This is a genomic window from Jatrophihabitans sp. (assembly GCA_036399055.1).
GTDB lineage: Bacteria > Actinomycetota > Actinomycetes > Mycobacteriales > Jatrophihabitantaceae > Jatrophihabitans_A.
This window is the reverse complement of sequence record DASWNX010000002.1, coordinates 1-57,671: the sequence shown is the minus strand read 5'-3', so window position 1 is coordinate 57,671 and position 57,671 is coordinate 1. Positions and strand designations below refer to the sequence as shown.

Genomic DNA, 57,671 nt, shown 5'->3' with positions numbered 1-57,671 from the left:
CGGTTCAGGTAGGTGGTGTAACCCACCAGCTCATCGGCTGCGGCCAGTTCAGCCTGCACCTCGGGGGTAAGCCAATCCCGGCCGGCCGGCCCGAGGCCGACCACGACGACCTCGCCCCGCCGCTCCGCGCGTGCGGGGTCGGGCTGGGGGGCTGGGATGGCATTGCCGCCCCTGCTGGGCAGCAGCGCCAGTGAGAAGTACGGAACGCCGGCGGGATCGACGTCGGCCAGCGGCAGGATGCGCTGCTGGCCGGTGCTGGCGCGCTCGACGTACCAGGCCTCGTCCAGCCGGCCGGCCGCAGCGAAGGCTTGCTGGACCTTGTCGAAGGTGCGCCCGAGCTTCATCACCACGGCCGGGTCGGCGCCGCCCAGCCGTTCGGCGAGCACCTCGGCGGGCAACGTGCCGGGCAGCACGGTCAGGATCTCCTCGTGCTCGACCAGCGGTCGCCCCAGTGCGGCGGAGGCGCCGCTGACGGAGGTGACGCCGGGCACCACCTCGCACGGGTAGCGGTGCGCCAGCCGCTTGTGCAGGTGCATGTAGGAGCCATAGAACATCGGATCGCCCTCTGCGATCACGACTACGTCACGGCCGGCGTCCAGGTGAGCGGCCAGTCGTTCGGTCGCGGCGGTGTAGAAGTCCTCCATCGCGCCTGCATAGCCACCGGCGTGCTCGGTGGTCTCGGTGGTGACCGGATAGATCAGCGGCTCTTCGATCTGGCCGGGTCGCAGGTAGGGCTCGGCCACCGACCGGGCGATACTGCGCCCGTGCCGAGCGCTGTGGAAGGCGATGACGTCGGCGGCGCCGATCAATCTGGCGGCTTTGACGGTGACCAGCTCCGGATCGCCGGGTCCCAGGCCTACGCCGGTGAGCCGGCCGGTGGCTGGACTGGTCGGCTGGTCGGTGGTTGCGGGCAGCTGGCTCACTCTTCCTCGCTGGCGATGGCGTTGATCGCGGCGGCGGTGACGGCAGAACCGCCGCGCCGGCCGCGGACGATGAGGTACTCGGTGGCGCCGGTGCGGACGCTGAACTCAGCCAGTGCCTGCTTGGACTCGGCGGCGCCGATGAAGCCGACCGGTATGCCGATCACGGCTGCCGGACGTCCGGCGCCGGCCTCGATCATCTCCAGCAGCCGGAACAGGGCGGTCGGGGCGTTGCCGATCGCGACCACCGAGCCGGCCAATCTCGGCCGCCACAGCTCCAGGGCAGCCGCACTGCGGGTGTTGCCGAGTTCGGCGGCGAGTCGGGGCACCTGTGGATCGCTCAAGGTGCACAGCACCTCGTTGCCGGCCGGCAGCCGTCGGCGGGTGATCCCGGAGGCGACCATCTGGGCGTCGCACAGGATCGGGGCGCCGGCCAGCAGCGCGTTCCGAGCCGCGGCGACCACGCCGGGCGAGTAGTCCAGGTCGTGGACCAGGTCGGTCATGCCACAGGCGTGGATCATGCGAACCGCGACCCTGGCCAGGTCGGTGGGCAGCTGAGCCAGGTTCGTCTCAGCGCGGATAGTCGCGAAGGACTGCCGGTAGATCTCGGCGCCGTCAGTGAGGTAGTCGCTCACCGGGAGCCTGCCAGCGCCGGGTCAGCGGTCAGCGCGGACTCAGCGAGTAGGGCCGCCGTCAGCTCGGCCGGCGCAGAGCCGACCTCTACTGCCCGTTCGCCGGTGCTCAGCCGGTAACCGGCGCCGGTCGCCACCAGGTCAGTGACGGCGCCGGCGGGCCGGCCGCATCGGCGGGCGCAGCCGGACCAGTGCACACCGGCGGACAGGGGCACGCCAGCGGCTCGGTGCGTCGCGAGGGCGTCGGCCCGGACGTCGGCCAGTGCTGAGGCGCAGCCCGGCCGGCCGGTGCAGGCGGTGACATCGCGTAGCGCGTCGGTCCCGTCGGTGATCATGCCCAGCCGGGCGCAGTCGGCAAGCAACTCGGCGGCCTCAGCGGTGTCCAGGTCTGGCACCACGATGCTGCGCCACGGCGTCAGGATCAACTGCGGCCGCAGAAAGGCCCGGGCCTGATCGGCGCTCAGACTGCCCAGGGGGATGCCGATGACCAGGGCGCTGGCGCCGTCGCGCTGCCGGATCACCCGCCCTGGCGCCGGCGCGGTCGAGTGCCCGGCTGCTGGGGGGTGCCCGGCTGCTGGGGCGTGACCGGCTGCTCGCGCGGTCGTGTGACCAGCCCGGTCGACGATCCCGAGCCGGGCTGCGACCCGGGCCGGGCCATGGATGAGTTCGGCCAACCGCCATGCGGCGCTGCCTTGAGCCTGGCGTTCGGCCAGGAATGCCTCCGCGGCCGCGAGCATCAACTCGACCGCCGCGCTGCTGGGGCGCTGCGCCGCGACCGGCCGGCCGGCCAACAGCAGCTGCATCGAGTGCGGCGAGGTGGCGGTGACGGCGATGTCGGGCTCGGCGGCCAGGACGTCGGCCCGGCCGTCGTCCAGGGCGAACAGGAACCGGCCGGACAGCTCACTCAGCGCCGGGCGGGCGCACAGCGCGCGGTCGAACTCCGCGATCAGCGGGCGGACGTCCAGCAGGCCGCCGTCCCGGCCGGTCAACGGTGAGGCGAGCAGGTTGCGCACCCGCTCGTGGGTCAGCGACGGCAACAGGCCCGCGTCCTGCAGGCGAGCGGCCAGCGCAGCCTCGTCGCCGGTTCCCAGCCCGCGCAGTTGCAGGTTGCCGCGTGAGGTGAGCTCCAGCTGGCCATTGCCCAGTCGCTCGGCGGCAGCGATCAAGGCCTGCCACTGCGGGCCGGTCAGGACTCCACCCGGGACACGCACCCGCGCGAGACCTCCGTCAGCTGCCTGATGGACCCGCAGGGCGCCAGGACAGGAGTCCTGTGAGCTGGCACGGCGAACGGCGGGCGGTGATGGCACGTTCGAGATCGTACGGCCCGGCGGATGAGGCTTCACCTGATGACCCGGCGGGGCGGGTGACATGCCTCAGCCGGCTCGGCGACGCGCGTCGTCGTCAACCGAGTCAGCTCTGGGTGACGCTGGTGAGCTAGCGGGTGTGGTTGACGCTGGTGAGCTAGCGGACGGATGCCAGCGCTGCGGCGGATAACCGGTGTACTCATGACCGGTGTCGTCGGTCCACTGGTAACCGCCGTCGGGTAACCGGCGGTACTGCCAGCCGGTGCCGATCTTGCAGAGGTTATGCCGCTTGCAGGCCAGCGCGCCGCCACACCGGCAGGTCTCACCACCTTCGGAGAAGGCGACGATGTGCTCGAATTCGCAGCGATAACCGGGTTGGCCACAGGTCGGAAAGCAACACACGCCGTCTCGGGCCAGCACAAAGTCGCGCAGACGTCGCACCGGCCGGTAGCTGTCTCGACCGATGTCGAGCAACGCGCCGGTGTCCGGGTCGGTGAGCAGTCGGCGCCAGGTGCCCGATTGGTCCGCGGCGTACCGGCGCGCAGTCTCGGCAGTGATCGGCCCGTAACCGGAAAGATCAGCCGGCTCGTCATCCAGGCTCAGCAGGGTGTCGGCGGCCACCACGATCTGGATGCTCGGCCGGCGTCCCTGCAGTTCGGGAAGCGCGTCGTGCGGCAGGCCGCACAGCACGGCGTCGACCAGCAGGTCCGCACGTTTCTGATCCATCGTCCGCGGATCGGCGGCGGGCAGCAGGGTCGCTGCGGCGGTCAACCGGGTGAAGATCAGCTGCCCTTGCGGCGCGTCCAGCAGGACGGGCAGCAGCACCATGCCGTCCTCACACGGTTGAAAGCCCACCTTGCGACTGGTGAGGGCGTGCTGATGGCGTTCTTCAGCGCCTGCCGGATCAAGCCGGGCCGCCGCTCGCCGGGCGGCCTGCCGCAATTGGCCGACGGTTTGATCAGCCGCTCGGGCCAGCGCGAGGGCCTCGAACTCGGCGACCAGCTGGGGTGCCAGCGACCACACCTGCTCACAGATCACCTCGGTGTGCCGGTAGGAGATCTTGCCGGCACTCAGCAGAGCCAGGGCGCCGGGCAGCTCCCGAACGAGCAGGCTGGCCGTCTTGAGCTTGGCCTGCGCGGTTCGGGGCGGAACTCCCAAGGCCAGTGAGACGGCCTCTTGTGAGAGGTTGAGCTCGCTGGCGTCAGCGGCTTCGATCTCGGCGAGCACTTGCTGCTGCACGGAGTCCAGCCAGTGCTTCTGCTGTTCCAGCAGGGTGAGCAGGTCGATTCGGGCGCCAGCAGACAGCCGGCGCGGGTCGAACCTGGCGATCTCACCGGTGGGTCGTGCGGCTGGCGCCAGCTCCAGTAGCTGAATCAGCCGCTCGGTGGCCGACGCCGGCTCGGCGGACACCGGACGCTCGCCCCAGCCGGTGTCGCCAAGCTCGGCCGTCGGAGCGGACGCGGCGAGAGCGGTGGTGGGCATGTCGCTCAATTTAATCGGCTTCGTGCCGTAGAAGACGGGATTTCCACTTTGTGGATATCGACAATCCCCTGTGGACAACCGGCTCACGGTCGAAGCCGACGCTGCCTGGGGATGACTCCTCGGGCTGCCTGCTCGCCGCGCAATTACCTCCGGACTTGCCCCGCCGACAGGGTCGATCCGGTTAACCTGCGGTGGTCAGGACATCGACCCGACCGCGCGAGTCCAGACCTCCCAGCCGTACCCGGACCGACCCGTGACCCAAGACCGACCCGTGACCCAAGACCGACCCGAACCGAAGGGAATGAAGACGATGTCCGAGCACGTGTTGATCTTCGGCAACGGGTACTACATCCCCGATCGGCTGCGGACTTGGGCGAGGGACTCCGGTCAGGTCGTCAGTTCCAGCGTGATCTGCGATCCAGAGCAGATGGTGAAGATCGACGAGCCGGAGAAGCTCGCTCGGATCGTCGTGCTGCCCGCCGGGGCCTCCGTCGATGAGTGGGTCGCCTTTGCCAGGTTGGTCCACCAGCTCCAACCGGTGACCCGGATCGGCAGCTTCAGCGACCAGGGTCAGGTCGCTGCCGCAGCGGTCGGGCAAGCCCTCGGCCTGCCCGCCCACTCGACCGAGACGGTCCGGCTGGTCCACGACAAGTACGCCATGCGGCAACGGCTGGCCGAGGCCGGTGTCGAGTCCACTCCCTCGGCCACCGTCTGCGACGAGGCCGAGTTGCGGGACTTCGCCGCCGCGCACGGCTACCCGTGTGTGGTGAAACCGGCCAGCGGCATGGCCAGCGCGGGGGTGTCGATAATCTCCGAACCGGCCGAGGCGGCGTCCGCCTTCGCCCGCGCCCAGGGAATCACCCGCGCGCAGGGAACGGCGCCCGTCCTGATGACCACTCCGAACCAGGCCACCGACAGCCCGACCCAAGCCACCGCCCAAGCCACCGACAGGCCGATCCGGGTGATAGTCGAGAAGTTCCTGCCCGGCGTCCAGTACAGCGTGGAGTGCTTCTCCGAGCAGGGCGAGCACCAGGTCGTGACCATCACCCGCAAGTACTCCGACCCGGTCAGCCTGGTGGAGCTCGGGCACGTGATGCCCGCCCCGCTGGACCCCGAGGACGTGGAGGCGATCGGCGCGCACGTGTGCCGAGCACTCGACGCGCTCGGCGTCGAGTTCGGCCCGACCCACACCGAGATCGTCCTCACCCAGTCCGGCCCGCGACTCATCGAGACTCACCTGCGCTTCGGCGGCGACTCCATCTGGGATCTGGTCACCGACGCCACCGGTGTCGACCTGGTCAAGAACCAGTGGCGCCAGATGATGGGCGAGAAGGTGCTCCCAAGCATCCGCTCGACACTGCAGGACCCCGACCGCGCTCCCAGGTGCGAGGCCATCTGGTTCGCCGTCGCCCCGCCGTCCGGTGTCCTGGTGGAGATAGCCGGAGTCGACGGACCGCATCCTGACGGTGTCACCGTCAAGTGGCCGCTTCCGCCCGGAACCGAGCTCAACGGCCTGCAGAGCTCGCACTCGCGGCTGGCTCAGGCCCGCGCTCACGCCGGCACCGCAGCCGAGGCGCTGGCCTTGGCGCAGCAGGCCATCGAGCGGCTGGAGGTCATCATCCGGGTTCCCAGCACCGTGCCCGAAGTGATGTGACGTGCCGGCCGGTGAGATCCGGCCAGCTACAGTTAGCCCGCCTAGCGGCCACGCTGGAGGAAGCCGGTGCAATCCCGGCGCGGTCCCGCCACTGTGACTCCGAGTCTTTCGGAGGAGCCAGACACTCCAACCGGCCGCTTACCTACACGCCAGGGGCGCGGACCCCGGGGAGGAACACTGTGATCCTGCTGCTCTCGACCTCGGACACCGATCTGCTCAGCGCCCGAGCCAGCGGCGCCGACTACCGGCTGGCCAATCCGGCTCGAACCGAGGCCGAGGACCTGCCCGACCTGCTCGTCGGCGTGGAGCTGGCCGTGGTGCGCATCCTGGGCGGTTACCGGATGTGGGAGGCCGGCATCGACGCGCTGCTGGCCAGCGGCCGACCCGTGGTCGTGCTCGGCGGCGAGCAGCAGCCGGACGCGGAGCTGATGAAGCTGTCGACCGTGCCCTACGGCGTGTCTGCCGAGGCTCACGCTTACCTGGCAGAGGGCGGCCCGGGCAATCTGGGCCAGCTGCACCGATTCCTGTCCGACACCGTCCTGCTGACCGGGCACGGCTTCGAGCCGCCGGCCAGCACCCCACTGTGGGGGGTGCTAGAGCGGCAGTCCCGCGCGACCGAAGGGCCGACAGTCGCCGTTCTGTACTACCGCGCCCATCACGTCGCCGGCAACACCGCGTTCGTGCACGCGCTGTGCGAGGCCATCGAGGGCAAGGGCGGCCGAGCGTTGCCGGTCTTCTGCGCCTCGCTGCGGGCGGCCGAGCCAGAGCTGCTGAGCACGCTGGGCGCCGCCGACGCGCTGGTGGTGACGGTGCTGGCCGCCGGCGGGACCAAGCCGGCTGCCGCCTCGGCCGGCGGCGATGACGAAGCCTGGGACGTCGGCGCCCTGGCGGCACTCGACGTTCCCATCCTGCAGGGGCTGTGCCTGACCAGCTCGCGGGAGAGCTGGCTGGCCAACGGCGACGGGTTGTCTCCGCTGGACGCCGCCACCCAGGTCGCGATCCCCGAGTTCGACGGCCGGTTGATCACGGTGCCGTTCTCGTTCAAAGAGGTCGACGCTGACGGGTTGACGGTCTACGTCGCTGACCCCGAGCGGGCCGACCGGGTCGCCGGCATCGCGGTCCGGCATGCCCGGCTGCGCCACATCCCGCCGGCCCAGCGCAAGATCGCGGTGATGCTTTCGGCCTATCCCACCAAGCATTCCCGGATCGGGAACGCGGTCGGGCTGGACACCCCGGCCAGCGTCGTCCGGCTGCTGACCGCGATGCGCGAGCAGGGCTATGACATCGGCCCGGTCGACGGCCCGGACGCCCTGCCCGGTGTGAGCGCGCTCGACGGCGACGCGCTGATCCACGCGCTGATCGCGGCCGGCGGCCAGGATCAGGACTGGTTGACCGCCGAGCAGCTGGCGGGCAACCCGGTGCGGATCACCGCCGCGGACTACCGGCGCTGGTATGACACCCTGCCGGCCGATCTGCGCGAGGGCATCGAGCAGCACTGGGGCGCCGCGCCCGGCACGCTGTTCGTCGACTTCAGCCAGGACTCCCAAGGCGAGATCGTGCTGGCCGGCTTGCGGGCCGGCAACGTGGTGGTGATGGTGCAGCCGCCACGGGGCTTCGGCGAGAACCCGGTGGCGATCTATCACGACCCGGACCTGCCGCCGAGCCACCACTACTTCGCCGCCTACCGGTGGCTGGCCGAGGACTTCGGCGCGCACGCCGTGGTGCATGTGGGCAAGCACGGCAACCTGGAATGGCTGCCGGGCAAGGGGGCCGGCATGTCCGCCTCCTGCGCCACCGACGCCGCGCTCGGTGAGCTGCCGTTGATCTACCCGTTCCTGGTGAACGACCCGGGGGAGGGCACCCAGGCCAAGCGCCGCGCGCACGCCACCCTGGTCGATCACCTGATCCCGCCGATGGCGCGAGCCGAGAGTTACGGCGACATCACCCGGCTGGAGCAGCTGCTGGACGAGCACGCCAGCATCGCCGCGATGGACCCGGCGAAGCTGCCGGCCATCCGGGCCCAGATCTGGACGTTGATCCAGGCCGCCAAGCTCGACCACGACCTTGGCCTGGCCGACCGTCCGCATGATGCGGAGTTCGACGAGTTCATCCTGCACATCGACGGCTGGCTCTGCGAGATCAAGGACGTCCAGATCCGCGACGGCCTGCACATCCTCGGTCAGGCGCCGCAGGGCGAGGCCCGGGTCAACCTGGTGCTGGCGATGCTGCGGGCCAAGCAGGTCTGGGGCGGTCAGGCGGCGGCGCTGCCGGGACTGCGTGAGGCGTTGGGGTTGTCCGAGCAGGGTGACGAGGCCCGGACCGACGTCGATGAGGCCGAGGACCTGGCGCACCGGCTGGTCGCGGCGATGGAGGCCCGGGACTGGCGCGTCGACGCGGCCGGCGCGGTGGCCGGCGAGATTCTCGGCGCCGGTGACGGCCGGGTCGCGCTGGTCAGCGAGGTGCTGGCCTTCGCCGCGTCCGAGGTGGTGCCCCGGCTCGCTCGCACCACCGATGAGCTGACCAATGTGCTGCACGCCCTGGACGGTGGCTACGTGCCGGCCGGCCCGAGCGGTTCACCCTTGCGAGGGTTGATCAATGTGCTGCCGACCGGTCGCAACTTCTACTCCGTGGACCCGAAGGCGATCCCGAGCCGGTTGGCGTGGGAGACCGGCCAGGCGATGGCCGACTCGCTGCTGGCCCGCTACCGCGCCGACACCGGCGACTGGCCGCGCTCGGTCGGCCTGTCGGCCTGGGGGACCTCGGCGATGCGCACTGCCGGTGACGACGTGGCCGAGATCCTGGCGCTGCTCGGGGTGCGACCGGTCTGGGACGAGGCGTCGCGGCGGGTCTCGGGCCTGGAGTTGATCAGCCTGGCCGAGCTAGACCGGCCTCGGATCGACGTCACCGTCCGGATCTCCGGCTTCTTCCGCGACGCCTTCCCGCACGTGGTGGCGATGCTCGACGACGCGGTGCGACTGGTCGCCGATCAGGACGAGCCGCTCGAGCAGAACTTCATCCGGGCGCACGCCCAGGCGGACCTGGCTGCCCACGGTGATCAGCGGCGGGCCACCCTGCGGGTGTTCGGCTCCAAGCCCGGCGCCTACGGCGCGGGCCTGTTGCCTTTGCTGGACAGCCGAAACTGGCGTGACGACGCCGACCTGGCCGAGGTCTACGCGGCCTGGGGCGGTTATGCCTACGGCCGCGGGGTGGAGGGCATCCAAGCCCGCCCCGACATGGAGAACGCCTACCGCCGGATCAGCATCGCTGCGAAGAACGTCGACAGCCGCGAGCACGACATCGCCGACTCCGATGACTACTTCCAGTATCACGGGGGCATGGTGGCCACTGTGCGGGCCCTGACCGGCACCGCGCCCGCCGCCTACATCGGTGACAGCACCAACCCGGACGCGGTCCGCACCCGGACGCTGTCGGAGGAGACGGCGCGGATCTTCCGGGCCCGGGTGGTCAACCCGCGCTGGCTGGATGCGATGCAGCGACACGGCTACAAGGGCGCCTTCGAGCTGGCCGCCACCGTGGACTACCTGTTCGGCTATGACGCCACTGCGGGGGTGGTGGCCGACTGGATGTATGAGAAGCTCGCCCAGACCTACGTGCTCGACCCTCAGTTGCAGAAGTTCTTCGCCGAGTCGAACCCGTGGGCGTTGCACGGGATCGCCGAGCGGTTGCTGGAGGCCGCCCAGCGCAAGATGTGGGAGCACCCCGACCCCGACACCCTCGCGGCGCTGCAGCAGGCATTCCTCGACACCGAGGGCGACCTGGAAGGCGGGACCGGCTCGTCCTCTGACTCCTAGCGCGGCGCCCGTCGCGGATCACGAGCCGGCGCATGCCCGCTGCATGACCGTCACTTCGCGCTGCGGTCAGGGATTGAGCGCAGCAGCCGGGCCAGCGCCGGGTCGGCTCGCAGCAGATCCTCCAGCAGCCGCTGGGCGATCCGGGTCGAGTTCACCAGCGGCGACAGGGCAAACGCGCGCAGCGCCGCCTGATAGGAGCCGGTGCGCACCGCCTCGATGGCGGCGCGCTCGGCGGCTCGCACCGCGGCGATCAGGCCCAGCTGGTGCAGCTCCAGCCCGGCCATCGGCAGCGGCCGGGCGCCGGTCGAATCGACCTGGCAGGGCGCTTCGATCACCAGCTCTGCCGGTAGCTCGGGCAGCGTGGCGCCATTGGCCACGTTCACGATCAGCCGGGCTGCCGGCCCGCCGGACAGGGCCTGCATCAGATCCAGCGCCACCTCCTCATAGCCGCCGCCGGCCAGGTCCTGCTCGTCGCGAGGCTGCTCGGCAGCGCGCGCTTCGGCGAGGTAGCTCTGCTCCCGGCGGCGTCTGGTCGCCTCCCACAGCGCGGGCGCCTCAGCCGGCCGGGCCGCCGCGGCGGCATAGAAGTCCTGCTGCTCCCGCAGCAGGAACTCGCCCCTGGTCGAGCCCTGGGCCAGCGCCGCGAGCACCTCGGCGGTGTTGTAGTAGTAGTGCAGGTACTCGTTGGGAACCGCGCCCAGCGCCCGCAGCAGCGGCGCGCCGAACAACCGGCCCTCCTCGAAGGACTCGATGCGGGCGTCGGAGCCGAGCAGGTCCGGCAGCAGGTCGACGCCGTCCCGGCGCAGCGAGCGCAACCAGCCCAGGTGGTTGACGCCGGCGTAGTCAGGCGCCACCCGACCGGTGCGAAGCTCGGCCTCGGGCACTCCCAGCGCCCGGCAGACCCGTCGGACCAACCCCACCGGCGAGTCGCAGATCCCGATCACCCGGTTGCCCAGCACCGCCTGGCTGGCCTCGGTGATCATGCCGGCCGGATTGGTGAAGTTGATCAGCCAAGCCGTCGGCGCGAGGTCAGCGACCGCGCGAGCCAGCTCCAGCGCGACCGGCAGGGTCCGCAGCCCATAGGCCAGGCCGCCGGCGCCCACCGTCTCCTGGCCCAGCACACCGGCCGACAGCGCCCGGCGCTCATCGGCCACCCGACCGGCCGCTCCGCCGACCCGGATCGCCGAGAACACGAAGTCGGCGCCGCGGACGGCCTCGGTCAGATCGGTCTCCAGCCTGATCCGGATCGCCGGGTCCGGTGGCAGGACGTGTCCGATCGCGGCCAGCCGGGCAGCCTCGACATCGCAGAGCACCAGTTCGGTGATCGCAAGCTCAGGACGGCGGCGCAGCGCCCGGTACACCAGCGGGACCCGAAAGCCGCCACCTCCCACCAGCACCAGTCGCATGTGAGAAGACCCTAGAGGTGGCACTCTCATACAGGTGAGCGAGGTAAATGTGACCGAGCCGGATTTCGACGTGATCATGCAGGGCACCGTGTTCTTCGACGTGGTGCTGACCGGACTGCCCGCGCTGCCTACCCAGGGCACCGAGCTGCTCGCCGAGGGCATGGGCTCCTGCCCCGGCGGAGTCGCCAACCTGGCAGTGGCGGCGAGCCGGCTGGGGCTGCGCACGGGCCTGGCCGCGGTGTTCGGCGACGACGTCTACGGCGACTTCCTGTGGCGGACGCTGGCCGAGCAGGAGGGCGTGGACCTGTCCCGGTCCAAGCGGCTGGCCCACTGGCACTCTCCGGTGACGGTGTCCTTGGCGGTGCAGCGCGACCGCGCGATGGTCACCCACAGCCACCCGTCGCCGATCTCGGCCAGCACCTTGCTGGCCGACCCGCCGTCGGCGGCCGCCGGTGTGGTGCACCTGGGCCAGGAGCCGGAGGCATGGGTGAGCACCGCCCACAAGCGGGGCATGCTGCTGTTCGGCGACGTCGGTTGGGATCCGAGCCAGCAGTGGTCAGCTGACGTGCTGCAGCAGCTGGCTGAACTGCATGCGTTCCTGCCCAACAGCACCGAGGCGATGGCCTACACCCGCACCGACGACCCGCGCGCGGCGCTCCTCCAGCTGGCCGACTCGGTACCGGTGGTGGTGGTGACCTGCGGGGGCCAGGGCTCGATCGCGATCGACTCGCTCACCGGCGAGGAGGAGTGGGTGCCCTCGCTCCCGGTCAACGCGGTCGACGCCACCGGCGCCGGCGACGTCTTCGCGGCGGCGTTCGTGCTGGCGACGTTGCGGAACTGGCCGTTGCGTCACCGGCTGGCGTTCGGCAACCTGTGCGCGGCGCTGTCGGTGCAGCAGATGGGCGGCTCGTTGGCCGCTCCCGGCTGGGGCGACATCGCCGACTGGCTGCACGCCGTCCAGAGCCAGGCCGCGAGGGGCTCGCGGGCTGCCGGCGTCCTGCTCCACAGCTATGAGTTCCTGGCCGACTGCCTTCCGGCCGGCCGGGCGCCGACGGTGCGCCGGGCCAGTGCGACCATCGCTCGCACGTCGGACGCCTGAGACCGCGTGGCCGGGACGGCGAACCCCGCCTGACGGCGAACCCCGCCTGACGGCGAACTGTCTCAGACGCCGGACCGCGCCGGAGCCGGGGCGCTTTCGACGAGTCCCAACCTGACCGCGGTCAGCAGCGCCTGCGCCTTGCTGTTGGCCCCGAGCTTGTCGTAGAGACGGGCGACATAGGTCTTGGCGGTCGAGACGCTGATGTGCAGCCGGCCGGCAAGGTCGGGCACCGAGAGCCCGGCCAGCAGCAGGTTGAGCACCTGGCGTTCCCGCTCGCTGAGCACGGGCAACGCAGGAGCGAGCTGGCGTCGTCGCAGGGCGGCGGCCAACCCTCGGGAGCTGAAGCAGGACGCGGCGACCGCGGCGTGCCTGATGGCGCCGAGGATCTCCGGTGATGACGCCGTCTTGGACACGAACGCGGAGGCGCCGGTCTCCAGTGCGCGAAACAGCACGTCGTCCTCGCCGCGAGCGGTGAAGATCACGATGCCCAGGCCTTCAAATCGATCGCGCAGTTCAGCGGCCAGTTCAAGGCCGGGGCGATCGGGCAGCGACAGCCCGATCGTGACCACGTCCGGCCGCAACGCGCTGATCAGGCCGATCGCCTCGGCCGCGGTTCCGGCCTCGCCGACAGTGCGCATATCAGACTGCCCGTTCACCATCAGGGTCAAGCCGAGCCGGGTGACCGGATGGCTGTCGACGACGATCAACCCTGTTGCGGTCGTGCTCTCTGAGAGGCGGCGGGCGCGTGGAACATCACCGGTCGTGTCGACCACCGTGCTGATGTCCATGGACCCCCGCTAAGACCGTACTTTGACTTAACTTCGCGATCTCTCATCAAAGCACACTCCAGCCTTATAGAGTGCCTAAAGATTTGCTCAAGAAGCCCCGCATGACCGATATGCGTTGTCACTAATCACCTAGCGCGACACGGTAAGTACTCTTCGCACCTGGCTGTCACCCGATCAGGGGACCTAAGGCCTGACCGATCACCCGCTGCCCACTCTCGACGGAATACGTCACGCTCCTTTCACACCATGGATTGGCGGAAGCCAGGGAGCAGGGTGACGTGACGATCGTCTGCGAGCCGGACCTGAAGGCGGCACTGGTGCTGGCCACCAGCATCGGCGGCGACGTGCGGATCGTGTCGGCGCCAGGCATGGCCTTGGCGCTGCTGGTCAACATGACCGGCCGGCACCCGGTGGTGATCGGCGCCACGGTCGGCCTCGATGAGGCGCTGAGGTTCACCGCGCGGGTCACCGAGGAGCACCCGGCAGCGCTGGTGATCCTGATCCGCCAGCGGTTGGACGACGCCGAGGTCGCGCGAGCGATCGCGGCCGGCGCGCACGCGGTGCTTGATAGTGCCGTACACGATGAGATCGCGCACGCTTGTTCAGCGGCGACGGCGCCTCGGACCGGTGGCCAGATCTTCGCAGTGCTCGCCGCCAAGGGCGGCTGCGGCAAGACCACGCTGGCCACCAATCTCGCGGTTGCCTTACAGGGCGCCGGCGAGCGCCGGGTGTGCTTGCTGGACCTCGACCTGGAGTACGGCGACATCGCCTCGGCGCTGGATCTGGACACCAGCCGCACGCTGAGCCATCTCATCGGCAAGCGCGATGTCGGCGGGCTGCTGGACACCGGCGACCTGATCACCGCGTCCGCGGAGTCGGGCCTGGACTGCATCCTCGCGCCGGTGACGCCCGGTGACGCCAGGCGGATCAGACCGGCGAAGATCGGCTTGCTGCTGCGGGCACTGACCCGCCGGTACGACGTCATCGTCATCGACCTGCCGGCGCGGTTCTCACCGGCGGTGCTGGTCGCGCTGGATCATGCCCAACACCAGGTGGTGGTGGCCACCCCTGAGCGCCCGGTGTTGAAGCATCTGCGGATCACGCTGGACATCCTGGATCTGCTGGGTTACCGGAGAACGGCCAGGGCGGTGCTGTTCAACCGCTCGGATCCGCGAGTCGCGATCACCGAGGGGGAGGGGGCGGCGGTCGTGCGGGGGCCGGTCGCCGCCCACGTCCCGACCAGCGTCGACGTCGCGGCATCGATCAATTCCGGCGTGCCGCTGATGGTCACCCACCCCCGACATGCCGTCAGCGTGGCGATTCAGCGGTTCGCCGACAGCTACGCGCCAGTCCTGCCCATGTCAGCCCGAGCCCGGGCAGCACAAGACCGCGACAGCCGGCTTGGCTGCTCGCCTCACCAAGGGGGAAGCAATGCTGGAACAACTGCGTAAGGCACGCCAGGAGGAAAGCGGATTCACGCTCATCGAGCTCCTGGTCGTGATCGTCATCCTGGGCGTGCTGGCCGGAATAGTGGTCTTCGCCGTCGGCGGTATCACCGACCGAGGCAACGCCTCGGCGTGCAAGTCCGACGCCAAGAACGTCGAGGTCGCCTCGGAGGCCTACTTCGCCAAGAACAGCGCCTACGCAGCCGACATGCCGGCGCTGGTGACGGCCAACCTGCTGCGCGAGGTGCCCTCCACCACCAACGGCTACACGATCACCTACACCCAGGCCGGTGGCAAGGTCACCGCTTCCGGCGCCTGCACAGTCGCCTGATCCTGGCTGTTCGGCAGGGCCGTCCTCCGGGGCGGCCCTGCTCGGCCACCTACTCAGCAGGTTCTTTCGCGAAAGGCACGCTTTCATGCTTGGTCATCACATCGGCAGTCGCGTCGACGGGCTGCTCGCCGCGCTCTGGCAGGCCGGGGGCACCGACCTGTTGTTGACGGCCGGGCTGCCCCCGCAAGTGCGGGTGCGGGGCGAGCTGCGCCCGGCGCCAGGTGAGCCCACGCTCACCGGAGCCGACACCGAGGCGCTGCTGGCCGAGGTGCTCAGCCCTGACCAGTTCAGCGCCTTCGCCACCCAGCACGAGTACGACTTCTCCTTCAGCTGGCGTGAGGAAGCGAGGATCCGTGGCAACGCCTTCACCCAGCGGGACCAGACAACGCTGGCGTTGCGGATCATCCCGCGCCAGATTCCGACCATGCGGCAGCTGGGACTGCCGCCGGTGATCGGCCAGTTCACCCAGCAGCATCAAGGCCTGGTGCTGGTCACCGGACCCACCGGATCGGGCAAGTCCACCACCCTCGCCGCGATGATCGACCAGATCAACACCCAGCGCGCCTGTCACATCCTCACCGTTGAAGACCCGATCGAGTACGTGCACGAGCACAAGCGCTCGGCAGTCAGCCAGCGCGAGGTCGGTTCGGACACCGCGTCATTTCCGGACGCCCTGCGGGCAGCCCTACGTGAGGACCCGGACGTGCTGCTGGTCGGTGAGATGCGTGACCTGGAGTCGATCCGGTTCGCGCTCACCATCGCCGAGACCGGCCACCTGGTGTTCGCCACCCTGCACACCAACGACACAGCGCAGGCGCTGTCGCGGATCGTCGACGTCTTTCCGGCCGAGCAGCAGGCGCAGGTGCGCGTGCAACTGGCCGCCGCGCTGACCGGCATCGTCTACCAGCGGCTGATACCCCGAACCGGAGGAGGCATGATCGCCGCCTATGAGGTGCTGGTCGCCACCTCGCCGGTGCGGGGGCTGATCAAGGAAGGCAAGACCCACCAGCTGCGCAACACCCTGCTCACCGGTCAGCGCGATGGCATGGTGACCTTCGAGCAGTCACTGTCGGCGCTGGTGCAGCAGAACCTGATCAGCTATGAGGACGCCCTGGCCCGCAGCCTCTATCCCAAGGACATCATCACCGTGCCGCGGCCTCGAGTGGGTGTGACGGCATGAAGCTTCGTGGCCGCCACCAGTCTGACGAGGTCGCGCCGGAGCCGGCGTCCTCGCCGCCGGTGAGCCAGACGCCTGCGGACTTCGAGGTCCACGAGGGCGGCCGGCGGCTGGGCGAGCTGATCGTCGACGCCCGGCTGGCGACCCAGGCCCAGGTGGTGGCGGCGCTGGAAGAGGCGCAGCAGGGCGCTGCCAAGCGGCTGGGCCGGCTGCTGCTCGATCGCGGGGTCATCACCGAGCGCGACCTGACCCGGATGATCGCCGAGCAGAGCTCGGTGCCGTCCGTCGACCTGCGCAGCGTCACGCCCGATCCTGAGGTGGCGGGTTTGATCACCGCCGAGAGCGCCCGGGCGCTGTCGGCGCTGCCGCTGTCGATCGACGACGGCATCGTGCTGGTGGCGGTCGCTGATCCCAGCGAGACCACCATCGTCAGCCTGCGCGCGCTGCTGGGACGCGACGTCGAGGTCACGGTCGCCGGCCAGTCCGATCTGCTGCGGGCCATCGACAACACCTACCGGGCGATCACCGGGGTGAGCTCGCAGGTCAAGCTGTTCGAGGCCCGCGACGGCCTGCGTCGCGACACCGTCCGGATGGACACCGCCACCGGCGGCGACGAGGCGCCGGTCGTGCGAGTGGTGCAGATGATGATCGCCCAGGGGGTGCGGGACCGGGCCTCCGACATCCACATCGAGCCACAGGACGAGCGGGTCCGGGTGCGTTACCGCATCGACGGCGCGCTGCACGACGTGCTGGACCTGCCGGGCTCGATGGGCCCGGCGATGGTCAGCCGGATCAAGATCCTGGCCGGGATGAACATCGTCGAGCGCCGGCGCGCCCAGGACGGCCAGATCAGCACCGAGATCGAGGGCCGCGCGGTGGACATCCGGGTCGCCACGACAGCGGTGGTGGGCGGTGAGAAGGTCGTGCTGCGGTTGCTGGACAAGAGCCGGCCGCTGTTCAAGCTGGAGCAACTGGGCATGCCGGCCGCCATGGCGCAGCGCTACGCCAAGACCTTGCGCGCGCCCTACGGCATGGTGATCTGCGCCGGGCCCACCGGCAGCGGCAAGACCACCACGCTCTACGGGTCGCTGGCCGAGATCAACAGCCCCGACCGCAACATCATGACCATCGAGGACCCGGTGGAGTACACCTTCTCCTCCATCAACCAGATCCAGATCAACGAGCAGGCCGGGATCACCTTCGCCGGCGGGCTGCGCTCGATCCTGCGCCAGGACCCTGACGTGATCCTGGTGGGCGAGGTGCGTGACGTCGAGACAGCCCGGATCGCGGTCCAGTCGGCGCTGACCGGCCACTTCGTGCTGTCCTCGCTGCACGCCACCGACTCGGTCTCGGCGCTGCACCGGCTGATCGACATGGGCATCGAGACCTTCCTGATCGCCTCCTCGGTCACCGCGGTGCTGTCCCAGCGGCTGGTGCGCCGGATCTGCCCGCACTGCCGCGAGCCCTACCAGCCGACGCCTGAGGAGTTGGCGTTCCTGCGCGCCATTGACGGTGACGCCCCGGACAACGGCTTTCTGCATGGCGCCGGCTGCAACTTCTGCGCCCACACCGGCTACCTGGAGCGGACCGGGGTCTATGAGATGTTGACGCTGTCCGACGGCATCCGCGAGCAGGTGCTCGACCGTGCCTCGCACGACGACCTGCGCAAGCTCGCGCGGGCCGAGGGGATGAGCACCCTGCTGGAGGAGGCCGTCGCCCTGGTGCGCGACGGCGCCACCAACCTCGCCGAGATCATGCGATCCGTGTACGTGATGGGGGTCTGAGGACCGTGCCCAGTTTCAGCTACACAGCGACGCTGCCGTCCGGGGAGCCGGCGCGCGGAACCGAGAAGGCCGCCAGCCAGGAAGCCGTCGAGCTGGCCCTGTACGAGCGGGACCTGCGAGACATCCGGGTCGAGCCCAAGAAGAGCCTGCTCAAGATGGAGATCACCGCTTCCAGGGTCAAGCGCGACGAGCTGATGCACCTGTCGCGCCAACTGGCCGCCTTCATCCGGGCCGGCCTGCCGCTGATCGACGCGGTGCGCACCATCGGCGCGGAGTCCAGCAACAGCTCGGTGCGCCGGATGATGGCCGATGTGGAGCGGTCGCTGCGAGACGGTGATCGGCTCTCGACCTGCCTGGACCGCCATCCCAAGATCTTCCCGGCGTTCTACCGCGGCATCCTGCGCTCGGCGGAGCTGACCGGGCAGCTGGACACGGTGCTCGACCAGCTGGCCACCTACCTCGAGCGTGACCTCGAGGCCCGGCGCAAGGTGCAGTCGGCGATGATCTATCCCGCCGTGATCGCCGGGATGTCGGTGTTCACCGTCGCCGTGCTGGCCGGGTTCGTGCTGCCCCGGTTCAAGGTGTTCTTCAAGAGCCTGGACGCTGAGTTGCCGTTGCCCACCCGGATCATGCTGGCGATCACCGACTTCCTGATCGACTACTGGTGGGCGATCATCGCCGCCATCGTGGGAGTCGTCGTGGTCCTGGCACTGGCATTGCGCACCGAGGCCGGCCGCTATCTCAGGGACCGGTTCGTGCTGGCGGCGCCGGTGCTGGGCGCCACCGTCCAGTACGCCCTGGTCGAGCGGTTCTGCCGCATCCTGTCCTCGATGGTGAGCGCCGGGGTCAACCTGCCCGAGGCGTTGCGGGTGGCGAGTGAGTCGTTGCGCAACCTGGTCTTCATCCGGGCGCTGTCGCAGGTGGGGGAGTCGATGCTCGAAGGCGACGGTCTGGCCAAGCCGCTGGCCCGGACCGGGCTGTTCCCTAGCACCGCGTCGTTGATGATGCAGGTGGGCGAGGAGACCGGCACCCTGGACGCCCAGCTCGAGGCGACCGCCCGGTACTACGAGGGCGAGCTCGACTACAAGATCAAGAAGCTGACCAGCCTGTTCGAGCCGACCATCATCCTGGTGATGGGAGGCTTGGTGGGGTTCGTGGCCATCGCGCTGGTGTCGGCGATGTACGGCATCTTCAACCAGGTCTCTGTCTGAGATGAGCTTGTCATGAGCCTGGCCATCAAGCCTGACATGAGCGCCGGCATGGGGGCTGGCATGAGATCGGAGGCGGATCGCGACCGTGGCGAGACGCTGCTGGAACTGCTCATCGGGCTCACCATCATGGCGGTCGCGGTGGTGGCGGTGGTCGGTGGCCTGGTGGCCAGCATCGCCGTCTCCGACATCCACCGCAAGCAGGCCACGGCCGGGGCCGCGGTGCGCGATTACGCCGAGAATGTCGAGAAGTTCGTCGCCGGAGCGGGTTACACGGCGTGCGCGGCGCCCTCGGCCTACTCGCCGGGCGCTGTGGGGTTCACCGCTCCCAGCGGCTATGTCGCCACCGCCGTCACGGTGCGGCACTGGTCCGGCGCCGCCTGGGCGGCCAGCCCGTGCGCCGACATCGGGCTGCAGGAGCTGACCGTCCAGGTCGCCAGCTCGGACACCCGCGCGAGCGAGCGGCTGGTCGTGGTGCTGCGCAAGCCCTGCGGGCTGGGCTCGACATGCTGAGGCGGGACGAGCGCGGCTTCACCCTGGTGGAGCTGCTGGTGGCGGTCGTGATCCTGGGGCTCATCGCGGCGCCGCTGGGGAACGTGATCATCAGCTATCTCCGCAACACCGACGCGACCGCGGCCCGGCTCAGCGAGTCGCACGACGCGCAGGTCAGCGCCGCGTACTTCTCCGCCGACGTGGCCAGTGTCGGCGTGCGCAGCACGACGTACTCCGCCGACCCGGCCGCGCCCTATCCGTTGACCCAGTCGATCGAGCAGAACGCACCGGCAACCAGCGGGCTTTTCCCTTGTGGCAGCGCGGCCACGCCGAACGCGGTGATCCGCTTTGCCTGGGACGACTACACCAGCGCGTCGTCCTCGGCGGTGATCCAGCGGCGGGTGGCCTACGTGTCCGTGCCGGACGCGGCCGGCCATCCGCAGCTGCACCGGCTGGTGTGCGCCGGCTCGGCGACCGTCGTCACCGACACCGTGCTCGCTCACGACCTGGTGTCGGTGGCGGCGTCCTGCGCGTCGGCGTCCGGGCCGACGGCGTGCGCCGGAAGCGGCGCGGCGGTGCCCCTGATCGCCAAGCTTTCCTTGACCATTCACAACCCGCAGAGTGCTGGCGCGCCCGATTACCAGATTCAGCTGACCGGTCAACGGAGGCAGTCATGATCAAGGCAGCCCGCCGCCGGCTGGATCTGGCCGACGACACCGGCGCGACGCTGGTGCTCGCGTTGATCCTGATCACGGTGGTGGCGCTGGTGGTCGGGGTGCTGCTGTCCTTCGGCGACTCCAGCGTCCGGACCACCGTGGCGCTGCGCGGCCAGGCCGCCGCGGTCTACGGCAGCGACGGCGCCGCGGCGGCCGCGATCACCGCGTTGCGCCGCTCGCCGTTCAATAACAACACGTCCAGCCCGACCCACCCGAAGTGCTTCGGCGCCGGCCTCACCGCCGACACGCTGCTGCTGAACGACTTCTACCCCGGCACCACCGGCGGCGCGGCGTCCTCGGCAGCGGTCGAGTGCACGGCCGACCCGAACACCGGTGCGGCCGGTGGACTGGTGAAGATCAACGACGGCAACAAACCGGGCAACGCGATCCTGACCATGGGCGCCAACCCGGGCGAGGACGGCGTGAACATCAAGGCGCTGAGCAGCTCGTTCCCGTTCAGGGTGCACGGCTCGGTGGTGTCGAACTCCAACATCCGGGTGACCAACGGCTCACTGGAGTCCAACGTGGGGGTGTACGCGCGCACCGGCTGCTCGGGTGCCATCGTCAGCACCCCGCCGCCGGCCTGCTCCTCGGGCCCGACCGCCGACCCGGGCTACCAGTCCGAGCCAGCGTTCGGATCGCCTGCCAACGCGGTTCCCACCTACCGGCCGGTGCCCGCGGTTGCGGCGACCAACTGTCCGGGCGGGGTGATGACGTTCCAGCCCGGCTACTACGACGACGGCCAGGCGCTGTCGTCGTTGATGAGCAACAGCGGCGGTTCGTGCAAGGACAGCGTCTGGTGGTTCACGCCCGGCATCTATTACTTCGACTTTCACAACTCGGCCAACCCGCTGCTCGGCGGCAGCGACGTCTGGACGGTGAGCAGCGGCCAACTGGTCGCCGGCACGCCTACCAACGCCGCCGGCACCGTGCTGGCCAAGCCGGCCAGCCCGTCCACGATTCCCGGCGCCTGCCAGAACCCGATCAAGGACGAGAACGCAACCGGGGTGCAGTTCATCTTCGGCGGCGACAGCCAGCTCCGGCTGACCAATGACGCCGACGCCGAGATCTGCGCCACCTACCACTCTGACCGGCCGCCGATCGCCGTCTACGGGGCCAAGACTGGAGCCGAGGCCCTCGTGCCGACGGCGACCGTCAAGCCCTCCACCGTGGTGAATCCACCCGCGCCGGCCCTGTTCGACAGCGCCACCGTGACGGCCTCGAATCTGGCTGAGGAGGCCGACAGCGCCGGGGCGGTCTGGACCAAGACCGCCACGGGCAACCAGACGGCCTCGTTCACCCTCGGCGGCTACGCCCCGGCGCCCGTCATCCCAGCAGGCTCGGTGCTCAATTCAGCGACCCTGCGGGTGGTGTACAAGAACAGCGCCGGCGCCAGCGGCGATGTGCGGACGGTGGTGCTGACCCCGACCGCGGGCGGGGCGGCGATCACCTCGACCCTGCCCTCGACCGCGAGCACCGTCGCCCAGACCGCGCTGATCAACCTGTACAGCGGTGGCGTCGGCCCGCTGGCCACCGCGGTGCACACCTACGGCTTCACGGGCGCGAGCATGGCGTACTCGACGCGGCTGGCGCACACCGGCGTCGAGACGGTCGACGCCCTCCAACTCGACCTCGGCTACACCCCGCCGGCCTTTCGCGCCCAGGACGGCGCCATACCCGGCGGCAACTGCCTGACCAGCACCTACACCGGTGGCGGGGGAGGGCAGTGCGCGGTGCTGTCGATGTCGACCGGCTACAGCGGCCGCTTCTACATCCAGGGCACCACCTACACGCCCAAGGCGGTCATCGACCTGACCTTGAATAACATCACCTCACAGGTGCTGCGCTTCGGCGTGGTGGCCCGCTCCCTGTGGGTCAAGGAGACCGGGTCCATCACGTACAACGGCCCGGTCATCGAGGTGCCCGACAACTCACCCGGCTTTGGCCCCGGCGGCACGGTGGTCTACCTCAACGTCTACCTGTGCCAGGCGGCGTCCAGTTGCACAGCCGCCACCGGCAAGCTCAGCCTGCGGGCCCGGGTGCTGATCTATGACCCGACCGCCACGCCCAACCCGCCGGCACGCCAGATCACCATCCAGAGCTGGGCGGTGCAGCGCTGAAGGTGGGCGCTGAAGGTCCTGGCGCCTCAGCGCCAGCAGGCCTAGAAGACGATCCGCTCTTCCGGCGCCGGGGGAGCGCTCTGGTAGGAGCTGAACCGCTTGGCGTCGGAGTCCCAGTGCAGTCGCTCCTGGTCCTCGGCGTCCCGGCTCTGGAAGACGTGTTCGCCCTCGTGGCCGGCGCTCTCACCGCAGGTGGTGTCGAACTTCTCGAGCCACTCCAACTCGCCGGTCGGGTGAGCCTCACGGATCGAACTGATGTCTGTGTCGCAGCGTCCCTCACTCATGCAGGGCAGCCTAGACCGTTCAGGCGCCTTTGTTGCCTCGTTTGCATCCCTGCCCCGCAAGGCTCACGCCCCGGCGCGGACCGTGGTGGGATGGGCGCATGAGAGTGCGGGTGGTGGGCGCGGGCGTGGTGGGGTTGACCAGTGCGCTGCGCCTTGCCGAGGCCGGTCACCAGGTCGAGGTGCTCGCGGCCCAGCTGCCGCAGAGCACGACGTCCTCGATCGCGGCTGCGCTCTGGTATCCCTACCGGGCCTACCCCGAAACCGAGGTCACCCGGTGGTCGGCGGCCAGCTACGCCGCCTTCGGCGCCCTGGCGGCTGATCGGCGCTCCGGTGTCAGGCTGCGCCGCGGCCGGGAGTTGTTCCGCGCGCCAGTGGCCGAGCCGTGGTGGCGTTCGGCGGTGCCCGAGCTGGCGCGGGTGGCCGGCGATCACCTGCCCGAGGGCTACCTCGACGGCTACCAGCTGACGGTGCCGGTGGTTGACATGGCGCTGCATCTGGACTGGCTCGTCACCGGCCTGCGTCGGCTGGGAGTCGGCGTGCAGGTCGGGCGGCTCGATGAGCTGGACGCCGCGTTCCCCGGCGTCGACGTGGTCGTGAACTGCGCCGGACTGGGCGCCCGCGAGCTGGCGGGGGACCGGACGCTCAGCCCGGTGCGCGGTCAGGTCGTCGTCGTGGAGCAGTTCGGCCTCACCGACTGGGTGCTGGATCAGAACGAGCCGGATCAGCTGACCTACGTGGTGCCCAGGGAGAGCACCGTGATCCTCGGCGGCACCGCACAGGAGGGCGATGCCGACCTTGAGGTCCGCCCGGCCGAGACCGAGGCGATCCTGGCCAGGTGCGCCGCGCTGATCCCCGAGGCAGCCGGCGCCCGGGTCCTCGGGCACCGGGTCGGGGCGCGGCCGGCCCGGCCCGCGGTGCGGCTGGAGACCGAGATTCGGCCGGACGGCCCGGTGGTGCATTGCTACGGCCACGGCGGCGCCGGGGTGACCCTGTCCTACGGGTGCGCCGACGACGTCGTCGAGCAGGTCCGTCGGCTCGGATAGGGATGATGTTCAGGTCGGTATAAGGGTGAAGCGGCCGTCCTCGTCCTCGAATAAGACAACGATGGCCCAGTCCGTCGAGTCGACGACGCCATGGCAGACCGTCACCACGCCCTGGCCCACCTTCGGCGTCCGTGGGCAGTCCATGCGCGAGACGTCGCCACCGTCCTGGGTGATCCGATCGGTGACCGCCTTGGCCAGGGTGTCGCCGGTGACAGGCCCGGCGGGAGGCGCTGACAGCTGGCCGGTGAGCGGTTCGCCGCCCTCCTCCATGAACGCCGCTCCAGCGAACACGACGACTAGCGCGACGACCAGGACGAGGAGTAGCGCCACAAGTGAGAGCACCAGGGCGGTGATGGCCACTCCTCGTCCACCGCGGCCCTCAGGGGGCGGCGGCGGTGAGCCCGGCGCCGGATACCACTGTGAAGCAACGGGTTGCGGTGGCCCGTAGTTAGGCTGCATGGCGGGATGCCCCTTAGGTGGCGACGCGGCGGTTGGTCACAGTTGTGCCGGACTCTCCCACATCGGGCCGAGCCGCACGCTGGATTGCGTCCCATCGCCTCCGAGCTCCCGGCCGACGATGGCAGGAGCAGCCAGTGCCGGCCGGGCCGCCGGGAACCTGGTCCGCCCCAGGTGTCAGTGTTTCTGGATCACCCGTTCGGGCGTGCCCGGCTTCCAGACGGTGATGTCCAAGTGGCCTTCGGCGTACTCCACGGCTGAGGCGCCGGTCAGCTCCGTGTCGTAGAGGTGGTCCAATCCCTCAGCGCGAAGATCGAAGCCGGTGTCGGCGAACAACGCCTCGGTGAAGCGCTGATGCAGCGCCTTGTCCTGCACGTCGCGCGCCATGCCCCAGAGCTTGGCGTCGCCGTCTGTCACCTGGGTGTCGACGGTGGCGGTGTGCAGGCAGAACCGCGGGTCGCGGTCCAGGTCGCGGAACTTCATGGTGCCCGGCATGCCCACGAGCCAGAGCCGGCCCTCGAAGACCCTCGGCTCCATCGGGCTGATCCGCGGGTAACCGTCCGAACGCAGCGTCGCCAGCATGCACAGGTTGCCGGTCGCCGCGTGCCGCCGCGTGAAGACGGCGGCGATGCGTGGCGCGCAATTGGCGAACTCATCCCATCCGACCATGGCCGAGATGGTAGTCCCGGCCTCAGACAACGGAGCTGACATGGCGACGCCCGCTCGGCCCGGGTGCGGGCGAGCGGGCGTCGTCACGGAGATCTCTAGGAGAACGCCTCGAACTCAGCGGCCTTGACGGTCGGGGCCTTGGGGCCGAACAGCGGGTTGGTGGTGCTCGAGCCGGTGACGCAGTCGCTGTCGCTCGTCGGGTCGTTGTCCTGATCGCCCTGGTACTCCGGGGCGCCGGTGCACTGGTTGTTCAGCACGATCAGCTTCAGGTGCGTGGCCGTGGTGTCGGGGACGTCGAACTGCCGCACCAGCAGATCCGGCGCCAACGGCCGGGGCTTCGTGGCGGGGAAGGCGTTCGCCGGGCTGGTGTAGATGGTGGTGAAGCCCGCCGGGTTGACGCAGCCGGGGTTGGTCGCGCTCTCCTTGCACGTGGCGATGGCGAACTGCCGCAGCGCGTCGAAGCGGCCCCCGGTCTGCTGCGTGAAGGCGCTCACCCTCACGGTGCGGACCATCACCGGCCCGCTCGCGGTGCGCGCCAGGTGCACCACCACCGACGGCTTGCTGAGGTTGACCGGCGTCGCGGTGGTCTCGCTCCAGTTGGTCGCCTCATCGTCGTCGATGAGACCGGCGTGATTGACGCTGGTCGCGCTGCCGGTGACGGTCGCGCCGTTGGCAGCCGAGGCCAGGTTGGTCTTCAGCGACAACACCCGCGCTGCCGTGGTGCCGGCAGCGACCGTGTGGGTGAAGCTCTGGATGCCGAAGCCGGCCTTCTGCACCGTGATGGTGTAGGCGCCGGGCTCGGCGCGGAACGTGGCGATCCCGTTGAGGTTCGACGTGGCCACCGGGGTGACGCCCGCCGAGTACGGGCCGACGTAGACCTTGGCGCCGCTCACCTTCGCGCCACCGTTGTCCACGGCGCTCAGCGTGAAGTTCACCGTGCCGGCCTGCGAACCGGTCCGCCCGACGAAGCTGGGCTTGGGGTCGGCGTCGTCGGTGCCGAGCGTCGAGGCGTCCTTGCCGAAGCCCCGCTTGGCGAACGCGGTCCAGAGCGTCGCCTGGTTGGCGCCGCCGAAGCGCATCATGTCAGCCGCCAGGTAGCTGTCCCGGGCGTCAAGCATGCTGGTCGTCGACGGCTGCAGGAGCCAGGCGTCGAACACCAGCTGGATCCAGCGCCGGTTGCCCGGGCACTGGTCAGCCGGCAGCTCGCCCTGGGCGCACCGCTGCTGCAGGGTGGTGTTCGAGGCCGGGTGAGTGGCGTTGTACTTGGCCACCAGAGCCTGCCGGATCTCGTAGTTCACCGCGTTCCAGACCTCGCCGTCGGAGTGGACCTCGGGCCCGGTGACGTCGAAGCCGATGTCGCTGTAGTTCAGCGGGTTGGTGTTGAGGCTGTAGTTGCGGATGCCGCGTTCCTTGTTGCCGGTGGCGTAAGGACCGACGGCCCACGGGTTCTCACCGTTCTGCGGGGTGTAGCCGAACTCGTGCAGGTACTCCAACGCGTTCAGGTCGGCCCAGCTCTCGCCCATGGATCCGGCCTGCTCGCCGGACAGGCCGGCGTCCGGGCCGGCCACCATCCGGTTGCTGATCAGGTGGGTGTACTCGTGGCCGAAGATCGTGGTGTCGTAGTCACCGTCGACGCAGGGGGAGTAGAACGCCCCTGAGATCGGCTGGAAGAGGTACTGGTTGGTGATCGGGGAGATGCCGTCATTGAGGGTGACCTGGTTGGCGTTGTCGCGACCCTGGTAGGACGGCGCGCCGCCGCTGATGGCCCCGGCCTGGACGTTGCCGATCTCGGGGTCGCCTTCCTTGCCGCCATTGCCGTGGTTGCTCACCTGCGCGTTGTAGTTCTCCTCGGTGAACCCGAGGAAGTAGGAGAAGTCGTGGAAGCGGTTGTGCCCGGCGAACAGGTCGGTCACCGACGCGTCGATGTCATTGCGGCTGGGTGAGGCGAAGCTCGCCTGGCTGCACTTGGAGGTGTTCCACTGGTTCGTCCAGCCGAAGCTGTAGTCGCGGTCCGCGGCGATCGGGCGCTGCCCGGCCGGTCCCGGCGTCAGCGGTGACAGCCATGACTCAGCGGTCACCGCGTTGTTGCCGGAGGTGGTGAAGGTCGGCAGGCCCGTGTGGGGGTTGGCGTCCCACGGCGTCCGGGAGGCCAGGTTCTGCTCCTTGCGATCGCAGCCCGTCTGGTTGGTCAGCACCCAGCAGCCGGTCTTGCGGTTGTCGGTGGAGGAGTAGTCCAGCGACGGGGCGTTGAAGAAGTACTTCCACTTCGGCGGGTACGGCAGGCCGGCTCCGCCGGTGTCGGGGGCCGCGGTGTTGGAGGAGAGGAACACCCCCGTGGCGGTGTACGGCTCGACGAACGGTCCGGCCGGGTTGGGAGAAGGGCAGATCTGAACGAAGTAGTCGCCTGCCGGCACGCCGTCGGCCGGGGCGTAGACGAGCTCTTCCTGACCGACGCCCAGGTCCTCGCTGGCTGCGACGGCCGTGCCGTTCAACAGCAAGCGGATCACGATGTCGTTGGTGGCAACCGTGCTGGTGCCTGCCACGGTGATCTGCTTGGTGGCGGCGTCGACGGTGCCGCCCGGGACGGCCGTCCCGCAGGCATCCGGCGTGAAGGCGCCGGTGAACTGGTTGCTCGACTCGCTGTGCTGCACCCGGTTGTAGCGCATCAGGATCTCGCCCGAGACCGCGTCGACGAACACCGTGTAGGCCTGGGCGTCGCCGCCCTGGACGTCGAGGACGATGGTCTCGAAAGCCGGCCGGGCCGCTCCGGCCGGAGTGGGCACCGCCACCAGGCGGGCCCGCTGCTGCTGGGCGAAGCCGGGCACGCTGAACACGCTCCAGCCGTTGCTGACGGTCGGGGTGGACAGCGCGGGCAGCGACAGGATGTGTCCGACGTTGGCGGCGGCCTTGAGCCAGGCGCTGGTGGCCGACAAGGCAGCGGCCGGCGGCGTGGACTGCGGCCCGGTGGCCGAGGACGAGACGTAGGCGACCTTGTCGCCCGCGACGCTGACGGTGATCAAGCCGTCCTGGCCGGCGGGCAGGGCGCCGTATCGCTGGCGGAACAGCACGGCGTGGCCGGCGCCGGCCGCGGTCTTCTGGTCGTTGAGCAGTTCGAGCTTGTCGACGTCGGAGGAGGTCATCCGGAAGAGTTCGGCGTTGTCCTTGAGCCACGCCCGGGCGACGGCGACGGCGTCTCCGGTGTAACCGGCGCCCAGGTAGCTGTCGTACTTGATCAGAGACTGCACGGTTCCGAACCGGTTCCACCGCGCCTGCGCGCCGAGCGCGGACACCTGACTCAGCTGCTCGGCGGTCGGCGCGATCGCTCCCACCCGGGCATCGACGTCGGAGAACCCGATGGGGACGCCCAGCAGCGAGAGGTTGCTGCTCGCCCCGCCCGACGCCGCTGGCGAGGCCAGGGGAGCGGCGTTGGCCCCGCCGGCGTCCACAAGAGCGATGAGCACGGCAGCGGCGACTGCCGCCGCGCCGAACTGAGTGGCCGCTCGGCGGTGTCGCCGAGCAGGACCGGATCGAATCATGAAGCCTCCACGCTCAAGCCGGTAGTGAGATCCGGCAGTCGACATTCACACTGATCACCTACCAACGCGCGGCCTGCGGAAAGGTTGCGCTCAGATTCCGGCGAGGATGCCGCGGGGCGGGTCGCAGGATCGGGCCGGCGCTCAGCGCTTCGGGGCGGTCGCGCTCCCGGCCCAGCCGGACGTGGGCCGCTGGACTGTGTCCGGTGTTGAGGAGCCGGTGAGCGCAGCCGACACGAGCCCCGGCAGAGCAGGAAGCAAGATGTCAGCGATGTGGGCTGCGAGCACGATGAAGTCCAGTCGGCGGCGTCGAGAAGCGTGGCGATGGCTGGCGGAGTCGGCACAGCTGCTCTCCGATAGCAGCTGTCACAACCAAGGACAATCACGGGAGAGTCATGAGCGCGGGCCGTCACTTCGTGTTGGACCCCACCGGCCGAGACATCCACGCCGAGGCAGATCACCTGCGCGCGCTGGGCCCCGCCACCCAGGTGGAGCTTCCCGGCGGGGTGCTGGCCTGGTCGATCACCAGCTACGAGGTCAGCAAGAAGTTGCTGAGCGATCCGAACGTGAGCAAGAGCGCCCGCAAGCACTGGCCGGCGTTCTCCAACGGTGAGATCCCACCCGACTGGCAGATGATCAGTTGGGTCGCGATGGACAACATATCCACCACCTTCGGCGCAGACCATCGCCGCCTGCGCAGGCTGACCGCCAAGGCGTTCAACTCACGCCGAGCCGAGGAGGTCCGCCCGCTGGCGGCACAGCTGATCGACATGTTGCTCGACCGCATGGCCGACGCCGCGGCCTCGGCAGAGGTGATCGACCTGAAGGCGGCCTTCGCGTATCCGTTGCCGGGCATGCTGGTCGCCGAGCTCATCGGCATGTCGGAGGAAGCCAGGGTGGCCGCGGCGAAGGTCATCGACCTGATGGCTGCCACCAACGTCACCTCTGAGCAGGCCCAGGACGTCCTGCTCGGCTGGCGCGAGGCCATCACTGCGCTCATCGAGCTCAAACGCGCTCAGCCCGGCGACGACATCACCAGCGACCTGATCGCCGCACGGGACGAGGACGGCTCCCTGCTCACCGAACAGGAGATGGTGGACACCATCTTCGCGATACTCGGAGCGGGGTCTGAGACCACGATCAACTTCTTCGACAACGCGATCACCCAGCTGCTGACCCATCCCGAGCAGCTCGACCTGGTCACGTCTGGGCAGGTCTGCTGGGAAGAGGTCATCGAAGAAGTGCTGCGCTTGGACTCGCCCCTGGCGAATCTGCCGATGCGGTTCGCTGTGGAGGACATCCGGCTGGGCGGGGTGACCATTGCCAAGGGCGAGCCGATCCTGATCAACTACGCCGCGCTCGGGCGAGACCCGGCGCTGCACGGAGAGTCAGCGGGCGCCTTCGACGTCACCCGTCAGAACAAGGAGCACCTGTCATTCGGCCACGGCGTCCACTACTGCCTCGGCGCGGGGATTGCCAGGATGGTGGCCAAGGCAGGTCTGTCCGCCCTGTTCGAACGCTTTCCCCGCCTGACCCTCGCCGTCGACGCCGAGGAGCTCGTGCCCTACCCGACCTTCATCATGAACGGCAATCGCGATCTGCCCGTCTACCTCTTCGGCGGCGGCCGCGCCGCCTAAGGCGCATAAGGCCAGGTCACGCCGATGCTCATTAGGCGAATGCAAACGTGCAGGTTGCGGAAACTACCTAATGACGGTTAATCACTTCCCGCTCGAAGCGATACGGTGGTACTCCAGAAACGCGAGCGTTCCTTTGCCAAGCACACCAGACAGGTTGACCCCATGAGTCTCGGCAGCCGCCACGGCCTCGTCGCAATCAAATAATGCCTGCGACAGATCCTCCCGGGAGACCGCGTCGAGGACAATTCGACGGATAATTGTGTGTATACCGCTGTTTTCTGCCGAGGGGGGTACTTCTGGCATTCCGGCCAATATCGTTTGTTTGAGAGAGAGTATATGCCCACGACGCTGCGCGTCCTCCAACGCGTGGGCCTGTTCCTTGAGTGTGGATTCTAAAGATCGCTGAAGCGCAGCTACTTTTAGGCGCTCAGCTTCGATCAAGCGAAGTTCCCCTTCGGTACGCCTTGACTTGTTGTCTGCGCTCTGAGCGACGTACACACCGTACGCTCCCACTACGGTCAGTACAATCGTGAGAACTGCAATTGAAGCATCGTTGGCAAGGCCTTTGAAGGTTACGCGAACCAATGCACGAAGCACTATGCCAAGTGCGCCGACCCCCACCGCGATCGCGAGTATAGAAATTAGGTTTCGACCACGTAGGCGCCATCGCAAAGCAATTGCGAGTGCTACACAAGTAAGGGCAACCCACCACGAAATCAGAGCCTCGCCAAAGAAACTATTCGTCACGTTGGGCACTCGATGCACGAACAATCTCTTTGTACACCTCAAAGCCTAGGGTCTGATCGCGATCGACCTTCATTTTATCGATCATGGGTGCCGGGTCCTCTGGCCAATCTGCAGGCCGCTCTTGTGAATGAAGCGTGTGCGCCGAAATATAAAGATATGGGAGGTTGAGGCCGAGTACTGACACTAGCCGACCAAAGACAGCACCTATGTTAAAGTCATTCAACGCATCTATCCATGCCTGCGGGATCCCGAGTGCTTCAAGCTGAGTTCGTTCTGTACCGGATGGTCTAGGCATACGTCGGTCGAATACAGCCGCTGAAAAGCCACCAGCGATAATCGCCTCGACGCCGTCGATCACCGTTTCAGCCTGGAACACCTCCCAGCCGTGGCTTTCAAACTCGCGAATAACGGTGTCAATGGACCAAGTTCGATCGTCAACAAGGAGTAGTCGACTTTTCATTCATCCGCCTAACTAACTGTCGTGGCTATGGGCCATTTTAGGCTTGCACGGACAACTGGCATATCGTTAAGAGTGAGATTCTCGTGGGTCAGTGTTCCGCCCACCTCCTCGACGACATCTCGCATCAACCTCAGACCAAGGGAATTCCGCTCGGCGGCCCCATTGTTTGGGCCCGAGTCGCTAGGCTCGATCCAGCCAGGATTGAGGACCGACAGTTGTAGATAGTTCCTCGCAGGATCAATGATCACCGCTACTCGCACGAATCGGTGACCGCCACGAGTCCGCATGTGACGACACGCATTCTGGAACAAGTTATAGACACACTGTCTGAATGCCTCCGTGCGGCCTAGAAGTTGCACCGACCGGCCGCTTGGGTATTCGGGATACTCGATCGAGGCATGAAACATAGTCGGGCCGTACTCTTCAAGTCGGACCAGTTCAGAATTTAGGACCGCCCATGCCTCAAATGTGCCACTCGTCGGATTGCTAAGCCCACCACCGTAAACCCCTATAAACGCATCGGCTCGGAACTCTAGCGACCGAAGCAAATTGTCTAACAGAATGATGTCTCTGTCAGTATTGGATCGATGGACACGCTGGCGATAACTAATAAGATGATCACGTGCACTTCCCGCTTCTGTCCTGACGTCGTGCATGACGCCCGCCGCCCAGTTGTTTACCTGTTCATGTTCTCGATCAAGGCGCCGTTGCAGGAGATAAGTTAGTTGACGTACGTCCGGACTGCTTTCGGCTTCGCGAATCAGTCCTCTATAGTTAGACATAATCATCGCGTCAAGCGGCGAACTTGTGAAATCTATAGACATCTCAGCCTGATACGCAACGTCATCGTATTCAAGCCGAAAAACGTTAGTTAACATGACTAAACGGGAGCGGCTCTTCGAACGGTCGACCGTGATTACGTTATTTGGATGCGTAAACGTACCGTTTATAACGTTATCACAATCTGCAGCCGCTCGATCTCGCAGGAATTCTTCCACAAATAGCGTCAGAAAAGATGCGCCGATGGCTTCCTGCTTCTGGTACCCATATGTCGCCGCGGCGGCTTCGTTCCAAACGGCTATAGTGTAACCAGCGTCCTTGCCGCGAGCGACCCAAAACGGTACGGGCAGTACATCCGCGAATCGTTGCAGGTCGGATAAGTCGGGGGACACTGCTACTCTCGTCCAAATAAGTGGCGTGACAAATCGGCGGGACGGGCCGACTCAGGACTTTCGTCAGTGTAAAAGTTCATCGCTACGGCAACTCGAGCGTGCCCCTCGGTCATAGGACGTACGTAATGCGGATTCCGGCGAGCATCGAACAGAAGTAGCTTATTAGCCTTCGGATAGAGCTCTTGACAATTCGCGTCGACCTCCTCGATGGACTGTGCGCTCGGATCGAGTCCGACCACGAGAGCGCCCCCGTCGCGCTCAGATAGCGTCGCCGTATATAACATGCCTTGCACGGGATTAGAATCTACATGGCATTCGTACACCATTCCATCGCCCCACTGTACGTTCAAATTGATGGCGTACAGAGGGGAACTCGCGGTGTAGGTTCGGACCCCTGCGAATGCCTCGGCGCGTTCTAGAAATTCGGTTCGGTAAAGCTCGAAAAGCCAAGGTGCCTCTCGCATCAAGACGTCACCAGCGACGAGTAGTAGAGGGCGCGACCGAACGTCGGCGGCTTCACGTGAGGTAACGGATGTCGGCTTGAGCCTACGTTCCGTCGCGACCCGACCGGCGATGAAGCATAGGTCTGCGGCCCAGGTCGGCGGCAATATCTCAGTCAAGTCTTGTTCTTCGAACCTGAAACTCATAGGTGAAGGCTACGCGTGTCGTAACCCGCTGAGATGGAAAGTTCGACTCGTGATCGCAGGCGGCACTGGGTCGGACTGTAGAGACCGCCGATTGGCCAGTCCGATGCGCGGTTGGTCGGCACGGCGTTGATGCGCGACGGCGCAGCGCGCCGGCTTACGGGATGTTCAAGGTTGGATCAGCGGGCTGGCCTACTACCGCGCCGAGGCGAGGCGGCGTTTGAGCCTCGCTCACGTCGACCCCAGCGCTACCGCCGAGGCGGTTTGGCTGATCGTCCGGCTGCGGAAGCGACTCGCCGAGCAGATCGGACGCCGGCCCGGACACCATCGCTGACACTTGGCGCAGCATCACGAGGCGACGATGTAGATGGCTACAGTCAGACGTCGCTCAAGGCCTTCGTCACGACCTACGACCAATCACCCACCGCATCGCCTACTGCCCACCACGCTACTTCAGCGGTCATGTCCCCACCTGATCCAAGGCCACGCCAGCGACCGCATGAACCCTGCCGACATCGCCGGGCGGGTCGCCGTGGCAGCCACCGGCGACCTCAACCGCGACCCGCCCAAAGAGCCAAGGCCCTTTCGCGAGCAACTGCCCGGACCAGATAATCGAGGGTCGCGCCTATTTCGATCTGCTAGAGATCACAAAGTGCCCCCGGCAGGATTCGAACCTGCGCTTCTACCTCCGGAGGGTAGCGCTCTATCCCCTGAGCTACGGGGGCCTGACGGCCCTGATCACCGCGCCGGCACGCGCCCGATGACCGTCGAGAATGCTATCAGCCCGTTCCGGCCCGCCCAGCCGCACCCAACGTGCTCCGAGGCTGCGAGGTGGGACGAGGGGCGAATCGAGGAGGGTCAGGCTGGCGGCGGCAGCGGGCTGGCGCCGCGCTCGCGCAGCAGCCGCTCCATCAGCACGACCTCCGCACTCTGGGACCGGGCGATCTTCTGCGCCGCGTTGCGCACGTAAGGCGTGCTGGCGTGGTCGGCGCCGTACTGCGCCATCGCCAGGCCGCCCTGGTGGTGGCGCAGCATCAGCTGCAGAAAGTAGACCTCCAGGGGCTTGCCGGTCAGCGTCTGCAGCTTGCTGATCTCTGTCTGGGTCGCCATCCCGGCCATCGGCTCGTCCGAGCCGGTCGGCCCCATCGCCATGCCGTGCCCGTGCGACATCCAGCTCTCCGGCGTCCCGGGGTTCTGCGGCGGCAGCCCCCAGGCGTCCAGCCAGCCCTGCATCTGACCCACCTGGTTGAACTGGCTGGTCTCGATGTCATAGGCCAGCGTCCGGATCACGCCGGTGCTGTGGTCACGGGTGTAACCGGCCATCGTCACCGCCTGCCGGTGGTGGGTGGCCATGTCCCAGGTGAAGCCGGCGTCCACCGAACTCGCGTCCGGCGTGGACGCGCCGCTGCGATGGCCGGCGACGTAGCCGAGACCGCTGGCCAGCGCCAGCAGGGCCACCCCCAGCACGGCCAGCAGCAGCCTGCGCAGCGGCCGCCCCGCTTGCAGCGGCTGGTCCTCAGCCGCTGCCGGGCGCTCGGTGCTCACGACCATCTCGGAATCAGGACTCCGCCGGCTTGCCGGGCGTGCTGGGGTTGGTCTTGAAGGCCGGGTTGCTGCAGCTGGCGCCCAGTTCGGGGGTGTTGGTCTGGCTCTGCCGCAGCGCGTCGATGAAGCGCTCGACCCGATCGTCGGTGGCCGAGTCCAGGAACAGCTGGTAGCCCCAGGCCTGCAGCGAGACGTTGGACTTGAGCCCCGGGTAGGGGGTGAGCAGGGTGTACGGCTTGCCCGCGGCCAGCTTGGTCAGGACATCGAGCTGCTCAGCGGGCAGGCCGGGCTTGTAGGTGATCCAGACCGCGCCGTGCTCCATGCTGTGCACCGCGTTCTCGCTGGCGATCGGATTCGGGTAGACGGTGCCGTCGCAGTCGGCCCAGATCTGGGAGTGCGCCCCGCCTATCGGCGGGGACTCGGGGTAGGTGATCGGGCCGGCCTTGTGGTCTCCGCCGGTGAAGCTCTTGTGCGCGATGCCGGCGATCTTGTCCGGGTTGCGCTCGTCGGACTTCTTCTTGTTCTGGCTCACGGCGTAACCGATCACCCCGACCGCGAGCAGCACGATCAGCACCGTCGCGATGATCAGACCCCACGGCGTCTGACGCTGGTTGACGATCTTTTTGGACTGGGCGCGGGCGGCCGCGGCTCGGGCCGCCGGGTCGGTGCTGGCGGTGCTGCCGGCCGGACGCTGACCAGCCTTGCGGGGCTGGTTCTTCTTGGAGCCACCAGACGCGGGCTTCGTCGGATTGGTCATCGTGTCGCTTTCGTCGCGTTGTGGCGCAGCGCACGCTGGCCGTCTTTCGGGGCAGAGTCTAGGTCCCCGACCTGTGTGTCGCCTCGGCGCCTACGCGGCTCGGCGGCAGCGCGCCGCCGCAACCGCCCTGTTCGCCTGGGCGATAGCGCTGAGAAAGGGCTCGCGCCCGCACTAGCATTGACCCGGTGACCCCAGACGAGCTCAGCTCCGCCCTTCGGAGCGCTGTCGAGCGCGCCGTCTCCTCCGGCGCGTTCAGCGCCGAACCGCCCGCCGAGATCGTCATCGACCGTCCGAAGAACCGGGCGCACGGTGACTACGCCAGCAACATCGCGATGCGGCTGGCCAAGGCCGCCGGACGCCCGCCCCGTGAGGTGGCCGAGGCGATCGCCAAGGCGTTGCTGGACGTCGAGGGCATCGCCGCCGTCGACGTCGCCGGCCCCGGCTTTCTCAACATCACCCTGGACAGCGCCAGCCTGGGCAGCCTTGCCCGCACGATCGTCGAGCAGGGCGGCGTCTACGGGCGCTCGTCGACCCTGGCAGGGCAGAAGGTCAACCTCGAGTTCGTCTCGGCCAACCCGACCGGGCCGGTGCACATCGGCGGCGTCCGGTGGGCGGCCGTGGGTGACTCACTGGCCCGGGTGCTGCAGGCCAGCGGCGCCGAGGTGAGCCGGGAGTACTACTTCAACGACCACGGCGCCCAGGTCGACCGCTTCGCCCGGTCGTTGCTGGCAGCCGCGCTCGGCGAGCCGGTTCCCGAGGACGGCTACGCCGGCGCCTACATCGCCGAGATCGCCGACCGGGTCCTGGCCAGTCACCCGGAGGCGGCCACTCTGCCGCGCGAGCAGGCCCAGGAGCTGTTCCGCGGCGTCGGGGTCGAGCTGATGTTCGCCGAGATCAAGCAGAGCCTGCACGACTTCGGGGTGGACTTCGACGTCTACTTCCACGAGAACTCACTGCACGATTCCGGCGCGGTGCAGCGGGCGGTGGCCCGGCTGCGCGAGCAGGGCCGGATCTTCGAGGCCGACGGCGCGATCTGGCTGCGGACCACCGACTTCGGCGACGACAAGGACCGGGTCGTCATCAAGAGCGACGGTGAGGCCGCCTACATCGCCGGTGACCTGGCCTACTACCTCGACAAGCGCGAGCGCGGCTTCAACCGGGTGATCATCATGCTGGGCGCTGACCACCACGGCTATGTCGGCCGGCTGATGGCGATGTGCGCCTGCTTCGGCGACGTGCCGGGGGTCAACCTGCAGGTCTTGATCGGGCAGATGGTGAACCTGGTCAAGGACGGCAAGCCGGTCCGGATGGGCAAGCGCGCGGGCAACGTGATCACCCTGGAGGACCTCGTCGACGCGGTCGGAGTGGACGCCGCCCGCTACCAGCTGGCCCGCTCGTCGGCTGACTCCACGCTCGACATCGACCTCGACCTGCTGACCCGGGCCACCAACGAGAACCCGGTGCACTACGTGCAGTACGCCCACGCCCGGACGGTCAACGTGGTCAAGAACGCGGCGGCGGTCGGCATCGATCTCGACGTCTTCGAGCCGAACCTGCTGACCCACGAGACCGAGACGGCGCTGCTGACCTCGCTGGGTGAGTTCCCCAGGGTGGTCGCCCAGGCCGCCGAGCTGCGCGAGCCGCACCGGGTCGCCCGTTACCTCGAGGCGCTGTCGGGGGAGTTCCACCGCTGGTACGACTCGTGCCGGGTGCTGCCCAAGGGCGACGAGCAGATCACCGACCTCAACCGCACCCGGCTCTGGCTCGATGTCGCGACCAGGACGGTGCTGGCCAACGGCCTGTCGATGCTCGGGGTGTCAGCCCCCGAGCGCAAGTGATGACGCTCGCGATGAGAGGCGGCCTGCGCCGATGAGTCGATCAGCCCACCCGGCCGGACCCAGCCACGGGCACCCCGTCGCCAGCGTGGACCCGGTGGTGGCGCCGCTGGACCTGGCGGCGCTCAACCCGCGGGTCTGGTCGGCCAATGTCGACCGGCTGGCCGGCGAGCTGATGGTCGCCGGCCTGAGCGCCACCGAGCTGGCCGCCGAGCACGGCACTCCGGTGTTCGTCCTGGACACCGACGACCTGCGCCGGCGGGCCCGGTCCTACGCCACGGCGTTCCAGGGCGGTGACGTCTACTACGCGGGAAAGGCCTTTCTGTGCACGGCTGTCGCCGGCATGATCGCCGAAGAGGGCCTGGGGATCGACGTGTGCACCGCCGGCGAACTGGTCCTCGCGCTGCGAGCCGGCGTCGACCCGGACCGGCTGGCGCTGCACGGCAACAACAAGTCGGTCCAGGAGCTGCGGCTGGCGGTCGAGTCCGGGGTCGGCCGGATCGTGCTGGACAGCCATTACGAGATCGACCGGCTCGCCGAGCTGGCCGCTGAGGCGGGAGCCTGCCCCCGGGTGCTGATCAGGGTGACCGTCGGGGTCGAGGCGCACACCCACGCGTTCATCGCCACTGCCCATGAGGATCAGAAATTCGGCTTCTCGCTGACCGCCGGCCAGGCCGAGGCCGCGGTGGCCCGGGTGCTGAGCCATCGCCAGCTGCGGCTGGTCGGACTGCACTCCCACATCGGCTCGCAGATCTTCGACACCGGCGGTTTCGAGGTCGCCGCCCACCGGGTGGTCAGCCTGCTGGCCAGGATCCGGGACTCCCACGGCCTCGAGCTGCCCGAGATCGACCTCGGCGGCGGCCAGGGGATCGCCTACGTCGACGGCGATGACCCCCAGTCCGCTGCCGACGTCGCGGCCCGGCTGCGTGAGATCGTCGAGCGCGAGTGCGGCCTGGCCGGACTGGCCGTGCCCCGGCTGTCGGTCGAGCCTGGCCGGGCGATCATCGGCCCGTCGATGCTGACCCTGTACGAGGTGGGCACCGTCAAGCCGATCGAGCTCGACGGCGGCCTGGTGCGCAACTACGTCTCGGTCGACGGTGGGATGAGCGACAACATCCGCACCGCTCTCTATGACGCCGACTACACCGTGGTGCTGGCCAACCGGCTCAGCAGCGCCGCGCCGCAGCTGTCCAGGGTGGTCGGCAAGCACTGCGAGAGCGGCGACATCGTGGTGCGCGACTGCTGGCTGCCCGCCGACGTGGCGCCGGGCGATCTGCTGGCGGTCGCCGCGACCGGCGCCTACTGCTACGCGATGGCCAGCAATTACAACCGCGTCCCGCGCCCGCCGGTGGTGGCTGTGACCGGCTCGCAGTCTCAGGTGATCGTGCGCCGGGAGACCCTTGAGCAGCTGATGGCCAACGACGTCGGCTGGGACCCGGCCGTCTCTCGGGTCGACAGCTCCGTCGTGGTCGGTGGATGAGAGCCGACCGGTGAGCCAGCCGCGTCCGATCCGCGTCGCCCTGCTGGGCTGTGGCGTAGTGGGCGCCGCGGTGGCCCGGCTGCTGAAAGAGCAGTCGGCCGAACTCGCCGCCCGGGTGGGGGCGCCGCTGGAGCTGGCAGGCATCGCGGTCCGCCGGCCCAACCGGCACAGCGGCGTCGACCCGGCGTTGCTGACCACCGACGCCGCGGCGCTGGTGGCCCGCGACGACATCGACATCGTCATCGAGGTGATCGGCGGGATCGAGCCCGCCCGCAGCTTGGTGCTGAGCGCTCTGAAGTCCGGCAAGAGCGTGGTCAGCGCCAACAAGGCGCTGCTGGCCGAAGACGGGGCCAGCCTGCACGCCGCGGCCAGCGCCAACGGCCTGGACCTGTACTACGAGGCGGCCGTCGCCGGGGCCATCCCGTTGCTGCGACCGCTGCGGGAGTCCCTGGCCGGTGACCGGATCACCCGGGTGATCGGCATCGTCAACGGCACGACCAACTACATCCTGTCCCGGATGACGGCCAGCGGCTCCGGCTTCTCCGAGGCGCTGGCCGAGGCGACCGCGCTCGGCTATGCCGAGGCCGATCCCAGCGCCGACGTCGACGGCTTCGACGCCGCCGCCAAGGCCGCGATCCTGGGCGGCCTGGCCTTCCACACCCGGATCACCGCCGCTGACGTGCACCGCGAGGGGATCAGCGACGTCAGCGCGGCCGACGTGGCCAGCGCCGCGGCGATGGGTTGCACCGTCAAGCTGCTGGCGATCTGCGAACGAAGCGGCTCGCAGGCCCAGCCGTCGGTCGCGGTGCGGGTTCACCCGGCGATGATCCCCAGCTCGCACCCGCTGGCCGGCGTCGGCGAGGCCTTCAACGCCGTCTATGTCGAGGCCCAGGCCGCCGGCTCGCTGATGTTCTACGGCCGCGGCGCCGGTGGCGAGCCGACCGCCAGCGCCGTGCTCGGCGACCTCGTGGCGGTGGCCCGCAACCGGCTCAGCGGCAGCCGCGGGGCCGGTGAGAGCGCCTACGCAGACCTCGCCATCCAGCCGATCGGCGAGGTGTCGACCCGCTATCACGTCGCCTTGGACGTCGCTGACCGGCCCGGGGTGCTGGCCTCGGTGGCGGGGGCGTTCGCCGACAACGGGGTCAGCATCCAGACGGTGCGCCAGGAGGGACGTGGCGACGCGGCCACACTCGTGCTGGTCACTCACGTCGCGCCAGACGCGGCGCTGGCCGCGACGGTCCGGCGGTTGGCCGCCTACGATTTCATTGGCAGGGTGCGCAGCGTGATGCGGGTGGAGGGTTTGCCGTCGGACTGAGGCCAGCAGCGGCGCGGACTGGGCGTTTTGGGTTTCAGCAACAGGGGATTGGGCAGACATGGCCGGACGGCAGTACACCAGCGGCCCGCTGGCCACGGCGTGGCCCGGGCTCATCGAGGCCTACCGGGACCGGCTGCCGGTGACCGCCCACACGCCGGTGGTCACCCTCTACGAGGGCGGCACGCCGCTGGTGCCGGCCGCCGAGCTGTCGGCCCTGGTGAACGCCGAGGTGTACCTCAAGGTCGAAGGCGCCAATCCGACCGGCTCGTTCAAGGACCGGGGCATGACGGTGGCCATCTCCAAAGCGGCCGAGGCCGGGGCCAAGGCGGTGATCTGCGCCTCGACCGGAAACACCTCCGCCTCGGCGGCGGCCTACGCGGTGCGCGCCGGCATGGTGTGCGCGGTGCTGGTCCCGCAAGGCAAGATCGCGCTGGGCAAGATGGCGCAGGCGCTGGTGCACGGCGCCAGGTTGCTGCAGGTGGACGGCAATTTCGACGACTGCCTGGAACTGGCTCGCAAGCTCGCGGTCGATTACCCGGTGGCGCTGGTCAACTCGGTGAACCCGGACCGGATCGAGGGCCAGAAGACCGCCGCCTTCGAGATCTGCGACCTGCTCGGCCGGGCGCCTGACATCCACTGCATCCCGGTCGGCAACGCCGGCAACATCACCGCCTACTGGAAGGGCTACCGGGAGTACCTGGCCGACGGCCTGATCGAGAAAGCCCCTGCGATGCATGGGTTTCAAGCCGCGGGGTCCGCTCCGATCGTGCTCGGCAAGCCGGTGGCCAAGCCGATCACCATCGCCACCGCGATCCGGATCGGCAACCCGGCCTCGTGGCTGCAGGCCGAAGCCGCGCGGGACGACTCAGGCGGGCTGATCGACTCGGTGACCGACAAGGAGATCCTGGCGGCTTACCGGTTGCTGGCGCGCAAAGAAGCGGTGTTCGTGGAGCCGGCGTCCGCGGCCAGCGTCGCCGGGCTCATCAAGTCCGCCGGCGCCGGCCGGCTGCGGGCTGGCGCCCTGGTGGTCTGCACCGTCACCGGCAATGGCCTCAAGGACCCCGAGTGGGCCATCTCGGGAGCGCCGGCGCCGGTGACGATCCCTGTTGACGGCCATGCCGCGGCGGTCGAGCTCGGGCTGGTGTGATGCCCGCGCCGTTCAGCGCCGCCACCGTCGCCGTGCGCGTGCCGGCCACCAGCGCCAACCTCGGGCCCGGTTATGACAGCTTCGGGCTGGCGCTCAGCTGTTATGACGAGGTGCGGGCTCGGGTCAGCGGCGCCGGCCTGGACGTCCGGGTCGCCGGCGCCGGCGCCGGCACGCTCGCGCTGGACGAGGGGCACCTGGTCGTCCAGGCGATGCGGGCCGCCTTCGACCTGCTTGGCGCCCAGCCGCCGGGGCTGGCGCTGGAGTGCGCCAACGCCATCCCGCACGGCCGTGGCATGGGTTCCTCGGCGGCGGCCATCGTCAGCGGCATCGAGCTGGCCCGGGGCCTGAGCCTCGACGGCCGGGCACGCCTGAGCGAGGTCGAGGCCCTTGCCCTGGCCGCCGAGATCGAGGGCCACCCCGACAACGTCGCCGCGTGCCTGCTCGGTGGGCTGAGCATCGCCTGGTCCTCCGGCGGCCGGGGCAACGGCGTGCGGGCTGCGAGCGCCGATCAGCTGGCCGCCACCGGGGTCCGGCCGGTGCTGTTCATCCCGGCCGAGCAGTCGGAGACCAAGGCTGCCCGGGCGGTGTTGCCAGCGCAGGTGCCGCACGCCGACGCGGCCTTCAACGCCGGCCGGGCGGGCCTGCTGGTGCTCGCGCTGACCAGCCGCCCCGAGCTCCTGCTGGCGGGCACCGAGGACCGGCTGCACCAGGGTTACCGGGCCGCGGGCATGCCGGCCAGCGCCGGCCTGGTGAGGGCGCTGCGACAGCGTGGCGTCGCCGCAGTCTTCTCGGGCGCCGGTTCCTCGGTGCTGGCGCTTGCCACCGCCGAGCAGGCCGGGCCGGCTGCTGAGCTGGCGCCACCCGGCTGGGAGTGCGCCGCGCTGACCTTCTCCGCAGGCGCGCGGACTGCCCTGCTGTGAGAGGGGGCGGGGCTGAGATCTGAGGCCCGGCTACCTAGGCGAGCGTGGCGGAATCGGAATATGACACGCCATACCCTGTGTTGGCGCAGTGAGCAGCTTGCGTCTACTCTTAGTTCATTCCTCGCGTGACCGCGGTTGTGCCAGCTACGCGACGAAGCAGCCCGAAGAGCCTGCGCGGACGTTCCAAAAGTCGAAACTCAGTCAGAATCCACTGACTTCGAGCTGGGCGCTTTGGACAAGTTCCGCTCCGACCTCGACTGCGAGTTCCCCTGGTCGGTAATTCGATCAGCCCGGCGATACCCGCCGACCTAACACCGGTGTGCGTCTGACCGAAAAGAGACGTACAACCACTCGGAAGGATCCGAAACCACAGTGACAGACACCCAGGACCAACTCAACGTCCTGCCCGGCACCGAGTCAGTAGACACCGGTGCCAATAACGCCGCCCAGGAGCGCGCCAAGCGCCGCTCCGGATCGCTGTCCTCGATGTTGCTTCCTGAGCTGCAGGCGCTGGCCGGCTCGATGGGCATTGCCACCGGCAAGATGCGCAAGAGCGACCTGATCGCCGCCATCGAGACCGCCAAGCGGCCCCAGAGCAGTTCCAGCAGCGCTCCCGTGGCCCGTCAGAGCGAGGCCGAGGCCGCCCCGACCGCCCAGGCCGCGCCGACCGCCCAGGCCGCGCCGACCACCCGTACCCGCCGCTCGGCCACCCGGGCTGCAACCCACGTCCAGTCCACGGCCTCGGAGCAGGCTCCTGACAGCCCGCCCGCCCAGCACGGCAGCCCGTCCGGCGACGGCGGGCAGGACACCGCACGCGGCGCGGACAGCACCGGCTCCGAGGGCCCCGGCTCCGAGGGCGCCGGCGCCCGCCAGGCCGAGCGCGGCCGGACCCGCGAAGCCGGCCGCGGTCGCGAGAGCCAGACCCGCGAGGCCAATGGCCGTGAGGGCCAGACCCGGGAAGTCAACGGTCGCGAGGGCCAGACCCGTGAGGGCCAGACCCGCGAGGTCAACGGCCGTGAGGGCCAGACCCGCGAGGTCAACGGCCGTGAGGGCCAGACCCGAGAAGTCAACGGTCGCGAGGGCCAGACCCGCGAGGTCAACGGTCGCGACAGCCAGACCCGTGAGGGCCAGACCCGCGAGGCCAACGGCCGCGACAGCCAGACCCGCGAGGCCAATGGCCGTGAGGGCCAGACCCGCGAGGTCAACGGCCGTGAGGGCCAGACCCGCGAGTACCAGGCCCGCGACGCCAACGGTCAGGAGGGCCAGACCCGCGACGGCCAGGCCCGCGACGGCAGGGACGGCAACCGTGAGTTCAACGGTCGCGACGGCAACCGCAACTCCAACCGCGACGCCGGCCAGCGTGACCGCAACCAGAGTGGTCCGAACAACAGCACTGACGACGACGACGAGTTCGGCGGCCGCCGACCGCGGCGCTACCGCGACCGTCGGGGTCGCACCCGTGACCGCGTCGAGGCGCCGAGCAATGGCGGTCGCAACGACATCGAGCCGACGATCTCCGACGACGACGTCCTGGTGCCGGTGGCCGGCATCATCGACAACGTCGATGACAAGGGCTCCTGGTTCATCCGGGTCAGCGGGTACTTCGCCAGCTCCGATGACGTCTACGTCGCCAACTCCCACGTCCGCCGCTACAACCTGCGGCGCGGCGACGCGGTCACCGGCGCGGTGCGCCAGACCCGCGAGGGTGAGCGCAAGGAGAAGTTCAACCCGCTGGTCCGGCTGGACACGATCAACGGCGTCGATCCCGAGCTTGCCCGTAACCGGGTCGAGTTCACCAAGCTCACCCCGCTGTACCCGCAGGAGCGGTTGCGGCTGGAGACCGAGCCGCACATCCTGACGACCCGGGTGATCGACCTGGTCATGCCGATCGGCAAGGGCCAGCGCGCGCTCATCGTCTCACCGCCCAAGGCGGGCAAGACCATGATCATGCAGGCGATCGCCAATGCCATCGCCACCAACAACCCTGAGTGCCATCTGATGGTCGTGCTGATCGACGAGCGGCCTGAAGAGGTCACCGACATGCAGCGCTCGGTCAAGGGCGAGGTCATCGCCTCGACCTTCGACCGGCGCCCGCAGGATCACACGATGGTCGCCGAGCTGTCCATCGAGCGGGCCAAGCGGCTGGTCGAGATGGGCCACGACGTCGTCGTGCTGCTCGACTCGATCACCCGGCTGGGCCGCGCGTACAACCTGGGCGCCCCGGCGTCGGGACGGATCCTGTCCGGCGGTGTCGACTCGACCGCGCTGTACCCGCCGAAGCGGTTCCTGGGCGCGGCCCGCAACATCGAGGACGGCGGCTCACTGACCATCATCGCCTCGGCGCTGGTCGAGACCGGCTCCGCCGGTGACACCGTGATCTTCGAGGAGTTCAAGGGCACCGGCAACGCCGAGCTGCGGCTGGACCGCAAGATCGCCGACAAGCGGGTCTACCCGGCCGTGGACGTGGACCAGTCCTCGACCCGTAAGGAAGAGATCCTGCTGTCACCTGACGAGCTGGCGGTGGTCATCAAGCTGCGCCGGGTGCTGCACGCCCTGGACCCGCAGCAGGGCATCGACCTGCTGCTGGACCGGCTGCGTAAGACCCGGACGAACATCGAGTTCCTGATGCAGATCGCCAAGACCACGCCGGGTAACGACGACCGCTGAGCCGGCAGGCTCTGCTCAGCCTGGGGCGGTAGTGCGCCGGTAGACCCGGCATTCCCAGGGCCGTAGCGGCAGGAAAGCCGGCGCCGAGTGCGGGCCGGCCGGCTTGGCGGTGGCCGGGTAGTTGCCGATCAGCAGCTCGGCGGCTGCCCAGTCGCGCGCCTCGGGCAGCCGCGCCTGGACGTCGGCGCCGGTGAAATTGCCCAGCACCAGCCAGAGTTCGGAGTCCAGGCGGCGGGTGAAGGCATAGACCTGCTCGTCCTCGGGCAGCAACATCTCAAAGCTTCCGCGGGCCACGATCGGGTGGGTGTGCCGGAGCGCGATCAGCTTTCGGTAGTGGTGAAAGACCGAGTCCGGATCGGCCAGTTCCCGCTCGGCGTTGATCTGGCGGTGATTCGGATTGACCCCGATCCAGGGTTCGGCGGAGCTGAAGCCGGCGTGCGGCCCCGAGGTCCACTGCATCGGGGTGCGGGCGTTGTCCCGGCTCATCCGCCGAAGAGCCGCCAACAACTGGCTGTCGTCGGGCGCGTCGCCGCTCGGCGACCCGTCCGGGTCACCGGCGGTCATCGCGGCGTAGTAGTTCAGCGATTCGATGTCACGGAAATCGGAGATCGAATCGAACACCGAGTTCGTCATGGCGAGCTCTTCGCCCTGGTAGACGTAGGGGGTTCCGCGGTGCAGGTGCAACACGGTGGCCAGCATCTTGGCCGACAGGACCCGGTACTGCTCGCTGTCATCGCCGAAGCGCGACACCACCCGGGGCTGGTCGTGGTTGTTCCAGTACAGGCTGTTCCAGCCGACCTCGGCCAGGCCGGCCTGCCAGCGTCCGAGGCTCGCCTTGAGGTCCAGCAGCTTGAAGCCGGTCGGGTGGAACTTGTCGATGCCCTGGTCCAGTTGCACGTGCTCGAACTGGAACACCATGTCGAGCTCGTGCCGGGCCGGGCCGGATCGGTGAACAGCCGCGCCTGCTCCACGGTCACCCCCGGCATCTCGCCGACGGTCAGCGACTTCCCGTCGCGGCCGGCGAAGACCTGCTGGTTCATCTCCTGCAGGAACTCGTGGATGCGCGGCCCGCAGATGTAATGCGGTGAGCCGTCCCCGTAGGCGCCGGAGCGGACCGGCCCGTCTGGCAGCCGCGGGTCCTTGGAGATCATGTTGATGACGTCCATCCGGAAGCCGTCGACGCCCCGGTCCAGCCACCATCGCATCATCGCGTGCACGGCTGAGCGGACCTCGGGGTTCTCCCAGTTCAGGTCGGGCTGCTTGCGGGAGAACAAGTGCAGGTAGTACTCGCCGCTGGCTTCGTCGAACTGCCAGGCCGAACCGGAGAAGGCCGAGCCCCAGTTGGTGGGCTCGGCGCCCGGCGCGCCGGGAGCCATTCCGGGCCGTGGCCCGCGCCACCAGTACCAGTCCCGGTAGGCAGCGTCCTTGCCGCGCCGTGACTGCTGGAACCACGGGTGCTCGTCGGAGGTGTGATTGACCACCAGGTCGAGCACCAGTCTCATGCCGCGCCGGTGCACCTCGGCCAGCAAGTGGTCGAAGTCGGCCAGCGAGCCGAACACCGGGTCGACGTCGCAGTAATCGCTGATGTCATAACCGGCGTCATCCTGCGGCGAGGGGAAGATCGGCGACAGCCAGAGGACGTCGACCCCAAGCCGCTGCAGGTAGTCCAGCCGGGTGGTGATGCCCGCAAGGTCTCCGACGCCGTCGCCGTTGGCATCGCAGAAGCTGCGCGGGTAGACCTGGTAGACGACGGCGGACTGCCACCACGTGGCCTGGCTGCTGTCCATGACCGCCTCCCGGACTCGACGACCACGCACTCGAGAGAAGAGAATCGGGCCGGCCCCTGCGAACATACCTGGAGCGCAACCGTGATCTCGGGCTGCCGCTGACCGTCCTAGACTTTCTTTGTGGCCAATCACGAGGCGGGCGGGCCGGCGCTGCGGAGTGGGCAGCGGCTGTCATGGCAAGTGCCGCCCTACCAGCCGGCGCTGTTGATGCTGCTGGTCTGCGGCGCGGCCGCCTGGAACATCTACGGCCACCCCTCCGAGACAGCGCGAGCCCTGACTCTGGGGCTGGGCGCGCTGGCCCTGGGACTGGCGGTGCTCGCCCTGCGGATGTACCTGGGGGTGGACTCCGACGGCGCTGTGGTCCGTTACCTGGGACGGCCCGTCTGGCTGCCCTGGGCCGAGGTCGCGCGCGTGGAGGTGGTCTCAGGCGTTCGCGGTTCGGACACGGTGCGATTCGTGCGGCACGACGGCAGTCATGTCGATGTCCCGCCGTCGCTGCTACAGCCCTCGACGCCGATGTCCAGGCCGCGGGCCGCGGCGAGGTTGAACGGCATCGGCAACCAGATCGAGGCGCATCGTCGCGGGCGGCCTCGGAGCGATCAGGACTAATGTGATGAGACTCTGGCGGGGAGGTAACAGTTGCGTATCTTTGGCTAGTCGGCCTTCTGCAATCAGTGTGTGCAATGTCATTCTCGAAGCGCCTGTAAGCGCTTAGTATCATCGTCGGAAGGACAGCTTTGATGAGTCCAAGGGTCGCATTCGGTGCGGTCTCGTTGCTCGGTGCGGCCGTGGTATTGGCTGGCTGCGGTGGCAGTGACGGCAATAACAACAGTGGTGCCGACGACAAGGCGGCCAGCGCCAGAGGCGCGATCACCTTCGTCACCGGCAAGGACAACAGCGGCTTGATGCCGCACCTGGCGCAGGAGTGGAACGCCGCGCACCCCAACGAGAAGGTCACCATCAAGCAGCAGTCCGATCAGGCTGACCAGCAGCTGTCCGACCTCCAGCAGCACTTCCAAGCCAAGGACCCCAACTACGACGTGGTGACGGTGGACGTCGTCTGGACGGCGGAGTTCGCGGCCAAGGGCTGGGTGATCCCGCTTGAGGGCCAGTACGCGATGGACACCAGCAAGCTGCTCGGTCCGACGGTGGAAGCGGCCACCTACAACAACAAGCTCTACGCCGCGCCCTACGCCTCTGACGCCGGCCTGCTGTACTACCGCAAGGACCTGGTCTCCAAGGCGCCCGCCACCTGGGACGAGATGATCGCGGCGTGCAAGGGTAAGACCTCGACTTCCATCACCGGCGCCAAGCCCGCCTGCTACGCGGGTCAGTTCGCCAAGTACGAGGGTCTGACGGTGAACGGCGCCGAGGCGATCAACTCCGCCGGTGGCCAGATCGTCAAGGAAGACGGCAAGACCCCCAATGTGGTGACGCCCGAGGCCACTGCCGGCCTGAACTTCCTGGTCAACGGTTTCAAGCAGGGCTACATCCCCAAGGAGGCGCTCGGCTTCCAGGAGACCCAGAGCCTGAACGCCTTCCAGGCCGGCCAGCTGATGTTCATGCGTAACTGGCCCTACGCCAACGCCATCCTCGAAGGCGCCGGCTCCAAGGTCGCCGGAAAGTTCGGCATCGCCCCGCTGCCCGGCCCGAACGGCGCCGGCGCCTCCAGCCTGGGTGGGCACAGCGTCGCCATCAGCACGTACTCCAAGTACAAGGCGACTGCGCTGGACTTCCTCAAGTTCGTCCAGTCAGAGCCGGTCCAGTCCTACAACCTGTCGCAGGGTTCGCAGGCGCCGGTCATCGAGTCGCTCTACTCAGACCCGGCGCTGGTGAAGAAGTTCCCGTACCTGCCGGTGCTGGCCAAGGGCATCGAGGCCGCGACTCCTCGTCCGGTCACCCCGTTCTACCCCGCCGTCACCGAAGCGATCCAGACCAATGTCTACGCCGCGCTGCAGGGACAGACCTCGGTTGACGAGGCCTTGAAGAGCCTTCAGGCGGCAATCGAGTCCGGCACCGCGGGCTGATCGATGCACCGTCATCCGTGACACTGGCGGAGCCGGCGCCGCGCGCCGGCTCCGCCAGACACGGGCTCTCGCTCCCTAACCCTGGGATGTCATCAGCCTGAGGAGGCTGCTTCATGACCCTGGCCAAACCCGCAGCGGGGAAATCCGCGAGCACGACGCTCCCCTCAGCGCCTGGACCGAAGCGCAACAAGATCAAGACCGGCGAGGGCCGGCTGGCGTTCCTGCTGGTGGCGCCCACGGTGGCCTTGCTCGGCCTGATCGTCGGGTACCCCATCGTCAAGGCGGTGTACCAGTCCTTCCTGTCGGACACGGCCAAGATCGACCCCGTGACCGGGCAGTTCGGCAAATCCGGCGCCTGGACCGGGCTCACCAACTACAAGCACTGGTTGTTCCAGGAATGCCCCACCGCAGGCGGCAAGGTCGTGAAGTGCCCGACCGGAACCCTCGGCTCGCAGTTCTGGGACTCGATCACCATCACCGTCGGGTTCACCGTCGTCACCGTGCTGCTTGAGACCGTCATCGGCATGATCTTCGCCTTGATGATGAACCGGGCGTTCAAGGGCCGGGCTCTGGTCCGGGCCGCGATCCTCATCCCGTGGGCGATCCCGACCGCTGTCACCGCCAAGCTGTGGCAGGTGGTCTTCGACCCGCAGGGAATCCTGAACAAGGTGCTCGGCACCAACTTCGCCTGGACCAGTGAGCAGTGGCCGGCCCGCTCGGCGATCGTGATAGCCGACGTCTGGAAGACCACGCCGTTCATCGCGCTGCTCATCCTGGCCGGCCTTCAGGGCATCAGCTCTGACATCTACGAGTCGGCCAAGGTCGACGGAGCCAACGCCTGGCAGCGCTTCATCAAGATCACCCTGCCGCTGGTCAAGCCGGCGCTGGCGGTCGCGGTCATCTTCCGCACCTTGGACGTGCTGCGGATGTATGACCTGCCCGCGATCCTCACCGGCGGCGCCAACGGCACCACCACCGTGTCGATCCTGGTGGTGGAGCAGTTGCGCAGCGGGCTGAACTCGGCTTCGGCGCTATCGACGATCACCTTCATCTTCATCTTCGCGATAGCACTCGGCATGGTGCGGCTGTTCAACGCCAATATCGTCGGCACACCTGGAAAGGGCGGTAAGTGACATGACCGCTGTCGCCCATAGCTCCACCGCGGTGGCCACCCCCACCGAGGCGGCGCCCGCCCCGAAGAAGCGTTTCGACGTCGGCAACCTCGGCACCCTGGCCGTCATAGCGCTCATCATCTTCTGGTGCCTGGCGCCGTTCTACTGGATGCTGGTGCTGGCCTTCCGCGAGACCGCCTTCACCTTCGAGACGACGCCCTGGTTCACCCACTTGACCCTGGAGAACTTCAGGTACGCCTTCGACACCACCAACAACCAGTTCGGCCGGTCGCTGCTGAACAGCTTGCTGATCGGCGCCGTGGTCACCTTCCTGGCGATGACGGTGGGGGTGTTCGCCGGCTACGCGATGGCCCGGCTCGCCTTCCGGGGCAAGGGCGCGGTGCTGGCCGCGATCCTCGGCGCGTCGATGTTCCCCGGTGTGGCGATCCTGACTCCGCTGTTCCAGCTGTTCGCCGACTGGGGTTGGCTGGGCACCTACCAGGCGCTGATCCTGCCCCAGATCTCGTTCTCGCTGCCGCTGGCGGTGTACACGCTGACCAGCTTCTTCTCCGACATGCCGTGGGAGTTGGAGCAGGCCGCTCGGGTGGACGGCGCCACCCCGGGCCAGGCGTTCCGGTTGGTGATCTTCCCGCTGGCCGCGCCCGCGCTGTTCACCACCGCCATCCTGGTGTTCCTGGCCTCCTGGAACGAGTTCCTGCTGTCCAGCGTGCTGGCCAACGGCGTCAAGAGCGTGGAGCCGTCCACGGTCGCCATCGCCAACTTCACCGCCGGCCCGCACGTGGTCCCCTACACCCAGACCATGGCGGCCGGCATCGTGGTGACCGTTCCGCTGGTGATCGTGGTGCTGCTGTTCCAGCGGCGCATCGTCAGCGGCCTGACCGCCGGCGGGGTCAAAGGCTGAGTCCGGAGCAACCGGTCCCTCGTCCCCGTCATCGGTCCACGGTGGCGGGGACGAGCCGTCCTCGCGGTGCGTCCTCTCGGCTGGAATGCTGCGATCGCGCGGGTGGAATTCCTGGTCACGCCCCCACGTTTGGCTCAGCGTGGCCACGACTGGCACACTGTCTGGTTGACGACCCGGCTCCGGTTCACGTCCTGTCCGCGACACCACCGCACCACCCAGTGGCGTCCGGAAACCCCCAGGGCGACCCGGCGGCCATAACCGGCGCCCGATGAGGCGCCATAGAAGGGAACCATCGTGAAGGACGCCATTCACCCCGAGTACGTGGTCACCGAAGTGACCTGCTCGTGCGGTAATTCGTTCACCACCCGCAGCACCGCCAAGGCCGGCTCGATGCACGCCGAAGTGTGCTCGGCCTGCCACCCGTTCTACACCGGCAAGCAGAAGATCATGGACGTCGGCGGCCGGGTGGACAAGTTCGAGAAGCGCTACGGAAAGCGTGAGCGCACCACCACCGCATAGCTACCTCGACGGCGCCCTGGGCGTGCCTCACCGGCACTCCCAGGGCGCCGTTCTCTTTGCCGAGACGGCTTAGACGCCGCAGCGAGCACGCGAGCACAGAGGAATGGGCAATGGTTCAAGAAGCTGACGGATCTTCCACGCTGGCACAGATGCTGACCGAGTACGTCGAGACCGAGACGGCGCTGTCGGACCCGGCGGTGCACGCCGACCAGGCCACCGCCCGGCGGCTCGGGCGCCGCTTCGCCCAACTGGCGCCGGTGGTCAGCGCGTCCCACGAACTGGACCGGGTGCGAGCTGACGCCCAGGCCGCTCGAGAGCTGGCCGGCGAGGATGACTCCTTCGCCGCCGAGGCCGAGGAGTTGGCGGCTCAGATCCCGGTGCTGGAGGACAAGCTGCGCGAGCTGCTGGTTCCCAAGGACCCCAACGACATCAAGGACGTGATCCTTGAGATCAAGGCCGGCGAGGGTGGCGACGAGTCCGCGCTGTTCGCCGGTGACCTGCTGCGGATGTACCTGCGCTACGCCGAGCTGCAGGGCTGGCAGACCGAGGTGCTCGACGACGAGGAGACCGACCTCGGCGGCCACAAGTCGGTCACCGTGGCGGTGCGCTCGCGCAGCCTGGACAAGCCGGTCTGGAGCAGGCTGAAGTACGAGGGCGGCGTGCACCGGGTGCAGCGGGTGCCGGTCACCGAGTCCCAGGGCCGGATCCACACCTCCGCGGCCGGGGTGCTGGTGCTTCCCGAGGCCGAGGACGTCGAGGTCGAGATCGATCCCAACGACCTGCGCATCGACGTCTACCGCTCCTCGGGCCCGGGCGGCCAGAGCGTCAACACCACCGACTCGGCGGTCCGGATCACCCACATCCCGACCGGCACGGTCGTCTCGATGCAGAACGAGAAGAGCCAGCTGCAGAACCGGGAGGCCGCGCTGCGGGTGCTGCGGGCCCGGCTGCTGGCGCACGCCCAGGAGCAGGCCCAGCAGGACGCCTCCGACGCGCGCCGCTTGCAGGTGCGCACCGTCGACCGATCCGAACGGATCAGGACGTACAACTACGCCGAGAACCGGATCGCCGATCACCGGGTCAACTTCAAGGCCTACAACCTCGACCAGGTGCTCGACGGCGCCCTCGACGACGTGATCGACGCGCTCACCAGGGCCGATGTCGAGGCAGCGCTGTCCGGAGACGCCGACAGCTGATGTCCCTCACCGTCCGGGCCGAACTCGCGGCGGCCACTGCCGAGCTGGCAGCGGGCGGCGTGCACTCTGCCCGGGTCGAGGCGGAGTTGCTGCTCAGCCACGTGCTGGGGGCCAGCCGCGGCCGGCTGCTGGTCATCCAGACGCTCAGCCCGCAGGAGGCGGCGCGGTTACGGCAGCTGGTCGACCAGCGGGTGACCGGCGTGCCGTTGCAGCACCTGACCGGCGGCGCGCCGTTTCGGCGGCTGGAGCTGGCGGTCGGGCCCGGGGTGTTCATCCCACGGCCGGAGACCGAGCTGCTGGTGGAGCTGGCGGCGCAGTGGCTGGCGCCGGGCGCCGTCGTGGTGGACCTGGGATCGGGATCCGGCGCGATCGCGCTGTCGGTGGCCCAGGAGTTCCCCGTGGCCCGGGTGATCGCGGTGGAGCGGTCGGAGCGGGCGCTGCGCTGGCTGCGGCGCAACGCCGCGGACCGGCAGGCGGCGGGGGACCGGCCGATCGAGGTGCTGCCCGGCGACATCGCCGACGCCGGGCTGCTGGCCGAGCTGAGCGGCGCCGCCAGCGTGGTGCTGGCCAACCCGCCCTACGTTCCGGAGTCGAGCAGGGCTCAGCTGCCGGCCGAGGTGGCCCACGATCCGGACGAGGCGCTGTTCGCCGGCGCCGACGGCCTGAGCCTGATGCCGGCCGTCATCGAGCTCGCGGCCCGGCTGCTGCGGCCGGGTGGCTTTCTGGGCGTCGAGCACGACCAGAGCCATGCCGAGGCGATGGCCCGGCTGCTCGGCGCATCAGGATGCTGGACGACCGTGGCCGGCCGGTCGGATCTGACCGGCCGGCCACGGTTCAGCACCGCGGTGCGCGCCTAGCTGAGGCCGACGACCGGCTCGCCCAGGGAGTTCAGGCCGGTGCCGGTCCGGACGCAGTTGCCGCCCCGGATCGCGCCGCCGTTGTAGGCCTGGCGCATGCAGCTGCGAATGGCCAGCTGGCCCCAGTAGTTCGGGTGCAGCGACTCCTGGACGTAGTACGGGCCGAAGGCCGCCGAGACGGTGCGGATGTTCTCGATCCATTCGCTGACGTTGACCGCGCCAGCACTGCGCCAGCTGGCCAGCGAGGTCTCTTGCAGCTTGTACACGCCGGTCTCGCACAGCCGCCGGCTGTTGAACAAGCTGGAGATGTTGACGATCTTGATGTTCGGCAGGGCCGACTGGGTGGCGGCGTTGCGGACCGCGGTGTTGATGGTGGGCAGCGCGCTGACGTTCGACCAGTCGGCGTCGGCGTTCCAGAACCCGCAGCCGCCGGTGTTCTGCCGGCCGTAGCCTGACTCGCTGTACCGGATGCCCGAACCGTTGGGCAACGGTGAGGGATAGGTCTGCAGCACGATGCTGTAATCGCTGGTCGTGTAGCCGTTGCGCGACATGGCGGTGTTGACGTTGCGCAGGGCGTTGGAGATGCGGGTCGTCACGGCCGAGACGTTGGTGCTGGTGAAGTTGGCGGTGACCGGGGAGTCGTCCTTGCAGTAGTTCTTGGCCCAGGTCGGGGAGGTCAGGAAGTTCTCGACGCACGTCTGCACGATGGTGCCGAAGTTGAAGTCGTTTCCGCCGATGGAGACGGCGACCATCGTGACCCGGTTGGTCGCGGCGAAGTTCTGCAGCGCCAGTGCCTGGCCGATGTGGCCGGCGCCGTCGTTGTAGAAGTCCAGACCCGGCTTGAAGTCGTTGTCCGGGTTGTAGGCCGAGGTGGCGGTCTTGGCCCCGGAGCAGGCCAGGTTCTTCGAGGCGATGGTGCCGAACGCGATCTGGGCGGACCGGGCTCGGTGGCAGCCGACGATCGACTCGCGGGTGCCGGCGTCGTAGTAGGCGGTCGAGCCGAGGGCGTCGGTCTGGGCCGAGTCGTTGGAGTTTCCGGCCCAGCGGCCTGCTTCACCGGAGATGTAGGAGTCACCCACGCTGACCGCCCAGGCGCTGCCGGACGGAACGGCCATGGGGCGGACCTTGGCGGCTGCCACCGGGCTGGCGAGGGCGACCAGCGCGCCGGTCATCATCGCGGCGCCGGCCAGGAGTGCGGCCGTACGCTGCCATCTCCTTTGCCGGGCACCTCGGGACACTGCGGAAGTTAGGGAATACGGCATTGCGGTTCCTCTCGAGGGTGCACGGGGGAGCGAGCGGCGAACAGGACGGGGGTAAGGCGGGGGGACGGGGGTGAAACGGGCTAGCCGAGCGAGCAGGTATTAAAGGACTACTCGGCTATACCGTGCGATCTTGACACTTCGGACCGCGTCCGGCCAGTCCCCACGCCCTAGCAGTTTTTCGGTGCGGCAGGATGTCAGTCCATGAGCGACCTGCTGGACTGCACCGATCCGAACACCCGTCCGATGGCGATCAGCGCCGCCGCGCGTGCGGTGAGCGCCGGCTCGGTCGTGGTGCTGCCCACCGACACGCTCTACGGCATCGGCGCCGATGCCTTCAACCCGGCGGCAGTGACCAGCCTGCTGGCGGCCAAAGGCCGCGGCCGGGACATGCCGGTTCCGGTCCTGGTCGGGTCCTGGCACACCATCGACGGCCTGGTCAGCGCCGTCTCGGGCCAGACGCGCGATCTGGTCGAGGCGTTCTGGCCGGGCGCGCTGACCCTGGTGGTCGAGCACGCGCCGTCACTGGCCTGGGACCTCGGCGACGCACGCGGAACCGTGGCGCTCAGGATGCCGCTGCACCCCGTGGCGCTGGACCTGCTGGCTCAAACCGGTCCGATGGCGGTGTCCAGCGCCAACATCACCTCGATGCCGCCGGCCGTGACCGCCCAGCAGGCCTACGAGCAGCTCGGTGAGTCGGTGTCGGTCTACCTCGACGGCGGCGAGGCGCCGGCCGGCCGGCCTTCGACGATCGTGGACCTGACCGGTCCAGTCCCGGTGCTGCTGCGTCAGGGCGCGGTCAGCGTGGAGCAATTGCGCGAGGTGCTGGACAACCTCGAGGCGCCCGGCGGGCCGTCCTGACACCGGCGGCTCGGGTGGACGGCTAGGCCGCGATGGTGGCGTCGGCCGGCTCAGCGGAGTGGAGATCGCCCCCGCCTTTCACTCCTCCACCGTCATCCCAGACCTGGGCGGCAGAGCTGGTCGTCCCGGCCGGCGCCTCGTCCGACTCATCACAGGACCTACCGCCTGACCCGCTGAATCCGCCGCCGCAGGCCTGAACAGTCACGCTCGCTGCTCGGGCGGAGGCCACGGTCGGCTCCTCGCAGGCCCTGCCGCCTGAACCGACAAGAGGGCCGCGGTCACAGTCCTGGATGGTGGTGACGGCCCGGGCCAGGGTCACGTCCGGCTCAGGGCAGCCCGAGCCCAGGTTCCCGCCGCCGCAGGGGTTCTGCGTGTTCGCCCTGGTTGCCTGAAGTGGGGTCACGGTCGGCTCTTCACAACTCCTGCCACCGGAGCCGCCGTATGGGCCTTCGCAGTAATGGAGGGGGTCGCTGGCCTGGCTAGAGGTAGAGAAGCCGCTGAGACTGGCCGCCGAAGCGCTGCCGGTAAGTACGGCGGTGGCCGGAGTGGCGATCGAGACCATCGCGCCAGCGGCCGTGATGGCTCCAGCGGCGAGAACGGCCAGGCGCTGCCATCCCTTTTGTGGAGATGCCGAAGACGCTGCGGGAAAAGCAGGACTGCGCATCGGTTCCTCCTGGGACGACACAGAACAACGAAACAAGATGAGCATTTCGTATAAAACAGGATGATCATTACATCTAACATCGCTGGCGGCTAGCCCAGGGGCGACCGATTCATCACGTGACCCCATCGGCTGGTTCACGTCAGGGTGCGGCCTGCCGGCGCAACCGCGCCAGCGGTCGTCCCTGCTGAGTCCTGGGCCAGTCGATTAGCCGCTGGAGCCCGGGGCGCAGCTCACTTGTGCGGGGTAGTCGTCTATGCCGCGCTGGTTGCCTTCTCCGGCTCAGCGCAGGTGATGCCGCCCGACCCGTGCGCTCCGCCGCCGCAGGTCCGGACGGTCACCTGGGCTCCCCGAGCACCCTGCCTGCCGTCGCAGCCCGGCGCCAGCCAGGTCGGCTAACCTCTTGGTGCGAGCCGTCGCGGTAGCCGCCGCCGACCTGTTCCAGCCCACCCTCAGCAAGGGAGCGTCGAGCACATGCCTGAGCAGTACTGGGGACCGGACTTCGAGTCGCTGCAGAAGATCGATCCAGAGATCGCCGGCGTGGTGCTGGACGAGCTGGACCGGCTGCGCGGCGGGCTGCAGTTGATCGCGAGCGAGAACTTCACCTCGCCGGCGGTGCTGGCCGCGCTGGGCAGCACCCTGAGCAACAAGTACGCCGAGGGCTATCCCGGCAAGCGTTACTACGGTGGCTGCGAGGTGGTCGACCGGGCCGAGCAGATCGGCATCGACCGCGCCAAGGCGCTGTTCGGCGCCGAGCACGCCAACCTGCAGCCGCACTCGGGCGCCAGCGCCAACCTGGCGGTCTACGGGGCGTTCCTGCAGCCCGGTGACACCGTGCTGGCGATGTCGCTGCCGCACGGCGGTCACCTCACTCACGGCACCAAGGTGAGCTTCTCGGGCAAGTGGTTCAACGCGGTCAGCTACGGCGTCGACCCTGAGACCGAGGACATCGACTACGACCAGGCCCGGGCGCTGGCCGCCGAGCACCGCCCCAAGATGATCATCTGCGGCGGCTCGGCCATTCCGCGGCTCATCGACTTCGCCGCGTTCCGCGAGATCGCCGACTCGGTGGGCGCCATCCTGATGGTCGACGCCGCCCACTTCATCGGCCTGGTCGCCGGCAAGGCGATCCCGTCGCCGGTGCCCTACGCCGACGTGGTCACCTTCACCACCCACAAGGTGCTGCGCGGTCCGCGCGGCGGGGCGCTGGTGTGCAAGGCCGAGCACGCCGCGAAGCTGGACAAGGCGGTGTTCCCGATGATGCAGGGCGGGCCGCTGATGCACGCGATCGCGGCCAAGGCGGTCAACCTCGCCGAGTGCGCGACGCCGGAGTACCAGGCCTACGCCAGGCAGGTCATCAGCAACGCCCAGGCGCTGACCGCGGGCCTGGCCGAGGCTGGGATGCGCCCGGTCACCGGCGGCACCGACACCCACCTGGCGCTGCTGGACCTGCAGGGGCTCGGGGTGAGCGGGCGGGACGCGGAGAGCCGCTGCGACGCCGCCGGCATCGTCCTGAACAAGAACGCCATTCCCAACGACCCGGCGCCGCCCTCGGTGGCCTCCGGCGTTCGGGTGGGCACCCCGTCGGTGACCACCCAGGGCATGACCGAGCCGCAGATGGCCCAGATCGCGCAGCTGATCGGCCGCGCGGTGACCAGCGCGGACGCCGCGGTGCACGCCGACGTCCGGGCCGAGGTCAGCGCGCTGGTCGCCGCCCACCCGGCATATCCGCAGGGCTGAGCCTGAAGGCGGTCCACTCGTGCATCCATCCCGCGAATACGCGCTGGTC

Annotated in this window: 45 protein-coding genes, 1 tRNA gene and 1 riboswitch (1 of these 47 running past the window's edge); of the genes, 28 read left to right on the top strand and 18 right to left on the bottom strand. The window is 68.7% G+C overall.

The features are described from left to right. The 4 genes from VGB75_00300 to VGB75_00285 form a co-directional block, all read right to left on the bottom strand. Positions 1-923, bottom strand: partial view of a precorrin-2 C(20)-methyltransferase gene (locus VGB75_00300; GenBank protein HEY0165454.1) — the 5' portion only. The gene continues 649 nt to the left of window position 1, outside the view; 923 of the gene's 1,572 nt are visible here — the first part of the coding sequence; the start codon lies at positions 921-923; its stop codon lies beyond the left edge, outside the window. Continuing rightward, positions 920-1,555, bottom strand: a complete 636-nt coding sequence (locus VGB75_00295) for a precorrin-8X methylmutase (protein ID HEY0165453.1) — start codon at positions 1,553-1,555, stop codon at positions 920-922. Before VGB75_00295 ends, VGB75_00300 begins: the two co-directional genes overlap by 4 nt. Further along, the gene (gene cobG, locus VGB75_00290) at positions 1,552-2,859 is read right to left on the bottom strand and encodes a precorrin-3B synthase (GenBank protein HEY0165452.1); all 1,308 of its coding nucleotides are present in this window, start codon (positions 2,857-2,859) and stop codon (positions 1,552-1,554) included. Before cobG ends, VGB75_00295 begins: the two co-directional genes overlap by 4 nt. Before the next feature lie 66 nt (positions 2,860-2,925). Continuing rightward, on the bottom strand, positions 2,926-4,338 hold the full coding sequence (locus VGB75_00285) for a DUF222 domain-containing protein (GenBank protein ID HEY0165451.1): 1,413 nt from the start codon (positions 4,336-4,338) through the stop codon (positions 2,926-2,928). Positions 4,339-4,648: 310 nt separating this feature from the next. Between VGB75_00285 and VGB75_00280 the strand changes: the two genes are divergently transcribed. Both VGB75_00280 and cobN read left to right on the top strand, forming a co-directional pair. Beyond that, positions 4,649-5,992 carry an ATP-grasp domain-containing protein gene (locus tag VGB75_00280; protein ID HEY0165450.1) on the top strand — a complete coding sequence of 448 codons (1,344 nt, stop codon included), beginning with the start codon at positions 4,649-4,651 and terminating at the stop codon, positions 5,990-5,992. A gap of 56 nt (positions 5,993-6,048) precedes the next feature. Beyond that, a riboswitch (cobalamin riboswitch) is annotated at positions 6,049-6,119 on the top strand. A 52-nt stretch (positions 6,120-6,171) separates the two neighbouring features. After that, a complete protein-coding gene (cobN, locus tag VGB75_00275; protein HEY0165449.1) occupies positions 6,172-9,804 on the top strand; it encodes a cobaltochelatase subunit CobN in 3,633 nt (1,210 codons plus the stop codon). Between the two features lie 50 nt (positions 9,805-9,854). On the opposite strand, the gene VGB75_00270 is transcribed toward cobN, so the two are convergent. Next, entirely contained in the window at positions 9,855-11,210 is a 1,356-nt protein-coding gene (locus VGB75_00270) for a hypothetical protein (protein ID HEY0165448.1), read from the bottom strand. 34 nt (positions 11,211-11,244) lie between these two features. On the opposite strand from VGB75_00270, the gene VGB75_00265 reads away from it, so the two are divergent. After that, positions 11,245-12,309, top strand: coding sequence for a PfkB family carbohydrate kinase (locus VGB75_00265; GenBank protein HEY0165447.1), 1,065 nt, complete (start codon positions 11,245-11,247; stop codon positions 12,307-12,309). Positions 12,310-12,371: 62 nt separating this feature from the next. Here VGB75_00265 and VGB75_00260 read toward each other — a convergent pair whose 3' ends face one another. Continuing rightward, the gene (locus VGB75_00260; GenBank protein ID HEY0165446.1) at positions 12,372-13,097 is read right to left on the bottom strand and encodes a response regulator transcription factor; all 726 of its coding nucleotides are present in this window, start codon (positions 13,095-13,097) and stop codon (positions 12,372-12,374) included. A gap of 278 nt (positions 13,098-13,375) precedes the next feature. Between VGB75_00260 and VGB75_00255 the strand changes: the two genes are divergently transcribed. The 8 genes from VGB75_00255 (at position 13,376) to VGB75_00220 (ending at position 22,370) form a co-directional block, all read left to right on the top strand. After that, positions 13,376-14,548, top strand: a complete 1,173-nt coding sequence (locus VGB75_00255; GenBank protein HEY0165445.1) for a P-loop NTPase — start codon at positions 13,376-13,378, stop codon at positions 14,546-14,548. Continuing rightward, the gene (locus tag VGB75_00250) at positions 14,529-14,873 is read left to right on the top strand and encodes a prepilin-type N-terminal cleavage/methylation domain-containing protein (protein HEY0165444.1); all 345 of its coding nucleotides are present in this window, start codon (positions 14,529-14,531) and stop codon (positions 14,871-14,873) included. Before VGB75_00255 ends, VGB75_00250 begins: the two co-directional genes overlap by 20 nt. Positions 14,874-14,958: 85 nt before the next feature. Continuing rightward, complete coding sequence (locus VGB75_00245) at positions 14,959-16,053, top strand: type IV pilus twitching motility protein PilT (GenBank protein ID HEY0165443.1); 1,095 nt, start codon at positions 14,959-14,961, stop codon at positions 16,051-16,053. After that, on the top strand, positions 16,050-17,834 hold the full coding sequence (locus VGB75_00240) for a GspE/PulE family protein (GenBank protein HEY0165442.1): 1,785 nt from the start codon (positions 16,050-16,052) through the stop codon (positions 17,832-17,834). The genes VGB75_00245 and VGB75_00240 overlap by 4 nt, the downstream gene beginning before the upstream one ends. Positions 17,835-17,839: 5 nt before the next feature. After that, positions 17,840-19,045 (top strand): type II secretion system F family protein, encoded by a 1,206-nt coding sequence (locus tag VGB75_00235; GenBank protein ID HEY0165441.1) that lies wholly within the window; start codon positions 17,840-17,842, stop codon positions 19,043-19,045. Positions 19,046-19,057: 12 nt separating this feature from the next. After that, complete coding sequence (locus VGB75_00230) at positions 19,058-19,555, top strand: hypothetical protein (GenBank protein ID HEY0165440.1); 498 nt, start codon at positions 19,058-19,060, stop codon at positions 19,553-19,555. Beyond that, positions 19,549-20,211: a prepilin-type N-terminal cleavage/methylation domain-containing protein gene (locus VGB75_00225; GenBank protein HEY0165439.1), complete on the top strand. Its 663-nt coding sequence runs from the start codon at positions 19,549-19,551 to the stop codon at positions 20,209-20,211. The genes VGB75_00230 and VGB75_00225 overlap by 7 nt, the downstream gene beginning before the upstream one ends. Next, positions 20,208-22,370 carry a hypothetical protein gene (locus VGB75_00220; protein HEY0165438.1) on the top strand — a complete coding sequence of 721 codons (2,163 nt, stop codon included), beginning with the start codon at positions 20,208-20,210 and terminating at the stop codon, positions 22,368-22,370. The genes VGB75_00225 and VGB75_00220 overlap by 4 nt, the downstream gene beginning before the upstream one ends. 41 nt (positions 22,371-22,411) lie before the next feature. Here the strand turns inward: VGB75_00220 and VGB75_00215 are convergent, their stop codons facing one another. Then, positions 22,412-22,654 carry a hypothetical protein gene (locus VGB75_00215; protein ID HEY0165437.1) on the bottom strand — a complete coding sequence of 81 codons (243 nt, stop codon included), beginning with the start codon at positions 22,652-22,654 and terminating at the stop codon, positions 22,412-22,414. Between the two features lie 98 nt (positions 22,655-22,752). Here VGB75_00215 and VGB75_00210 point away from each other — a divergent pair, with 98 nt between their 5' ends. Beyond that, positions 22,753-23,697 (top strand): FAD-dependent oxidoreductase, encoded by a 945-nt coding sequence (locus tag VGB75_00210; protein ID HEY0165436.1) that lies wholly within the window; start codon positions 22,753-22,755, stop codon positions 23,695-23,697. A 9-nt stretch (positions 23,698-23,706) separates the two neighbouring features. Here VGB75_00210 and VGB75_00205 read toward each other — a convergent pair whose 3' ends face one another. The 3 genes from VGB75_00205 to VGB75_00195 all read right to left on the bottom strand — a co-directional run bounded on the left by VGB75_00205 (position 23,707) and on the right by VGB75_00195 (position 28,358). Then, on the bottom strand, positions 23,707-24,057 hold the full coding sequence (locus VGB75_00205) for a DUF4333 domain-containing protein (GenBank protein ID HEY0165435.1): 351 nt from the start codon (positions 24,055-24,057) through the stop codon (positions 23,707-23,709). A 273-nt stretch (positions 24,058-24,330) separates the two neighbouring features. Beyond that, on the bottom strand, positions 24,331-24,822 hold the full coding sequence (locus VGB75_00200) for a pyridoxamine 5'-phosphate oxidase family protein (GenBank protein HEY0165434.1): 492 nt from the start codon (positions 24,820-24,822) through the stop codon (positions 24,331-24,333). Positions 24,823-24,917: 95 nt separating this feature from the next. After that, positions 24,918-28,358 (bottom strand): M36 family metallopeptidase, encoded by a 3,441-nt coding sequence (locus VGB75_00195; GenBank protein HEY0165433.1) that lies wholly within the window; start codon positions 28,356-28,358, stop codon positions 24,918-24,920. 392 nt (positions 28,359-28,750) lie between these two features. Between VGB75_00195 and VGB75_00190 the strand changes: the two genes are divergently transcribed. After that, the gene (locus tag VGB75_00190) at positions 28,751-29,992 is read left to right on the top strand and encodes a cytochrome P450 (protein ID HEY0165432.1); all 1,242 of its coding nucleotides are present in this window, start codon (positions 28,751-28,753) and stop codon (positions 29,990-29,992) included. Between the two features lie 81 nt (positions 29,993-30,073). Here VGB75_00190 and VGB75_00185 read toward each other — a convergent pair whose 3' ends face one another. The 5 genes from VGB75_00185 to VGB75_00165 form a co-directional block, all read right to left on the bottom strand. After that, complete coding sequence (locus tag VGB75_00185; protein ID HEY0165431.1) at positions 30,074-30,739, bottom strand: hypothetical protein; 666 nt, start codon at positions 30,737-30,739, stop codon at positions 30,074-30,076. Beyond that, entirely contained in the window at positions 30,729-31,199 is a 471-nt protein-coding gene (locus VGB75_00180; GenBank protein ID HEY0165430.1) for a hypothetical protein, read from the bottom strand. The genes VGB75_00185 and VGB75_00180 overlap by 11 nt, the downstream gene beginning before the upstream one ends. Before the next feature lie 2,469 nt (positions 31,200-33,668). Beyond that, a tRNA-Arg gene (locus VGB75_00175) sits at positions 33,669-33,740 on the bottom strand. A gap of 133 nt (positions 33,741-33,873) precedes the next feature. Beyond that, on the bottom strand, positions 33,874-34,560 hold the full coding sequence (locus VGB75_00170; GenBank protein ID HEY0165429.1) for a DUF305 domain-containing protein: 687 nt from the start codon (positions 34,558-34,560) through the stop codon (positions 33,874-33,876). A gap of 13 nt (positions 34,561-34,573) precedes the next feature. Continuing rightward, complete coding sequence (locus tag VGB75_00165; GenBank protein ID HEY0165428.1) at positions 34,574-35,317, bottom strand: DUF3105 domain-containing protein; 744 nt, start codon at positions 35,315-35,317, stop codon at positions 34,574-34,576. 185 nt (positions 35,318-35,502) lie between these two features. Between VGB75_00165 and argS the strand changes: the two genes are divergently transcribed. The 6 genes from argS (at position 35,503) to rho (ending at position 44,681) form a co-directional block, all read left to right on the top strand. Next, positions 35,503-37,155: an arginine--tRNA ligase gene (gene argS / locus VGB75_00160; protein HEY0165427.1), complete on the top strand. Its 1,653-nt coding sequence runs from the start codon at positions 35,503-35,505 to the stop codon at positions 37,153-37,155. 31 nt (positions 37,156-37,186) lie between these two features. Beyond that, on the top strand, positions 37,187-38,632 hold the full coding sequence (gene lysA, locus VGB75_00155; GenBank protein ID HEY0165426.1) for a diaminopimelate decarboxylase: 1,446 nt from the start codon (positions 37,187-37,189) through the stop codon (positions 38,630-38,632). Between the two features lie 10 nt (positions 38,633-38,642). Then, positions 38,643-39,947 carry a homoserine dehydrogenase gene (locus VGB75_00150; protein ID HEY0165425.1) on the top strand — a complete coding sequence of 435 codons (1,305 nt, stop codon included), beginning with the start codon at positions 38,643-38,645 and terminating at the stop codon, positions 39,945-39,947. Positions 39,948-40,005: 58 nt separating this feature from the next. Beyond that, on the top strand, positions 40,006-41,094 hold the full coding sequence (thrC, locus tag VGB75_00145) for a threonine synthase (protein HEY0165424.1): 1,089 nt from the start codon (positions 40,006-40,008) through the stop codon (positions 41,092-41,094). Then, positions 41,094-42,014 (top strand): homoserine kinase, encoded by a 921-nt coding sequence (gene thrB, locus VGB75_00140; protein ID HEY0165423.1) that lies wholly within the window; start codon positions 41,094-41,096, stop codon positions 42,012-42,014. The genes thrC and thrB overlap by 1 nt, the downstream gene beginning before the upstream one ends. 372 nt (positions 42,015-42,386) lie before the next feature. Continuing rightward, positions 42,387-44,681 carry a transcription termination factor Rho gene (rho, locus tag VGB75_00135; protein ID HEY0165422.1) on the top strand — a complete coding sequence of 765 codons (2,295 nt, stop codon included), beginning with the start codon at positions 42,387-42,389 and terminating at the stop codon, positions 44,679-44,681. Positions 44,682-44,696: 15 nt separating this feature from the next. Here rho and VGB75_00130 read toward each other — a convergent pair whose 3' ends face one another. Together VGB75_00130 and VGB75_00125 are read right to left on the bottom strand one after the other, a co-directional pair. Further along, positions 44,697-45,314 (bottom strand): alpha-glucosidase C-terminal domain-containing protein, encoded by a 618-nt coding sequence (locus tag VGB75_00130; GenBank protein HEY0165421.1) that lies wholly within the window; start codon positions 45,312-45,314, stop codon positions 44,697-44,699. Continuing rightward, positions 45,311-46,468: an alpha-amylase family glycosyl hydrolase gene (locus VGB75_00125; protein HEY0165420.1), complete on the bottom strand. Its 1,158-nt coding sequence runs from the start codon at positions 46,466-46,468 to the stop codon at positions 45,311-45,313. The genes VGB75_00130 and VGB75_00125 overlap by 4 nt, the downstream gene beginning before the upstream one ends. 120 nt (positions 46,469-46,588) lie before the next feature. On the opposite strand from VGB75_00125, the gene VGB75_00120 reads away from it, so the two are divergent. From VGB75_00120 to prmC, 7 genes are all read left to right on the top strand, one after another. After that, the gene (locus VGB75_00120; protein HEY0165419.1) at positions 46,589-47,077 is read left to right on the top strand and encodes a hypothetical protein; all 489 of its coding nucleotides are present in this window, start codon (positions 46,589-46,591) and stop codon (positions 47,075-47,077) included. 131 nt (positions 47,078-47,208) lie between these two features. Further along, positions 47,209-48,495, top strand: coding sequence for an ABC transporter substrate-binding protein (locus VGB75_00115; protein ID HEY0165418.1), 1,287 nt, complete (start codon positions 47,209-47,211; stop codon positions 48,493-48,495). 113 nt (positions 48,496-48,608) lie between these two features. Continuing rightward, positions 48,609-49,628: a sugar ABC transporter permease gene (locus tag VGB75_00110; protein HEY0165417.1), complete on the top strand. Its 1,020-nt coding sequence runs from the start codon at positions 48,609-48,611 to the stop codon at positions 49,626-49,628. 1 nt (position 49,629) lies between these two features. After that, positions 49,630-50,529, top strand: a complete 900-nt coding sequence (locus tag VGB75_00105) for a carbohydrate ABC transporter permease (GenBank protein HEY0165416.1) — start codon at positions 49,630-49,632, stop codon at positions 50,527-50,529. A gap of 294 nt (positions 50,530-50,823) precedes the next feature. Then, positions 50,824-51,048, top strand: a complete 225-nt coding sequence (rpmE, locus tag VGB75_00100) for a 50S ribosomal protein L31 (protein ID HEY0165415.1) — start codon at positions 50,824-50,826, stop codon at positions 51,046-51,048. A gap of 110 nt (positions 51,049-51,158) precedes the next feature. Further along, positions 51,159-52,244, top strand: coding sequence for a peptide chain release factor 1 (prfA, locus tag VGB75_00095; protein HEY0165414.1), 1,086 nt, complete (start codon positions 51,159-51,161; stop codon positions 52,242-52,244). After that, positions 52,244-53,101: a peptide chain release factor N(5)-glutamine methyltransferase gene (gene prmC / locus VGB75_00090; GenBank protein HEY0165413.1), complete on the top strand. Its 858-nt coding sequence runs from the start codon at positions 52,244-52,246 to the stop codon at positions 53,099-53,101. The genes prfA and prmC overlap by 1 nt, the downstream gene beginning before the upstream one ends. Here prmC and VGB75_00085 read toward each other — a convergent pair. Further along, a complete protein-coding gene (locus VGB75_00085; GenBank protein ID HEY0165412.1) occupies positions 53,098-54,276 on the bottom strand; it encodes a hypothetical protein in 1,179 nt (392 codons plus the stop codon). The two genes, prmC and VGB75_00085, sit on opposite strands and share 4 nt — an antisense overlap. A gap of 288 nt (positions 54,277-54,564) precedes the next feature. Here VGB75_00085 and VGB75_00080 point away from each other — a divergent pair, with 288 nt between their 5' ends. Together VGB75_00080 and glyA are read left to right on the top strand one after the other, a co-directional pair. Continuing rightward, positions 54,565-55,221 carry an L-threonylcarbamoyladenylate synthase gene (locus tag VGB75_00080; GenBank protein ID HEY0165411.1) on the top strand — a complete coding sequence of 219 codons (657 nt, stop codon included), beginning with the start codon at positions 54,565-54,567 and terminating at the stop codon, positions 55,219-55,221. Positions 55,222-56,356: 1,135 nt separating this feature from the next. Then, a complete protein-coding gene (glyA, locus tag VGB75_00075) occupies positions 56,357-57,622 on the top strand; it encodes a serine hydroxymethyltransferase (protein HEY0165410.1) in 1,266 nt (421 codons plus the stop codon). The last annotated feature ends 49 nt before the right edge of the window (positions 57,623-57,671 follow it).

What these genes read in the sequence shown, in the direction of transcription:
- VGB75_00195 (HEY0165433.1), bottom strand. Translation starts at nt 28,358, where the DNA reads ATGATTCGATCCGGTCCTGCTCGGCGACACCGCCGAGCGGCCACTCAG.
- thrC (HEY0165424.1), top strand. Translation starts at nt 40,006, where the DNA reads ATGGCCGGACGGCAGTACACCAGCGGCCCGCTGGCCACGGCGTGGCCC.
- VGB75_00245 (HEY0165443.1), top strand. Translation starts at nt 14,959, where the DNA reads ATGCTTGGTCATCACATCGGCAGTCGCGTCGACGGGCTGCTCGCCGCG.
- VGB75_00215 (HEY0165437.1), bottom strand. Translation starts at nt 22,654, where the DNA reads ATGAGTGAGGGACGCTGCGACACAGACATCAGTTCGATCCGTGAGGCT.
- VGB75_00210 (HEY0165436.1), top strand. Translation starts at nt 22,753, where the DNA reads ATGAGAGTGCGGGTGGTGGGCGCGGGCGTGGTGGGGTTGACCAGTGCG.
- glyA (HEY0165410.1), top strand. Translation starts at nt 56,357, where the DNA reads ATGCCTGAGCAGTACTGGGGACCGGACTTCGAGTCGCTGCAGAAGATC.
- VGB75_00240 (HEY0165442.1), top strand. Translation starts at nt 16,050, where the DNA reads ATGAAGCTTCGTGGCCGCCACCAGTCTGACGAGGTCGCGCCGGAGCCG.
- VGB75_00165 (HEY0165428.1), bottom strand. Translation starts at nt 35,317, where the DNA reads ATGACCAATCCGACGAAGCCCGCGTCTGGTGGCTCCAAGAAGAACCAG.
- VGB75_00125 (HEY0165420.1), bottom strand. Translation starts at nt 46,468, where the DNA reads ATGGACAGCAGCCAGGCCACGTGGTGGCAGTCCGCCGTCGTCTACCAG.
- VGB75_00230 (HEY0165440.1), top strand. Translation starts at nt 19,058, where the DNA reads ATGAGCCTGGCCATCAAGCCTGACATGAGCGCCGGCATGGGGGCTGGC.
- VGB75_00080 (HEY0165411.1), top strand. Translation starts at nt 54,565, where the DNA reads ATGAGCGACCTGCTGGACTGCACCGATCCGAACACCCGTCCGATGGCG.
- thrB (HEY0165423.1), top strand. Translation starts at nt 41,094, where the DNA reads ATGCCCGCGCCGTTCAGCGCCGCCACCGTCGCCGTGCGCGTGCCGGCC.
- VGB75_00110 (HEY0165417.1), top strand. Translation starts at nt 48,609, where the DNA reads ATGACCCTGGCCAAACCCGCAGCGGGGAAATCCGCGAGCACGACGCTC.
- VGB75_00250 (HEY0165444.1), top strand. Translation starts at nt 14,529, where the DNA reads ATGCTGGAACAACTGCGTAAGGCACGCCAGGAGGAAAGCGGATTCACG.
- VGB75_00180 (HEY0165430.1), bottom strand. Translation starts at nt 31,199, where the DNA reads ATGAAAAGTCGACTACTCCTTGTTGACGATCGAACTTGGTCCATTGAC.
- VGB75_00260 (HEY0165446.1), bottom strand. Translation starts at nt 13,097, where the DNA reads ATGGACATCAGCACGGTGGTCGACACGACCGGTGATGTTCCACGCGCC.
- VGB75_00225 (HEY0165439.1), top strand. Translation starts at nt 19,549, where the DNA reads ATGCTGAGGCGGGACGAGCGCGGCTTCACCCTGGTGGAGCTGCTGGTG.
- VGB75_00085 (HEY0165412.1), bottom strand. Translation starts at nt 54,276, where the DNA reads ATGATGACCGGCGCGCTGGTCGCCCTCGCCAGCCCGGTGGCAGCCGCC.
- prmC (HEY0165413.1), top strand. Translation starts at nt 52,244, where the DNA reads ATGTCCCTCACCGTCCGGGCCGAACTCGCGGCGGCCACTGCCGAGCTG.
- lysA (HEY0165426.1), top strand. Translation starts at nt 37,187, where the DNA reads ATGAGTCGATCAGCCCACCCGGCCGGACCCAGCCACGGGCACCCCGTC.
- VGB75_00270 (HEY0165448.1), bottom strand. Translation starts at nt 11,210, where the DNA reads ATGCGACTGGTGCTGGTGGGAGGTGGCGGCTTTCGGGTCCCGCTGGTG.
- VGB75_00280 (HEY0165450.1), top strand. Translation starts at nt 4,649, where the DNA reads ATGTCCGAGCACGTGTTGATCTTCGGCAACGGGTACTACATCCCCGAT.
- VGB75_00285 (HEY0165451.1), bottom strand. Translation starts at nt 4,338, where the DNA reads ATGCCCACCACCGCTCTCGCCGCGTCCGCTCCGACGGCCGAGCTTGGC.
- VGB75_00200 (HEY0165434.1), bottom strand. Translation starts at nt 24,822, where the DNA reads ATGGTCGGATGGGATGAGTTCGCCAATTGCGCGCCACGCATCGCCGCC.
- VGB75_00115 (HEY0165418.1), top strand. Translation starts at nt 47,209, where the DNA reads ATGAGTCCAAGGGTCGCATTCGGTGCGGTCTCGTTGCTCGGTGCGGCC.
- VGB75_00130 (HEY0165421.1), bottom strand. Translation starts at nt 45,314, where the DNA reads ATGACGAACTCGGTGTTCGATTCGATCTCCGATTTCCGTGACATCGAA.
- prfA (HEY0165414.1), top strand. Translation starts at nt 51,159, where the DNA reads ATGGTTCAAGAAGCTGACGGATCTTCCACGCTGGCACAGATGCTGACC.
- VGB75_00105 (HEY0165416.1), top strand. Translation starts at nt 49,630, where the DNA reads ATGACCGCTGTCGCCCATAGCTCCACCGCGGTGGCCACCCCCACCGAG.
- VGB75_00220 (HEY0165438.1), top strand. Translation starts at nt 20,208, where the DNA reads ATGATCAAGGCAGCCCGCCGCCGGCTGGATCTGGCCGACGACACCGGC.
- VGB75_00190 (HEY0165432.1), top strand. Translation starts at nt 28,751, where the DNA reads ATGAGCGCGGGCCGTCACTTCGTGTTGGACCCCACCGGCCGAGACATC.